Source organism: Bradyrhizobium elkanii USDA 76 (genome assembly GCF_023278185.1).
Classification (GTDB): domain Bacteria; phylum Pseudomonadota; class Alphaproteobacteria; order Rhizobiales; family Xanthobacteraceae; genus Bradyrhizobium; species Bradyrhizobium elkanii.
Genome location: NZ_CP066356.1, coordinates 5,915,112 through 5,972,782, shown reverse-complemented (window position 1 = coordinate 5,972,782; position 57,671 = coordinate 5,915,112). Strand labels below are relative to the sequence as shown.

The 57,671-nt window shown below is 64.9% G+C and carries 48 protein-coding genes (2 of these 48 cut by a window edge); 38 read left to right on the top strand and 10 right to left on the bottom strand.

The genetic code is table 11. The features are described from left to right. The 9 genes from urtB to JEY66_RS28930 form a co-directional block, all read left to right on the top strand. Positions 1-794: the 3' portion of an urea ABC transporter permease subunit UrtB gene (urtB, locus tag JEY66_RS28970; RefSeq protein ID WP_016845709.1), read on the top strand. The gene continues 76 nt to the left of window position 1, outside the view; 794 of the gene's 870 nt are visible here — the last part of the coding sequence; its start codon lies off the left edge, out of view; the stop codon is at positions 792-794. 16 nt (positions 795-810) lie between these two features. Then, the gene (gene urtC / locus JEY66_RS28965) at positions 811-1,950 is read left to right on the top strand and encodes an urea ABC transporter permease subunit UrtC (protein WP_018270837.1); all 1,140 of its coding nucleotides are present in this window, start codon (positions 811-813) and stop codon (positions 1,948-1,950) included. Further along, positions 1,947-2,699, top strand: coding sequence for an urea ABC transporter ATP-binding protein UrtD (gene urtD, locus JEY66_RS28960; protein ID WP_018270838.1), 753 nt, complete (start codon positions 1,947-1,949; stop codon positions 2,697-2,699). The genes urtC and urtD overlap by 4 nt, the downstream gene beginning before the upstream one ends. After that, positions 2,692-3,384, top strand: coding sequence for an urea ABC transporter ATP-binding subunit UrtE (gene urtE / locus JEY66_RS28955; protein ID WP_018270839.1), 693 nt, complete (start codon positions 2,692-2,694; stop codon positions 3,382-3,384). Before urtD ends, urtE begins: the two co-directional genes overlap by 8 nt. A 33-nt stretch (positions 3,385-3,417) precedes the next feature. After that, on the top strand, positions 3,418-4,455 hold the full coding sequence (locus JEY66_RS28950) for an aliphatic amidase (RefSeq protein ID WP_016845713.1): 1,038 nt from the start codon (positions 3,418-3,420) through the stop codon (positions 4,453-4,455). Between the two features lie 94 nt (positions 4,456-4,549). Beyond that, the gene (locus tag JEY66_RS28945; RefSeq protein ID WP_018270840.1) at positions 4,550-5,884 is read left to right on the top strand and encodes a purine-cytosine permease family protein; all 1,335 of its coding nucleotides are present in this window, start codon (positions 4,550-4,552) and stop codon (positions 5,882-5,884) included. A 34-nt stretch (positions 5,885-5,918) separates the two neighbouring features. Continuing rightward, positions 5,919-6,938 carry an alpha/beta fold hydrolase gene (locus tag JEY66_RS28940; RefSeq protein ID WP_018270841.1) on the top strand — a complete coding sequence of 340 codons (1,020 nt, stop codon included), beginning with the start codon at positions 5,919-5,921 and terminating at the stop codon, positions 6,936-6,938. A gap of 34 nt (positions 6,939-6,972) precedes the next feature. Continuing rightward, positions 6,973-7,800 carry a CbbQ/NirQ/NorQ/GpvN family protein gene (locus JEY66_RS28935; protein WP_051110092.1) on the top strand — a complete coding sequence of 276 codons (828 nt, stop codon included), beginning with the start codon at positions 6,973-6,975 and terminating at the stop codon, positions 7,798-7,800. A 14-nt stretch (positions 7,801-7,814) separates the two neighbouring features. Further along, positions 7,815-10,103, top strand: a complete 2,289-nt coding sequence (locus JEY66_RS28930; RefSeq protein ID WP_129964935.1) for a VWA domain-containing protein — start codon at positions 7,815-7,817, stop codon at positions 10,101-10,103. A 9-nt stretch (positions 10,104-10,112) separates the two neighbouring features. Here the strand turns inward: JEY66_RS28930 and JEY66_RS28925 are convergent, their stop codons facing one another. Both JEY66_RS28925 and JEY66_RS28920 read right to left on the bottom strand, forming a co-directional pair. After that, positions 10,113-10,700 (bottom strand): ANTAR domain-containing response regulator, encoded by a 588-nt coding sequence (locus JEY66_RS28925; RefSeq protein ID WP_018270843.1) that lies wholly within the window; start codon positions 10,698-10,700, stop codon positions 10,113-10,115. Further along, positions 10,697-11,860: a transporter substrate-binding domain-containing protein gene (locus tag JEY66_RS28920; protein ID WP_018270844.1), complete on the bottom strand. Its 1,164-nt coding sequence runs from the start codon at positions 11,858-11,860 to the stop codon at positions 10,697-10,699. The genes JEY66_RS28925 and JEY66_RS28920 overlap by 4 nt, the downstream gene beginning before the upstream one ends. 423 nt (positions 11,861-12,283) lie before the next feature. Between JEY66_RS28920 and JEY66_RS28915 the strand changes: the two genes are divergently transcribed. The 9 genes from JEY66_RS28915 to JEY66_RS28875 all read left to right on the top strand — a co-directional run bounded on the left by JEY66_RS28915 (position 12,284) and on the right by JEY66_RS28875 (position 21,756). Further along, on the top strand, positions 12,284-13,684 hold the full coding sequence (locus JEY66_RS28915; RefSeq protein WP_018270845.1) for an amidase: 1,401 nt from the start codon (positions 12,284-12,286) through the stop codon (positions 13,682-13,684). A 17-nt stretch (positions 13,685-13,701) separates the two neighbouring features. Next, the gene (locus JEY66_RS28910; RefSeq protein ID WP_018270846.1) at positions 13,702-14,697 is read left to right on the top strand and encodes an acetamidase/formamidase family protein; all 996 of its coding nucleotides are present in this window, start codon (positions 13,702-13,704) and stop codon (positions 14,695-14,697) included. A 58-nt stretch (positions 14,698-14,755) separates the two neighbouring features. Then, the gene (locus JEY66_RS28905; RefSeq protein WP_085964805.1) at positions 14,756-15,970 is read left to right on the top strand and encodes an urea ABC transporter substrate-binding protein; all 1,215 of its coding nucleotides are present in this window, start codon (positions 14,756-14,758) and stop codon (positions 15,968-15,970) included. A gap of 94 nt (positions 15,971-16,064) precedes the next feature. After that, entirely contained in the window at positions 16,065-16,931 is an 867-nt protein-coding gene (locus tag JEY66_RS28900) for an ABC transporter permease subunit (protein WP_018270848.1), read from the top strand. 13 nt (positions 16,932-16,944) lie between these two features. Continuing rightward, a complete protein-coding gene (locus tag JEY66_RS28895; protein WP_018270849.1) occupies positions 16,945-18,018 on the top strand; it encodes a branched-chain amino acid ABC transporter permease in 1,074 nt (357 codons plus the stop codon). 3 nt (positions 18,019-18,021) lie between these two features. Beyond that, positions 18,022-18,741, top strand: coding sequence for an ATP-binding cassette domain-containing protein (locus JEY66_RS28890; protein ID WP_018270850.1), 720 nt, complete (start codon positions 18,022-18,024; stop codon positions 18,739-18,741). Then, on the top strand, positions 18,731-19,441 hold the full coding sequence (locus JEY66_RS28885; protein WP_016845725.1) for an ABC transporter ATP-binding protein: 711 nt from the start codon (positions 18,731-18,733) through the stop codon (positions 19,439-19,441). The genes JEY66_RS28890 and JEY66_RS28885 overlap by 11 nt, the downstream gene beginning before the upstream one ends. A 63-nt stretch (positions 19,442-19,504) precedes the next feature. Then, positions 19,505-20,266, top strand: a complete 762-nt coding sequence (locus JEY66_RS28880) for an SDR family NAD(P)-dependent oxidoreductase (RefSeq protein WP_026192572.1) — start codon at positions 19,505-19,507, stop codon at positions 20,264-20,266. Between the two features lie 86 nt (positions 20,267-20,352). After that, the gene (locus tag JEY66_RS28875; protein ID WP_016845727.1) at positions 20,353-21,756 is read left to right on the top strand and encodes an amidase; all 1,404 of its coding nucleotides are present in this window, start codon (positions 20,353-20,355) and stop codon (positions 21,754-21,756) included. 7 nt (positions 21,757-21,763) lie between these two features. Here the strand turns inward: JEY66_RS28875 and JEY66_RS28870 are convergent, their stop codons facing one another. Both JEY66_RS28870 and JEY66_RS28865 read right to left on the bottom strand, forming a co-directional pair. Then, positions 21,764-23,353, bottom strand: a complete 1,590-nt coding sequence (locus JEY66_RS28870) for an ABC transporter substrate-binding protein (protein ID WP_018270853.1) — start codon at positions 23,351-23,353, stop codon at positions 21,764-21,766. 22 nt (positions 23,354-23,375) lie between these two features. Then, the gene (locus JEY66_RS28865; RefSeq protein ID WP_018270854.1) at positions 23,376-24,578 is read right to left on the bottom strand and encodes a serine hydrolase domain-containing protein; all 1,203 of its coding nucleotides are present in this window, start codon (positions 24,576-24,578) and stop codon (positions 23,376-23,378) included. Between the two features lie 234 nt (positions 24,579-24,812). Between JEY66_RS28865 and JEY66_RS28860 the strand changes: the two genes are divergently transcribed. Beyond that, positions 24,813-25,487: a helix-turn-helix transcriptional regulator gene (locus tag JEY66_RS28860; RefSeq protein ID WP_018270855.1), complete on the top strand. Its 675-nt coding sequence runs from the start codon at positions 24,813-24,815 to the stop codon at positions 25,485-25,487. A gap of 815 nt (positions 25,488-26,302) precedes the next feature. On the opposite strand, the gene JEY66_RS28855 is transcribed toward JEY66_RS28860, so the two are convergent. Beyond that, complete coding sequence (locus tag JEY66_RS28855; RefSeq protein ID WP_370143669.1) at positions 26,303-26,881, bottom strand: hypothetical protein; 579 nt, start codon at positions 26,879-26,881, stop codon at positions 26,303-26,305. A 476-nt stretch (positions 26,882-27,357) separates the two neighbouring features. Here JEY66_RS28855 and JEY66_RS28850 point away from each other — a divergent pair, with 476 nt between their 5' ends. The 11 genes from JEY66_RS28850 (at position 27,358) to JEY66_RS28800 (ending at position 39,180) form a co-directional block, all read left to right on the top strand. Then, the gene (locus tag JEY66_RS28850; protein WP_018270857.1) at positions 27,358-28,935 is read left to right on the top strand and encodes a gamma-glutamyltransferase family protein; all 1,578 of its coding nucleotides are present in this window, start codon (positions 27,358-27,360) and stop codon (positions 28,933-28,935) included. 413 nt (positions 28,936-29,348) lie between these two features. Further along, a complete protein-coding gene (locus JEY66_RS28845; protein WP_018270858.1) occupies positions 29,349-31,016 on the top strand; it encodes an amidohydrolase in 1,668 nt (555 codons plus the stop codon). Then, positions 31,016-32,104, top strand: coding sequence for a CobW family GTP-binding protein (locus tag JEY66_RS28840; RefSeq protein WP_018270859.1), 1,089 nt, complete (start codon positions 31,016-31,018; stop codon positions 32,102-32,104). Before JEY66_RS28845 ends, JEY66_RS28840 begins: the two co-directional genes overlap by 1 nt. Positions 32,105-32,149: 45 nt before the next feature. Beyond that, complete coding sequence (locus JEY66_RS28835; RefSeq protein WP_018270860.1) at positions 32,150-32,377, top strand: twin-arginine translocation signal domain-containing protein; 228 nt, start codon at positions 32,150-32,152, stop codon at positions 32,375-32,377. 44 nt (positions 32,378-32,421) lie between these two features. Continuing rightward, entirely contained in the window at positions 32,422-33,462 is a 1,041-nt protein-coding gene (locus JEY66_RS28830; protein WP_018270861.1) for an ABC transporter substrate-binding protein, read from the top strand. 1 nt (position 33,463) lies between these two features. Further along, positions 33,464-34,195: an ABC transporter ATP-binding protein gene (locus JEY66_RS28825; protein ID WP_016845737.1), complete on the top strand. Its 732-nt coding sequence runs from the start codon at positions 33,464-33,466 to the stop codon at positions 34,193-34,195. Continuing rightward, positions 34,182-34,880: an ABC transporter ATP-binding protein gene (locus JEY66_RS28820; protein WP_016845738.1), complete on the top strand. Its 699-nt coding sequence runs from the start codon at positions 34,182-34,184 to the stop codon at positions 34,878-34,880. Before JEY66_RS28825 ends, JEY66_RS28820 begins: the two co-directional genes overlap by 14 nt. A gap of 16 nt (positions 34,881-34,896) precedes the next feature. Beyond that, on the top strand, positions 34,897-35,763 hold the full coding sequence (locus tag JEY66_RS28815) for a branched-chain amino acid ABC transporter permease (RefSeq protein WP_018270862.1): 867 nt from the start codon (positions 34,897-34,899) through the stop codon (positions 35,761-35,763). A 5-nt stretch (positions 35,764-35,768) separates the two neighbouring features. Further along, positions 35,769-36,788 (top strand): branched-chain amino acid ABC transporter permease, encoded by a 1,020-nt coding sequence (locus JEY66_RS28810; RefSeq protein WP_051110151.1) that lies wholly within the window; start codon positions 35,769-35,771, stop codon positions 36,786-36,788. Between the two features lie 65 nt (positions 36,789-36,853). After that, on the top strand, positions 36,854-38,866 hold the full coding sequence (locus tag JEY66_RS28805) for a copper amine oxidase (RefSeq protein WP_080650346.1): 2,013 nt from the start codon (positions 36,854-36,856) through the stop codon (positions 38,864-38,866). Further along, a complete protein-coding gene (locus tag JEY66_RS28800; RefSeq protein ID WP_018270865.1) occupies positions 38,863-39,180 on the top strand; it encodes a hypothetical protein in 318 nt (105 codons plus the stop codon). Before JEY66_RS28805 ends, JEY66_RS28800 begins: the two co-directional genes overlap by 4 nt. Here JEY66_RS28800 and JEY66_RS28795 read toward each other — a convergent pair. The 3 genes from JEY66_RS28795 to JEY66_RS28785 form a co-directional block, all read right to left on the bottom strand. Further along, on the bottom strand, positions 39,166-40,518 hold the full coding sequence (locus JEY66_RS28795) for an aminotransferase class III-fold pyridoxal phosphate-dependent enzyme (RefSeq protein ID WP_018270866.1): 1,353 nt from the start codon (positions 40,516-40,518) through the stop codon (positions 39,166-39,168). The two genes, JEY66_RS28800 and JEY66_RS28795, sit on opposite strands and share 15 nt — an antisense overlap. 120 nt (positions 40,519-40,638) lie before the next feature. Further along, positions 40,639-41,304, bottom strand: a complete 666-nt coding sequence (locus JEY66_RS28790; RefSeq protein WP_018270867.1) for an HAD family hydrolase — start codon at positions 41,302-41,304, stop codon at positions 40,639-40,641. Beyond that, complete coding sequence (locus JEY66_RS28785; protein ID WP_018270868.1) at positions 41,301-42,563, bottom strand: Tm-1-like ATP-binding domain-containing protein; 1,263 nt, start codon at positions 42,561-42,563, stop codon at positions 41,301-41,303. The genes JEY66_RS28790 and JEY66_RS28785 overlap by 4 nt, the downstream gene beginning before the upstream one ends. 217 nt (positions 42,564-42,780) lie before the next feature. On the opposite strand from JEY66_RS28785, the gene JEY66_RS28780 reads away from it, so the two are divergent. The 5 genes from JEY66_RS28780 to JEY66_RS28760 all read left to right on the top strand — a co-directional run bounded on the left by JEY66_RS28780 (position 42,781) and on the right by JEY66_RS28760 (position 47,632). Next, entirely contained in the window at positions 42,781-44,265 is a 1,485-nt protein-coding gene (locus JEY66_RS28780) for an aldehyde dehydrogenase (protein ID WP_018270869.1), read from the top strand. Next, a complete protein-coding gene (locus tag JEY66_RS28775) occupies positions 44,262-45,650 on the top strand; it encodes a transaminase (protein WP_018270870.1) in 1,389 nt (462 codons plus the stop codon). The genes JEY66_RS28780 and JEY66_RS28775 overlap by 4 nt, the downstream gene beginning before the upstream one ends. Then, complete coding sequence (locus JEY66_RS28770) at positions 45,650-46,447, top strand: SDR family oxidoreductase (RefSeq protein WP_018270871.1); 798 nt, start codon at positions 45,650-45,652, stop codon at positions 46,445-46,447. The genes JEY66_RS28775 and JEY66_RS28770 overlap by 1 nt, the downstream gene beginning before the upstream one ends. A gap of 53 nt (positions 46,448-46,500) precedes the next feature. Next, on the top strand, positions 46,501-47,271 hold the full coding sequence (locus JEY66_RS28765) for an SDR family NAD(P)-dependent oxidoreductase (protein ID WP_018270872.1): 771 nt from the start codon (positions 46,501-46,503) through the stop codon (positions 47,269-47,271). A gap of 97 nt (positions 47,272-47,368) precedes the next feature. Continuing rightward, positions 47,369-47,632 carry a hypothetical protein gene (locus JEY66_RS28760; RefSeq protein ID WP_018270873.1) on the top strand — a complete coding sequence of 88 codons (264 nt, stop codon included), beginning with the start codon at positions 47,369-47,371 and terminating at the stop codon, positions 47,630-47,632. 62 nt (positions 47,633-47,694) lie between these two features. Here JEY66_RS28760 and JEY66_RS28755 read toward each other — a convergent pair whose 3' ends face one another. Continuing rightward, positions 47,695-48,069 (bottom strand): hypothetical protein, encoded by a 375-nt coding sequence (locus JEY66_RS28755; protein ID WP_016845748.1) that lies wholly within the window; start codon positions 48,067-48,069, stop codon positions 47,695-47,697. Between the two features lie 326 nt (positions 48,070-48,395). Between JEY66_RS28755 and JEY66_RS28750 the strand changes: the two genes are divergently transcribed. Beyond that, complete coding sequence (locus JEY66_RS28750; RefSeq protein ID WP_018270874.1) at positions 48,396-48,980, top strand: DUF3617 family protein; 585 nt, start codon at positions 48,396-48,398, stop codon at positions 48,978-48,980. Between the two features lie 267 nt (positions 48,981-49,247). Further along, positions 49,248-49,799 carry a DUF3617 domain-containing protein gene (locus JEY66_RS28745; protein ID WP_018270875.1) on the top strand — a complete coding sequence of 184 codons (552 nt, stop codon included), beginning with the start codon at positions 49,248-49,250 and terminating at the stop codon, positions 49,797-49,799. Between the two features lie 50 nt (positions 49,800-49,849). Here JEY66_RS28745 and JEY66_RS28740 read toward each other — a convergent pair whose 3' ends face one another. Continuing rightward, complete coding sequence (locus JEY66_RS28740) at positions 49,850-50,290, bottom strand: hypothetical protein (protein WP_244620856.1); 441 nt, start codon at positions 50,288-50,290, stop codon at positions 49,850-49,852. A 238-nt stretch (positions 50,291-50,528) separates the two neighbouring features. Between JEY66_RS28740 and JEY66_RS28735 the strand changes: the two genes are divergently transcribed. Beyond that, positions 50,529-57,671, top strand: the 5' portion of a protein-coding gene (locus tag JEY66_RS28735; protein ID WP_248887567.1) for a DUF5801 repeats-in-toxin domain-containing protein. Its footprint extends 2,580 nt past the window's final position; 7,143 of the gene's 9,723 nt are visible here — the first part of the coding sequence; it begins with the start codon at positions 50,529-50,531; its stop codon lies beyond the right edge, outside the window.

Here is a 57,671-nt window from a genome sequence, read left to right as displayed (position 1 = left end):
CGATCATCTACGGGTCGATGGGCATCATCAATCTCGCCCATGGCGAGTTCGTGATGCTCGGCGCTTACGCGGCCTGGGTGTTCCACACCTATCTCGGGCTCGGCCTGCTGGCGAGCCTGGTGCCGATCTTCCTCGTGGTCGCCACGTTCGGCTGGGTCATCGAGCGTTATGTCCTGAGCCTGCTCAACAACCGGCCGCTGGATACGATCCTCGCGACCTGGGGCGTCGGCATCATGCTGCAGCAGGCGGTGCGGCTGATGGTCGGCAGCGAACTGCGCTACGTGCAGCTGCCGCCGGCGCTGTCGGACAGCATGGACGTGTTCGGCATCCCGGTGTCGTCCTATCGGGTGTTCCTGTTCGTGGTGTCGATCGCGCTGTTCGTGGCGACCTGGTTGCTGATGAACCGCACCACAGTCGGAATGAAGCTGCGTGCGATCATCCAGGACCGTTCGGTCGCCGCCTCGTTCGGCATCAACGCCAAACGGGTCTATGCGCTGACTTTCGCCTATGGCGCGGGACTGGCGGGACTGGCCGGCGCGCTGGTGTCGCCGCTGAAGAGCGTGTCGCCCGATATGGGCACCGGCTATGTGGTCGATGCCTTCATGGTGGTCGTGCTCGGCGGGGTGCAGAGCCTCGCCGGGACCGTGGCGAGCGCCTTCATCCTCGGCGAGCTCTCCGGCGGCATTGCCTTCCTGCAGAACGACACGGTGGCCAAGGCGATCGTGCTGCTCGCCATCGTCGTGCTCATCCGTTTCCGCCCCGAGGGGCTTTTCACCGCACGCGTGCGGGCCTGAGACAGATCGCTCATCTATGCCGTCGCATGTTCCCAACCCCAACGGATTGCAGCGCCTGATCGCGCAGCTGGCACCTCTGCTGATCGTCTGCGCCGTGGTGTTCGTGCTGCCGGTGCTGCTCAACAACGACTTCCTGCTCAACAAGGTCGCGCGTTATCTGGTGCTGGGGATCCTCACGATATCGCTCGGGCTGTCCTGGGGATTCGGCGGCATCCTGAATCTCGGCCAGGCGATGAGCTTCGGGCTCGGCTCCTACGCCATGGCAATGGCGCTCAAGCTCAAGACCGTGCCGGTGCATACCGGAGCGAGTGGACTGCCGGACTTCATGGTCTGGAACAATGTCCAGCATTTGCCGTGGTTCTGGGAGCCGTTCCGCTCGCTGACCTTCGCGATCGCCGCCGGCCTGATCGTGCCGGCGCTGGTTGCGGCGGCGCTCGGCTGGTTCATGTTCCGGGGCCGCGTCACCGGCGTCTATGTCTCGATCATCACGCTCGCCACCATGGTGGTGATCAATCTCGTCATCATCGACCAGCAGAGCTACACCGGCGGCTTCAACGGCATCACCGATCTCGCCCAGCTCGAGATCTTCGGCGTCGCGTTCGATGCCTATGGCCGCGCAACCTACTATCTCGTCGCCAGCTGTGTCCTGCTCAGCCTGCTTGTCGCCTTCGCCTTCACAAGGACCAAGGCCGGCCTGATCGTGCAGGCGATTCGCGACCATGAGAGCCGGGTGCGCTACTTCGGCTACGACGTCGCGCTCTACCAGATCTTCGTGTTCGCGCTGTCGGCGGCGATCGCGGGCCTTGCTGGCATGCTCTACACGGTGGTGATGGAGTTTGCCTCGCCGACCTTCCTCGGCGTGCAGCTTTCGCTTTCGGTGGTGGTGTGGTGCGCGGTCGGCGGTCGGCAGAGCCTGGTCGGTGCGTTCCTTGGCGCGGTGCTGGTGGCGGGCATGCAGGGCGCGCTGTCGGAGTCCGCAGCGTTCCTGGAAACCTGGACGCTGGTGATGGGCGCGCTGTTCGTGCTCGTGGTGCTGTTCCTGCCGAAGGGGCTCGCCGGTCTCGCGCAAGCTGCCTTGCGCTGGATCGTGCTGCGACGACAAACCGCGAGTGGCGGCGTGGCACAGGGCGTCGGCCAGACGGAGGGCAGCACATGAGCTCCCATCTCGACCTCCGCGATGTCTCGGTCAGCTTCAACGGCTTCAAGGCGCTCAACAGTCTCAACATGAGCGTGCGCAAGGGCGAGCTGCGCTGCCTGATCGGGCCGAACGGCGCCGGCAAGACCACGGCGCTGGACATCATCTGCGGCAAGGTCAAGCCGAGCGCCGGCACGGTGAGCTTTGACGGAACGGCGCTGCAGGACCTCGAGGAGTACGAAATCGCCCGCGCCGGCGTCGGCCGCAAGTTCCAGGTGCCGAGCGTGTTCCGCGAGCTCTCGGTTTCCGAGAACCTTGAAGTGGCGCGAGCCCGGCGCACGAGCGTCTTCGGCAATCTGCGCTGGAATATCGGCAACTCGGGGCGCGAGCATGTCGAGCGTCTCGCTGAACTGGTCGGGCTCACCGAGCAGCTCGACCGGCCGGCCGCCTATCTGTCGCACGGTCAGACCCAGTGGCTGGAGATCGGCATGCTGGTCGCCCAGGACGCCGAGCTGATCCTGATGGACGAGCCCACCGCGGGCATGACGGCGCAGGAAACCCGCAAGACCGCCGAACTGTTCGCTCGGCTGAAGGGCAAGCACACGCTGATCGTGGTCGAGCACGACATGGGCTTCGTCAAGGCGATCGGCGACATCATCTCCGTGATGCATATGGGCCAGATGCTGGCTGAGGGCACCGCCGCTGAAGTCGAGGCACATCCGGAAGTACGCCGCGCCTATCTCGGATCGGGAGGCATCAGCCATGCTTGAGCTGACCGACGTCGACGCCTTCTACGGCAACAGCCGCGCCCTGCAGGGCATCAACCTGACGGTTGGCAATGGCGAATTCCTCTCGGTGCTCGGCCGCAACGGCGTCGGCAAGACCACGCTGATGCGCAGCATCCTCGGCCTGATGGACCGGTGTACCGGACGGCTGTCGCTCGACGGTGCCGACATTTCGCCGCTGCGGACCTACCAGCGCGCCAAGGCCGGTATTGCCTACGTGCCGCAGGGCCGCGGGATTTTGCCGAAGTTCACTGTGCGGGAAAACCTGACGCTCGGGACCTTCGCCGCGAAATCGGCCAACGGCATCGAGGAGTGGGTGCTCGAGCTGTTTCCGGTACTCAAGGACTTTCTCAATCGCTACGGCGGCAACCTCTCCGGCGGCCAGCAGCAGCAGCTTGCGATCGCGCGTGCGCTGCTGGCCAAGCCCAAGGTCATCCTGCTGGACGAGCCGACCGAGGGTATCCAGCCGAACATCGTCGAGCAGATCGAAGACGTGATCGTCAGCCTCAATCGCGAACGCGGAATCACGGTCGTGCTGGTCGAACAGAATGTCGCGTTCGCGCGGCGTGCGTCTCACCGCTTCGCGTTGCTCGAAAAGGGACGCGTCGTCGCCAAGGGTACGATCGGTGAGCTCACCGATGATCTCATCCAGCTGCACATGGCCGTGTAGCGGGACTTATCGCTCAGGAAAGGGAGTCTAGACATGTTGCATGGAGACATATCGAGCAGCAAGGACACGGTCGGCGTTGCCGTGGTGAATTACAAGATGCCGCGCCTGCACACCAAGGCCGAGGTGCTGGATAACGCGCGCAACATCGCCAAGATGGTCGAGGGCATGAAGCTCGGCCTGCCGGGCATGGACCTCGTGATCTTCCCGGAATACTCGACCCACGGCATCATGTACGACTCCAAGGAGATGTACGAGACCGCGTCGTCCGTGCCGGGCGAGGAGACCCGCATCTTCGCGGACGCCTGCCGCAAGGCCAAGGTCTGGGGTGTGTTCTCGCTGACCGGCGAGCGCCACGAGGAGCATCCCAACAAGGCGCCGTACAACACCCTGATCCTGATGAACGACAAGGGCGAGATCGTCCAGAAGTACCGCAAGATCATGCCGTGGGTGCCGATCGAGGGCTGGTATCCCGGCGATTGCACCTACGTCTCGGAGGGGCCGAAGGGGCTGAAGATCAGCCTGATCATCTGCGACGACGGCAACTATCCGGAGATCTGGCGGGATTGCGCGATGCGCGGCGCCGAACTGATCGTCCGCTGCCAGGGCTACATGTATCCGGCCAAGGAGCAGCAGATCCAGATCTCGAAGTCGATGGCCTGGGCCAACAACTGCTACGTGGCGGTCGCCAACGCCTCCGGCTTCGACGGCGTCTATTCCTACTTCGGCCATTCCGCGCTCATCGGCTTCGACGGAAGGACGCTCGGCGAGTGCGGCACCGAGGAGAACGGCATCCAGTACGCGCAGCTCTCGGTGTCGCTGATCCGCGACGCCCGCCGCAACATGCAGTCGCAGAACCATCTCTTCAAGCTGATGCATCGCGGCTATACCGGCCTGATCAACTCCGGCGACGGCGATCGCGGCCACGCGGTCTGCCCGTACACCTTCTACAAGAACTGGATCACGGACCCCGAAGGGACGCGGGAGATGGTTGAAGCCATGACCCGTCCGACCGTCGGGACCGATGAATGTCCGATCGAGGGCATTCCGAACCAGAAAGTCGCACATCGTTGAGTGACATCGATGATCGGCGCCGGCGCGATGTTTCGCGCCGGCGTGGTTCGATGCAACGGCGGACACTTCCTCGCGGAGGAAACAGGGGGACATCATGAGCGGTCAATCGAATAGCGGGCTGGTTCAGCAGACCGAAGGGCAGATCGACGACCTTCTCGGCCATGAGTTCGAGCACGAGCCGGTGCCGATGAGCGCCCGGCGCAGCGCCTTCTCGGTCACGATGGTGTGGCTGGGCTTTCCGATGATCATCACCGGCGCGATGACCGGTTCGCTGCTGGTGCTGGGCATGGGGTTCAAGAATGCACTGGTGGCGATGATCGTCGGCAACCTGATCATGTTCGCCTATGTGGGCGCACTCGGGCTGATCGGCACCAGGCGAGGCATGAATTTCGCGCTGATCGCCAGCATCGTGTTCGGAAAGAAGGGCTATGTGCTGGCGTCGGGCCTGCTGTCGACCCTGCTGCTCGGCTGGTATGCGGTGCAGACCGGCATCACCGGCGCGCTGATCTCCTCGACCTACGGCCTCAATTATGTGGCGATGACCATCGTCGCCGGCGTGCTCTATATCGGAATTACTTTCGTCGGCGTGAAGGGATTGCACTGGATCGGGCTGGCGTCGGTGCCGCTGTTTGTCGTACTCGGCCTCTGGGTCGCGGCCGATGCCGCCTCGACCACGACGTCGGCGGCGATCTTCGCCTATGCCGGCAACAATGGCGTCGCCAGCATGTCGATGGGCGTCGGGCTGACGGTGGTGCTCGCGCTGTTCATCGACGCCGGCACGGTGACGGCGGACTTCAACCGCTGGGCGCCGAGCCCACGGGCCTCGCTGTTCGCCACGTTCAGCGCGTTTCCGTTCGCCAATCTGGTGGCAATGCTGGTCGGCGGCGTGATGACGGCGGCGCTCGCCGTGCCGAACGCCAATCCGTTCGGTGTCGACAACATGTTCGGCTACATGAACGGCAAGCAGCTCACCTGGCTCAGCATCCTCGCGTTCATCTTCCTCTATGCCAATCTCGGCTCGGTCTGCTCGCACTGCCTGTACAATGCGGCCACCGGCTGGTCGCGCATCCTCGGGACCAATATGCGGCTGATGGCGGTGGTGCTCGGCGCGCTTGGCATCCTGGTCGCTGCCGGCAATGTCTGGGCGTTCTTCATCCAGTGGCTGTCGCTGCTCGGCATCCTGGTGCCGCCGATCGGCGCGATCATCCTGGTCGATCAGTACCTGCTGCGGGCCGAGGCGCGGGCGGACGTGGACTGGCGTGCGAAGCCGTTCATCGCCTGGGGCATCGGGTCGCTGTGTGCCTTTGCGGTTGAAAACCTGATGCCGGGGCTGTCCACTGCGATCTCCGCCGCGGTAGTCGCCGGCATCGTGTACGGAGCGATCGCACGGGTGGAATCTCCGACCGAAAAGGTGGCGCGTCCGGCGTAAGCGATCAGCTCGATCAAGCAAGAAGGGTACATCAATGAGCGTCGACTATCAGATCTATGATCTCGGCAATTTGACCTTGCAGCGCGGCGCGACCATTCGCGACTGCAAGCTCGCCTACAAGACCTATGGCCAGCTCAACGCGGCCAAGGACAACGTCATCGTCTATCCGACCTGGTACTCGGGTCAGCATTACGACAATGAATGGCTGATCGGACCGGGCAGGGCGCTCGATCCGGCAAAGTACTTCATCATCATCCCGAACATGCTCGGCAACGGGCTGTCGTCGTCGCCGAGCAACACGCCGGAACCGTATAATGGACCGCGTTTCCCGCAGGTGACGGCCTATGACAATGTGCGCGCCCAGCATCGGCTGGTGACCGAGAAATTCGACATCAAGCACATCCGTCTCGTCGTCGGCTGGTCGATGGGCGCGTTGCAGACGTTCCATTGGGGTGCGCTGTATCCGGATATGATGGACTTGCTGGCGCCGTTCTGCGGCTCGGCCAAGTGCTCGCGCCACAACTTCGTGTTCCTCGAAGGCGTCAAGGCGGCACTCACGGCGGATGCTGCGTGGAAGGAGGGCTGGTACACCGACAAGCCGGCCCGTGGCCTGCGCGCCGCCGCGCGTGTCTATGCCGGCTGGGGCTTTTCACAGGCCTTCTATCGCGAGCAGCTCGACATCAAGACGCTGGGCTATTCGTCGCTGGAGGATTTCCTGGTGGCGTTCTGGGAAGGCTTCTTCCTGCCGAAGGATCCCAACAATCTACTGACCATGCTGTGGACGTGGCAGCACGGCGACATCAGCGACAACGAAATCTACGACGGCGACTTCAGGGCCGCGCTGAGAGCGATCAAGGCCAAGGCCTATGTCATGCCGGGGCAGACCGATCTCTATTTCCCGCCGGAGGACAGCGCGTTCGAGGTCGAGAACATGCCGAACGCCAAGCTCGTGCCGGTGCCGTCGATCTGGGGCCACTTCGCCGGCGGGCCCGGGACCAATCCGGTCGATGTCGACTTCATCGACACTAAGCTCAAGGAACTGCTCGCATCGTGATATCGACCGGTTGCGAACGGCTGCCTGCGCGATCATGGGAGGCGTGAGCTTGTCCAATCCCGCCCTGCTGCTCGACCAGTACCGCATCCGGGAGGAGCCGTATTACCGGCCGCTCAAGGATGAGGTCGAACTGTTCGGTGCAGCCTATGCCAACCGCATGCCGGTGATGCTGAAAGGCCCCACCGGCTGCGGCAAGACCCGCTTCATCGAATACATGGCGTGGCGGCTCGGCCGCCCGCTGATCACAGTCGCCTGCCACGAGGACATGACGGCGGCGGATCTGGTGGGGCGCTGGCTGCTCGACGCAGAGGGGACGGTGTGGAGCGACGGGCCGCTCACGACCGCGGTGCGTCTTGGCGCGATCTGCTATCTCGACGAGATCGTCGAGGCGCGCCAGGATACGACGGTCGTGATCCATCCCTTGACCGACGATCGTCGTGTGCTGCCGCTGGAGAAGCGCGGTGAATTGATCCACGCCCATTCCGACTTCCAGCTCGTGATCTCCTACAATCCGGGCTACCAGAGCGCGATCAAGGACCTCAAGGAATCCACCAAGCAGCGCTTCGCGGCGCTGGATTTCGGCTATCCTGATCGGCCGGTCGAGACCGAGGTGGTGTCGCGCGAAGCCGGCATCGAACCGAACCTCGCCGATCTCCTGGTGAAGATCGCCCAGCATAGCCGCAACCTGAAGGGTCAGGGGCTCGACGAAGGCGCCTCGACCCGCATGCTGGTCAATGCCGGCCGCTTGATCGGATGCGGCATCAGCCTCGAAAAGGCCTGCGAGACCACGATCGTCGTGCCCTTGACCGATGATGCGGACACCAGGAACACGTTGCGCGACGTGATCTCGGCCTGCGGGTAAGTGGACGTTTGCAGGTGGCGGTCGCGCAAATCAGTTCGCTCGATAGCTTCCGGTCCGGACGTCGGCTCGCGGCACTGTTGCGCGGTCATGACGATGTAGCTGCGGCCGTGCAGGCGGCGCGCACCGCTCTGCAGCGAACCGGTTGGTTCGATCACCTGGCGATCTGGGACGAGGCCGTGCACGCCCTGTTCGAGGCCAATCTCGGTCAAGCCGTGGTGCAGGGCTTTCTGCGTCTATCGGAGCAGTGGCCGGCGCAGCGATCGGCCGATGATCTGATCGCGATCGGCCGCGCGGTCCGGGACATCGGCTGCAGCACCGGAAGCCGCGCCGCCCATGCGTTGCTGACCGAATTGTCCAGGGTGCTGCCGCGCCTTGCGGGTGCAGGAGAACTCACCGCGGTTCTCGCCGCGTTCGATCAACTCGCAGCCACCGGGCCGGAGTCGGCGGGCCTCGCGATCGGCCGGCTGGGGCAGTTTCTGGCGCATGCCGGCGGCGAGGAGTTTGCGGCGTGGGTTTCCGCCGGCTTGCGCGCGAGCGGCGGTCGCGCATCGCGCCGCCGTGCCTATTTCGCGCTCGACGATCAGCTTTCGGCGCAGCTGTTCGCAGCCGGCCGGAGCGGGGATGATTTCGCGCGGCTGGAGAAGCGGCTCGCTGCAACCACGATCGCGTTGTGGAACAGAAAGCCGCGTTTCCGCAAACTTGCGGTTGCAGCGACGCCGGTGCCGCGGCGGACCTCGCTCGCCGCCGGCCTCGTCGGTCTGCCGCAGACCTTTCCCGGCTTCGAAGGCGAGGGAGCGGACGCCGTCTATCTCGCGGCGGTCGTGCATGCCGGCACGCATCTGGTGCATTCCACCGCCCGCTTTCCGGTGGGGCGACTGAAGGCGCTGCAGATCGCGCTGGTCTCGCTGATCGAGGACGCCCGGGTCGAGACGCTGGCGCTCCGCGAAATGCCCGGGCTGCGCCGGCTATGGCTGCCATTTCACAGCGCGACGCCAGCCGGCCAGGCAACCGCAGCCGGACTGATGATGCGGTTGGCGCGGGCGCTGATCGATCCCGATTATCAGGATCCGGACGCGTGGGTGACCAAGGGGCGGACGCTGTTTGCCGCTGCCGCCGGCCGTTGGACCGATCCTGCCATCAGCCGCGAGATCGGTGGCTTGCTCGGCAACGACATCGGGCAGATGCGGCTGCAGTTCAACGCCAAGAGCTACGTCGTCGAACCCGCCTATCGCGACGACAATCTGGCGCTGTGGGATTTCGGCGACCAGCCGGACAGTCCGGCCGAGACGATCGAACTTGCCGTCGATTCCGTCCGAATCGAGCGGCGCGACGATGCGGGTGGCCAATCGGCCGACGACAACGCCAAGCCGGACGAGACGTTGCGCGCGAAGGCCAGTGCGGTGACGCTGCTGGATGGGTTTCCGGTCGCGACCTACCCGGAGTGGGACTATGCGGCGCGTACCGAGCGGCCGGACTGGACCACGATTCTGGAAGCCGATGCCGCCGTTTCCGCGCAGCCCTTCGATTCCTCGACGGACGCCGAGGCGATGCGCTGGATCACGGAATTGACCCGCGACGCGTCGATCGGCCGCCGTATCCGACACAAGGGCCAGCGCGACGGCGACGCGCTCGACATTGACGCAGCGATCGCCCTGACGATCGAGCGGCGCACCGGCAATATCAGCGAGCCCAGGGTCTACCAGCGCGATGCGCCCGGACCACGCGATCTCGCCATCCTGCTGCTGCTGGACCTGTCCCAATCGACCGCGGACCGTGACCGCCGCGGCCGGACGGTCCTCGACGTCGAACGCAAGGCGGCCGCGATCATGGCGGCCGCGGTCGAGGCCGCCAATGATGCGATCGCGGTGCATGGTTTCAGCTCCGATGGCCGTGAGCGCGTGCGCTACCTGCGCATCAAGGGCTTTGCGGAGCCGATGGACGCAGTGGTTCGTGCGCGTCTCGCGGGCCTTGGCAGCGGTCATTCCACCCGGCTGGGCGCGGCATTGCGCCATGCCGGGGGCTACCTCGCGGAACGACGCGCGTTCCGAAAGGTGCTGCTGGTTCTGACCGACGGCGAGCCGTCCGACGTCGACGTGCCGGATGCGCAATATCTCGTCGAGGACGCCCGCCGTGCTGCCCAGCAGCTGCGGCGGCGTGGCACCGATATCTTTGCCTTTGGCATCGGCGAGCAAAGATTTCCCCAGCTCGATCGGATTTTCGGCGAGCGCTATGCGCTCCGCGTGCCGCGCATCGAGGTGTTGCCGCAACGGGTGATGCAGCTCTACGCGGAACTGAAGAAATAGCGGGTGCTTCTAGCCCGTTGCCCGGGGCAGGGAGCCCTTTGCGGTGATCTCCGCCGAGAGTTCCTCGATCGTCTTGCGCTGCTCCATGGCGGCGCGGCGGATCAGCGCAAAGGCAGCCGGCTCGGCCAGCGCATGGGTGTGCATGACCTGAAGGACCGCGGCGAGCACGACGCGGCGGGATCGCAGCCGCTGCTCCAGCTTGAGCACCTGCTGCTTCAGCTCGCTGGTGCGCTCGCTTCGCTCGAAAGCCAGGACGAGCGCGGCATAGATGCCGGCCGAGCGCAGCGGCTTCACCAGAAATGACGCCGGATCGAGGTCGAGCACCAGCTTCAGACGGCTCGGCGTCTCGGTGCCGAGCAGGGCGATGACCGGGCTTCGCCCAAACGACGTCCGCTGCGCCGGCGAGGTGAGCGGCAGGAACTCGTCATCGATCAGCGTCACGTCGGGACGGCAGTCGATATTGGCACCGGGCTCCCATGTGACGATCTCGATCCCGAGGCGCTCGAACTGCCGCCTGACGATCGAGGCATCGCGCTCGTCCTTGATGGCGACGAGCGCCTTGCGCCCCCGCAGCGAAAATGAAGACGGTTTGCTCATTTCACAACCCGCAAATGCGGCGCATTCGGCAACGTTCCGTCCCTTGCCGGGCTGGCGGCGATGTCGAGCTGCGTCAGGTAAGGATCCGGTCTGACCGGCGCTTCAGCTTCCCAGAAGATGTCAAATTGTCCTTCGGCGTTCGAGACGGCGAGGCGCGGCGTCAGGACGCAGTGGTTGTTGCTGCCGTCGATCCAGACCGGACCTTGCGGCGAATTGTAGCGGTGGCCGGCCGCGGCGCGCCGCACCTCGCCGATATTGGATGTGCCGGCGCGCTGCAGCGCGCGGGCCAGCAGATAGACCGCGACATAGGCAGATTGCCCGTCGACCGACGGGCTGCTGTGTTCGCCGTAGCGCGCCTTCCAGCGTGCCACGAAGGCCCGGTTCTCGGGCAGGCGAATGCTTTCGAAATAGGCCGACGAGGTGATGCATCCGGCCGATGCGGGACCCGCGATCTTGAGCTCGGGCTCGCACAGGCTGCAGCTCAGCATCGGGATGTCGAGGCCGGCCGCGGCGGTCGCCGCATGAAAGGCGCGGATGAAGTCATAGCTTGAGCTGCCGACCAGGGTGTTGAAGACGACCGGCGGCCGGCGCCGCACGATCTCGTCCACGATGTGCGTGACCGCGCTTTCACCAAGTTCGAGCAGGCGTTCGGCGAGAATGCGTCCTTTGGCCGCTGTCACGAGCTCGCGGGTGACGCGATTGGTTTCCCAGGTCCAGACGTAGTTGGAGCCGACACAGAAGATTTCGCTCGACAGATTATCGAGCACGTAACGCACCAGCGGCAGTACGTTGTGATTGGGTGAGGCGCCGACATAGATGACGTTGTCGGAGCATTCGAACCCCTCGTAGCGCGCCGGATACCAGAGCAGGCGGTCGGTGCGCTCGACGATCGGCAGCACCTGCTTGCGCGAGGCCGAGGTGTAGCAGCCGATGATGTGCTCGACGCCGACGTTGCGAATGAGGTCGTCGCAGACCGTGTGGTACTCCGAAATGATTCCGCGGGGATCGCGGACATGCGCAGATATCGCGAAGTCGAACTCATCCTGATTGTTGATTTCGTCGACCGCCATCATGGCGCTCTTCAGGATCTCGCGTCCCATGGCCTGATAGGGCCCGTGCTGCGAGCAGATGATGCCAACTGGAATGGAGGGCTTGGTCATTGAGTACTTTCGGCGGCGCGACGCATCAAGGAAATCATCTTGGCAGAGGTCGGTGCAAGAGGTCATGCCGATTTGCTGCGCATGCACCTCGCGAAATTTGTGCAGCCAGCCTCGTTGACAACGCGCTGCACACCTCCTTAGAATTTTCTCCTACAGGGCTTCCTGTCGAACCTTGCGTGCGTCGATTTGGCCGATGACGTCCCGATCGCCGCGCAGAGTGCTCCGTTCGACCCCGGACCCGTGCGATAGTTCATAGCCGCGGCATTTGGGCCATTCGTCACCTTCGTTTCGGAGGGGCGGGTGGCTTTTTGCTTTTGCCGCTAAACAAATTGGCGACACGTCCGTGTCGCCAAGCCGGAGGCGCATGCGCGGTGATGGGCAGTGCCTGCGCTTGCGTCATGTCAAGTGCGGGGATGAGAAACGATGCCGACGACGGATCTTCATTATCTCGGGCTCATTGAGATCGGGCAGCAAATCCAGGCGAAAAAGCTTTCGCCGGTCGAGGTGACCAAGGCCATGCTCGGGCGGATCGAGCAGCTCGACGGCAAGCTCAAGAGCTACGCCTATGTGATGGGCGAGGCGGCGCTGGCCGAAGCGGCGGCAGCCGAGAAGGACATCGCGTCCGGCAAGATCAAGGGACCGCTCCACGGCGTGCCGATCGCCGTCAAGGATTTGTGCTGGGCGAAGGGCGCGCCGGCCGCGCATGGCATGACGATCCATCGCGACTTCCGGCCGAGCGAGGACGCTACGGTCGTCGCACGATTGAAGGATGCCGGCGCAATCATCCTCGGCAAGCTGCAGCAGACCGAGGGCGCTTATGCCGACCACCACCCGAAGATCGATCCGCCGAAGAATCCGTGGAACGCCGATTTGTGGTCGGGCGCATCGTCGAGCGGTTCCGGCGTCGCCACCGCCGCGGGGCTCTGCTTCGGTTCGCTTGGCACCGATACGGGCGGCTCGATCCGCTTTCCGTCGGCCGCCAACGGCATCACCGGCCTGAAGCCGACCTGGGGACGCGTGAGCCGTTATGGCGCTTTCGAACTCGCGGCGACGCTCGATCACATCGGGCCGATGGCGCGCAGCGCGGCCGATTGCGGCGCGATCCTCGCTGTGATTGCCGGCCAGGATCCCAAGGACACCACCTCCGTGCCGCTGCCGGTGCCGAACTATCTCGCCGGCCTGTCCGGAGACTTGCGCGGCGTGACGATCGGGGTCGATCGGCGCTGGACCAGCGAAGGCACCGACGAGGCTGCCGGCAAGGTGCTCAGCGAAGGGCTGCGCGTTGCCGCCGATCTGGGCGCGAAGATCAAGGACATCACGTTCCCCGATGCGAAGGCCGTGATCGAGGATTGGTTCCCGCTGTGCGGCATCGAAGTAGCCGTCGCGCATGAAGAGACCTATCCGGCCCGCAAGGACGAATATGGTCCGGCGCTCGCCGGCCTGCTCGATCTCGGCCGGGCGCAATCCGGCATGAACTATCAGAAGATCGTGCTGCGGCGCGAAGCGTTCCGCGGCGCGGTGCGGCTGTTGTTCGAGACGGTCGATCTGATCGCCGTTCCGGCCCAGGCATTCGCTGCGCCGACATTGGCCAAGATGGCGGCGCTGGGTGAGGATCCGTCGCTGATTACCGGGCTGCTGCGCTTCACCTGCCCGTTCGACATGACCGGCAGCCCGACCGTGACGCTTCCCGGCGGCTTCGCACCGAACGGCGGGCCCGTCGCCTTCCAGTTCGTCGGCCGTCACTTCGACGAAGCAAGCCTCGTTCGCGCGGGCGATGCCTTCCAGCGCGTCACCGACTGGCACAAGCGCCATCCCGCGATCTGAATTGAGGAGCCGACCGCATGACCGAAGATTGGTTGAAGAGTTCCATCATGGCCAAGCGCGCCCTTGCCAAGGGCGCGACCGGTACGACCCATAGCCTGACGATCGAGCAGCAGGGCGGCTTCCATTACGTCTATGGGCCCTATGCCAAGCCGACCCTGTCGATCGATCCGGGCGGGGTCATCGTTGTCGAGACCGAAGACGCCTTCGGCGGCGTGCTCACCAGCGAAAGCGACAGCCCCACGGCGAAGCTGAACTTCCCCTATCTGAACCCGCAATGCGGGCCGATCGCGGTCAAGGGCGCCAAGAAGGGCGATTGCCTCGCCGTCTATATCCGCGACGTCGAGACCCGCGGCGCGCAGCCGGCCGGAACGACCTGCATCATTCCGGAGTTCGGTGGCCTGGTCGGGACCGCATCCACGGCGCTGCTCAATCCGCCGCTGCCGGAACGTGTCAAGAAGCTGCATGTCGACCGCAACGGCGTGCGCTGGAACGACAAGATCACATTGCCCTATGAGCCGTTCATCGGCACGATCGGCGTCTCGCCCGAGATCGAGGCGATCTCCTCGCTGCAGCCCGATTATCACGGCGGCAACATGGACCTGCCCGACGTCGCACCGGGCGCGATTATCTATCTGCCGGTGCATGCCGAAGGCGGGCTGCTCTATGTCGGCGACTGCCACGCCACACAGGGCGACGGCGAGCTCTCGGGCGTCGCGCTGGAGCAGCGCGCGACTGTCACTTTGCAGATTGATCTGATCAAGAACTGGAGCTTCGCCTGGCCGCGGCTCGAGACGCGCGACTTCATCATGACGATCGGCAGCGCACGCCCGCTCGAGGACGCGGCGCGCATCGCCTATCGCGAGCTCGTGCGCTGGATGAGCGCCGATTACGGCTTCGACGAAATCGATGCCTACATGCTGCTCAGCCAGGCCGGCCGCATGCGGCTCGGCAACATGGTCGACCCCAAATACACGATGGGGGCGTCGATCCTGAAGAATTACCTCAAGGCGTGACTTCAAACATCCTTCAACGACAGAGGACATCGCGATGTATTCGGGGCGTATAGTCGGAATGGCTTTGCTTGGTGCAATGCTCGGGACCGCGGCAATAGGTGCCGCCCAGGCGGCGGAGCCGCCGCTGAAGATCGGCTTGCTGGAGGACGTCTCCGGCGATCTCGCCTTCATGGGCATGCCGAAGCTGCACGGCTCGCAGCTGGCGGTCGAGGAGATCAACAAGAGCGGCGGCATTCTCGGCCGGCAGATCGAGTTGATTCACCTTGATCCCCAGGGTGACAATGCCCGCTATCAGGAGTTCGGCCGCCGGCTGCTCAATCGTGACAAGGTCGACGTGCTGATCGGTGGCATCACCTCTGCGTCGCGCGAGGCGTTGCGTCCGATCGTCGACCGCACCACCACGCCGTACTTCTATACGAACCAGTATGAAGGCGGTGTCTGCGACGCCAGCATGATCAGCATGGGCGCGGTGCCGGAGCAGCAGTTCTCGACCCTGATCCCCTGGATGGTCCAGAAGTTCGGCAAGAAGGTCTATGTCATCGCGGCCGACTACAATTTTGGCCAGATCTCCGCGGAGTGGAACCGCAAGATCATGAAGGACCTCGGCGGCGAGGTCGTGGGAGAGGAATTCATCCCGCTCGGCGTGTCGCAGTTCGCGCAGACGATCCAGAACATCCAGAAGGCGAAGCCGGACTGGTTGCTGACGATCAATGTCGGCGCGGCGCAAGACTCGTTCTTCGAGCAGGCGGCTGCGGCCAACCTCAATTTGCCGATGGGCTCTTCGATCAAGATCATGCTCGGCTTCGAGCACAAACGGTTCAAGCCGCCGGCGCTCAACAACATGCATGCGACCGCGAACTGGTTCGAGGAGATCGATACCCCCGAAGCCAACGATTTCAAGAAGCGCTGGCACGCCAAGTTCCCCGATGAGCTTTACATCAACGACATGGGCTACAACGCCTACAATGCGCTCTACATGTACAAGACGCTGGTCGAGAAGGCGAAGTCGACCAAGCTCGAGGACATGCGCAAGGTGATCGCAACGGGCGATGCCTGCATCGACGCTCCCGAGGGCAAGGTCTGCATCGACCCGAAGAGCCAGCATACGTCGCACCGCATGCGCCTGATCTCGGTCGGGCCCAAGCATGAGGTGACGGTGGAGAAGGACTACGGGACGATCCAGCCGTACTGGCTTGGCGAGATCGGCTGCGACCTCACCAAGAAGAACGACAAGGATCAGTACACGCCGAGTCATCTTCCCAGCAAATCGTGACGCGCGCAGGCACGAATCTTGCTCGTGTTGTGCATCACGACTGCGAACCGAGCCGGCGCCGCAATGATGCGGCGCCGCGATCAGGGAGACCGGAATGTCGGCTGAACTCTTCTCGGTATTCTATCAGTTCGCCGATGTCTTCGCGTTCCTGATCCTGTCAGCGGCGGGCCTTGCCATCGTGTTCGGCATGATGGGCGTCATCAACATGGCGCATGGCGAGTTCATCATGTGCGGCGCCTACGTCACCGTGGGGCTCGTCAACCTCGGCGTCCCGCTTCCGATTGCCCAGATTCTGGCTGCGCTGACCGCGGGGATTATCGGCATGATCGTCGAGTACCTCGTCGTGCGGCGCTTCTACAAGCGTCCGCTCGACTCGCTGCTCGCCACCTGGGGCCTCAGCCTGATCGTGACGCAGTCGATGCTGCTGATCGTCGGGTCCGCGGTGCGCGGTATCGGTACGCCGGAAGGAAGCTTCGCGATCGGAGGCTACACGTTCTCGACCTACCGCCTTGTGCTGTTCGGCTGTGCTGTGGCCGTGCTGGCCGGTCTCTATATCATCTTCATGAAGACGCGCTTTGGCGTGATCGCGCGCGCCACGATGCAGAACGCGGCGATGGCCAAGGCGCTCGGCGCGCGCACCGGGCGGATCTATTCCATCAGCTTCGGCATCGGCACCGCGCTCGCGGGGCTCTGCGGCGCGCTCTACGCGCCGACCATGACGCTGATCCCGACTATGGGAGCGACCTTCGTGGTCGAGAGCTTTGTCACCGTGGTGATCGGCGGCGCCAATGTCCTGCTCGGAACTGCGCCGGCCGCCGTGTTCCTGGCGATGATCCGAATGGCATTGAATGCCAGCTACGGGCAGATCATCGGCCAGATCGGCATGCTGTTTGCTGTCATCCTGATCATACGTGTGCTGCCCGAGGGACTATCCAGCGTGCTGGTTCGTCGTGGGCGCTAGACGGGAATTTCTGATGTTGAAGCTGCTCGAGGGCCCGCAGACGCTCGGACGCGGGAAGATCTTCTGGTCCTGCTTCCTCGCCGTGCTGGCGGGGGCACTGATCTATCCGCTGTTCGCTGATTCCTATGATGTCGGCAATTTCGCCTACTTCCTGATCTGGATCTTCATGGCGCTCGGTCTCTGCTTGATGTGGGGATACGGCGGCATGCTGTCGTTCGGCCAGACCTTCTTCTTCGGCATCGCCGGCTACGGCTATGGCGTGCTCGCCATCAATATGGGCGGGGGAACGGCCACGATCGCTGCGCTGGTTCTCTCCGTGGTCTTCGCGATGATCGCGGCCGGGATCCTCGGCTACTTCATGATCTGGGGTGGCATCAGCGGGATTTTCTTCGGCATCGTGACGCTGTCGGCGACGCTGGTGCTTGCGTTCTTCCTCGGGCAGACCGCAGGACCCGAATGGCATATCGGTCCGGCCCGGCTGAACGGCTTCAACGGCATGAAGGGAATGGACCCGCTTACGGTCGGCGACTTCGACATCGAGGGCTCGGCGCTCTATTACGTCATGATCGCGCTGATCGTGATCGTCTATATCGCGCTGCGCATGCTGGTGAACTCGAGCGTCGGCAATGTGATCGTGGCGACGCGGGAAAATCCGCAGCGCGCCGAGATGCTCGGCTACGACGTCCGCAAGTATCAGCTTCTGACCTTCGTGATCGGCAGCGGGCTCGCGGGGTTGAGCGGCGCACTGTACACGTCGTGGGGGCAGTTCATCACGCCATCCAGCATCGGCCTGCCGGCGGCCGCGATGCCGATCGTGTGGGTGGCGTTCTCCGGACGCAACGATCTGACCGCGACGCTGGTCGGGTCGTTCCTGCTGCTGTTCGGCTTCCAGACCATCACGGTTTACAGCCAGCAGGCGGCGCTGGTGCTGATGGGCGTGCTGCTGCTCGCCACCGTGATGCTGGCGCCGCAGGGCTTCGTGCTCGGCATCGGCAAGCTGGTCGTCGATTGGTGGACGCGGCGTCGGCGCCGCGACGAGGCCCCCGCGCTGGCCGATACCGCCCGCCTGCAATCGGATGAGACCTGAATCATGGCGTTGGTCGACGTAAAAGGCGTATCGAAACGTTTCGGTGGATTGACCGCCGTGTCCGATGTCGACCTGACGGTCAATGCCGGCGAGGTGCACTGCCTGATCGGGCCCAACGGAGCCGGGAAGAGCACGCTGTTCAAATTGATTGTCGGGCTCTATCCGCCGACCACGGGCAGCATCTTTTTCGACTCGATCGACATCACCGCCGAGCGGCCCTACGCGCGGGTGCAGCGCGGCATGAGCATCAAGATGCAGGCGCCGAGCGTATTCAAGGAACTGCCGGTGCGGCAGAACATCCAGATCGCGCTACAGGAACGCATCTCGGGCGCGGAATGCCGTGCCGAAGAGGAGCGGCTGCTCGCGTTGCTCAATCTGGCTGATGATAGCGGCAAGCTCGCCGGTGCGCTGTCGCACGGCCAGCAGCAATGGCTGGAGATCGGGATGGCGCTGGCGCTGCAGCCGCAGCTGTTGCTGCTGGACGAGCCGACCGCCGGCATGTCGCCCGAGGAGACCTTCAAGACCGGTGAGCTGATCAAGTCGTTCAATGCCGAGGGCATGACCGTCCTGGTTGTCGAGCACGACATGGCGTTCGTGCGTCAGGTCGCCCAGCGCGTCACCGTCCTGCATCTTGGCAAGATTTTCGCGCGCGGCAGCCTCGAGGCCATCCTGGAAGACGAGAAAGTCGCTGAAATCTACCTGGGTAAGACTCATGCCCACTGATCGCATTCTGGAGGTGTCGGGACTTTGGGCGGGTTACGGCGCGACGCCGATCCTCCAGGGCGTCAGCATGTCGGTCTCGCGCGGCGAGATCGTCGGCGTGATCGGCCGCAACGGCGTCGGCAAGTCCACCCTGATGCGGTGCCTGATCGGTCTGCTGCAGACCTGGCGCGGCACCATCAGCTTCATGGATCAGGATGTCACGCAGCTCGAGGCCGATGCGCGGGCGCGCGCCGGCTTCGGCTACATCCCGCAGGGCCGCGACGTGTTTCCGCAGATGAGCGTCGAGGAGAATTTGCAGGTCGGCGAGTTGATCGGCGGGCCCGAAGGCAAGAAGCTGCCCGAACTCGTCTACGAGTATTTTCCGCGCCTGAGGGAGCGCCGGCGCCAGATCGCGGGCACCATGTCGGGCGGCGAACAGCAGCAGCTTGCGATCGGCCGCGCGCTGATCGGCAATCCGGCGCTGATGATCCTCGACGAGCCGTCGGAGGGCATCCAGCCGTCGATCGTGCAGCACATTTGCGAGGCGCTGAAATCGTTCCGGGCGGAGCTCGGGACCACGATCGTGTTCGTCGAGCAGAACCTCGACACCATCCTGGAGATCGCGCAGCGCTGCTACATCATGGAGAAGGGCAAGATCACGCGATCGCTGGCCGGTGAGGAGGTCAACGCGGACAACGTTCGCGCACAGCTGTTGCTGTGATCGACCGCGCCATGCGGTGAGGATCAGTGCGTTGCATAATTGATAATAACGGAGGGAATGGACATGGATCTCGGACTCAAGGGAGCAAAGGTTCTCGTTACCGGCAGCACCAAGGGTATCGGCAGGGCGATCGCCGACACGTTCGCGGCCGAAGGCGCCAATGTCGGAATCTGCGCGCGCAACCAGGGCGACGTCGATGCTGCGGTCACAGCGCTCAAGGCCAAGGGCGTTGCGGCATTCGGTAGTGCCGTCGATGTCTCGAACGGGCCGGCCCTGAAGGCCTGGGTCGCCGACATGGCGTCCAAGCTCGGCGGCATCGATGTCGTGGTCGCCAATGTCAGCGCGCTCTCGATCGGGCAGGACGAGGAGAGCTGGGAGAAGGAATTCTCCACCGACATGATGGGGACGGTGCGCCTCGTCAACGCGGCGATGCCGTATCTGGAGAAGAGCGGCGCTGCCGCGATCGTCACCATCTCGAGCGTCTCGGGACGCGAGGTCGATTTTGCCAGCGGTCCCTACGGAACGTTCAAGGCCGCGATCATCCACTACACGCAGGGCCTCGCCTACCAGCTCGCCTCCAAGGGCATCCGGGCCAATTCGGTGTCGCCGGGCAACACCTATTTCGAGGGCGGCGTCTGGAACATGATCAAGGACGGCAATCCCGAACTGTACAAGACCGCATTGGCGCTCAATCCGACCGGCCGCATGGGCACGCCGCAGGAGATGGCGAACGCCGCCGTGTTTCTGGCGAGCAAGGCGGCGAGCTTCATCACGGGGACCAACCTCGTGGTGGACGGCGCGTTGACGCGCGGCGTCCAGTTCTAGGCGGGGCGCGCCGTCAGCAGAGCCGTGAGATCGCCGCCCGCGGCGGCGGTCCGAGCAGGCATATTCCGATAACAGCAGGGCGTCAGATGTCAGCGGATTCATTGCACTACAAATCCATCACCGAGATTTCCGAGCTCATTCGCCGCAAGGAGGCGAAGCCCTCGGAGATCACCGAGGCGATGCTGGGCCGGATTGCGAAGCTGGACGGACAGTTTCACGGCTATGCGCTGGTCCTTGCGGAGCGGGCGATGGCCCAGGCCAAGCAGTACGATGCGGAGATCGCCAAGGGCATCTGGCGCGGCCCGCTGCATGGCGTTCCGATCGGGCTGAAGGACCTCTGCTACACCTCGTTTGCGCCGACTGCGGGCGGCACCACGATCCATGCGAAGTTTGTGCCGTCCTTCAATGCCACGATCGTGGACCGGCTCGAAGTCGCCGGCGCGGTGACGCTCGGCAAGCTGAAGATGACGGAGGGGGCCTACACCAGCCACCATCCTGCAATCCAGGCCCCGCTCAACCCGTGGAATGTGAACTACTGGGTTGGCTCCTCGTCGACCGGATCGGGCGTCGCGACCTCGGCGGGGCTCTGCTACGGCGCGATCGGCAGCGACACCGGCGGCTCGATCCGCTTTCCGTCGGCGACCTGCGGGTTGACCGGGATCAAGCCGACCTGGGGACGGGTCAGCCGGCACGGCGTCTTTCCGCTCGCGGACTCGCTCGATCACGTCGGGCCGATGTGCCGCAGCGCTGCGGATGCCGCGGCGATGCTCGGCGTCATCGCGGGTGCTGATATCAACGATCCGACCGCCTTGCGGGCTCCGGTGCCGAACTATCTGGCCGGCATCGACGACGGCATCAGGGGCCTCAGGATCGGCGTTGACCGCAGGTACACCCAGGAGGGCATCGATCGGCACGTCGTCGCCGCGCTGGTGCAAGCCGAGCGCACCCTCGCCGATCTCGGCGCCGACATCCGCGAGGTGCATTTCCCGCCCTATCAGAAGCTCGTCAGTCAGTGGATTGCGATGTGCTCGGTGGAGACGGCCGAGGCGCATCTGGACACCTACCCGTCGCGCAAGTCGGAATACGGACCCGACCTCGCGCAGCTGATCGAGCAGGGCCGGGCGACGAGCGGCGTCGATATTGCCGCGATCCATCACGAGCGGCTGAAGTTCAGCGGCAGCCTCGCCGCCATGTTCGAAGATATCGATCTGCTGCTGATCCCGACGATGCCGGTGCCGATTCCGACGCTGACCAAGATGAGCGAATACGGCGCCGACCCCAGCGTGCTCCTGAGCATTCTGCGCTTCACGGCGGTGTTCGACTTCTCCGGCAGCCCGACCATCACGCTGCCGATGGGCATGGCCTCGGACCAGATGCCGCTCAGCATGCAATTGGTCGGCCCGCATCTCTCCGAGGACGTCCTGGTCCGCGCCGGCGCCGCGTTCCAGTCGGTGACGGATTGGCATACGCGGCGGCCGCCGATCGAATAGGGGATCCTCAACCGGTCTTGTCGACATTCCAGAACAGCGGCACCGGCGCGCGGACGATGTCCTTCAGCGCCTTGCGCGTCGCGGCCGGCTGATTGTACTGCCCGGTCGGGACGTGGGTGACCACCTCGTAGGCGCGTGCCTGGATCTTGTCGGCCAGCGCCTTCTGGTCCGGCGGCGCCACGGCGCGGGCAAAGCTGTCGCGCAGCCGCTCGAGCTCGGCGTCCTCGACCCAGCCGAAGAAGCCGCCGTTCTTGCCCTCGCCGTTGACGCAGGCGTTGCCGATCGGATTGACGAGGTCGGCGCTGGCCCAGGTCGAATGGTAGAGCGACCAGCCGCCCTCGGCCGGCATCGATTGTTTGGCGCGCCGCGCCACCACCGAACCCCAATCCATCGCCAGCAGGTTGACGTTCATGCCGATCGACCGCAGCGCCTCGGCGGTGACCGTGCCGAGCGCGGTGATGATCGGGGCGTCGGTCGCGTGCAGGATCGTGATCGGTTCGCCCTTGTAGCCGCCCTGCTTGAGCAGCTCCCTGGCTTTCGCGGTGTCCGCCTTGGTCGACCATCCGACCGCGCTTTCGAACGGCGTGCCGGCGACGAAGATCGCCGGCGTGATCTTGTAGTAATCGGGATTGCCGATCTGGGTATCGAGCCAGTCCTTCTGGTTCACCGCGTGCAGCACGGCCTGGCGGATCTCCGGCCGGTCGAACGGCGGCACCAGCCAGTTCATCCGGCACATGCCGGAGAAGCCCAGCATGTTGTAATCGGTCAGCTCGACATTCGCAGCGCGCGCGAGTATCGGATGATGGTCGTGCGGCGGCACCTCGAAATAGTCGATCTCGTCGTTGACGAGCGCGTTGGTCGCGATCTGGAAATCCGGCACACTGATCCATTCGTAGCGGCCGATCTTGACGACCTTGCCGCCGCCGGTGCCGTCGGACGGTTCGTCGCGCGAGACGTAATCCGGGTTCCTCTCGTAGGCAGCCTTGACGCCGGGCTGGAATTCCGCCGTCACGAAGCGGAACGGTCCGGAGCCGAGGTGATCGGTGATGGCCTGGTCGGCGGGCGTCGCGGCGATCCGCGCCGGCACGATGAAGGGCACATTGGCGGTCGGCTTGCCGAGCGCCGCCAATACGAAGCCGCACGGCTCCTTCAGCACCATGCGGAAGGTGCGCTCGTCGACCGCCTTCAGCTCGGCGACGAATTCGAACAGTTTCTGGCCCATCGTGTCGCGCCGGGCCCAGCGCTGCAGCGAGGGTATCACGTCGGCCGACGTCACCGCGCTGCCGTCATGGAATTTGAGGCCGGGCCGCAGGCGGAACGTGTAGGTCAGGCCGTCGGCGGAGACCTCCCAGGCCTCGACCATCTGCGGCTTGATCTCGAATTTCGAATTTGTCGAGAACAGCGTGTCGTAGATCATGTAGCCGTGGTTGCGCGCGGTCCACGCCGTCGTCATGATCGGATCGGTGGCGCGCAGCGGAGCGTGCATGACGGCCGTGATCGTCTTCGAACTGGCCCGCGCGATGCGTGGCATCGCAATGCCAAGGCTTGCTCCCGCACCGATCTGCAACAGACGGCGCCGGTCGATCGATGGTCCCATGGTGTCCCCCTGTCGCAATCGGTCAGCTCTTGCCGGCAAGCCTGGCCGCGATCGCGCGATAGCCGCGCATCCACATGTGATCGAGATCGAGATCCATCGGCAGCGGCTGCGAGGAGACGCGTGCGATCACGGTCTCGTTGGCCGGATCGATATAGATCCACTGGCCATGGATGCCGACCGCGGCAAACGGCGTTTCGCGTCGATCGAGCGTGTACCATTTGTTGCGGTAATTGCCGTTTGGAAACACCTTCGTCAGGTCGCCGCGCGACCAGGCCTCGGCATTGCCGTTCTGCCTGATGTCGTCGATCCACCAGCCGGGGACGACCTGTCGTCCGTTGCTGATGCCGTGATTGCGCATCATCTCGCCGAAGCGGGCGAGATCGCGCAACGTCGCGCAGATGCCGCCGGCGACGCGGCCTGCGCCGCGTGAATCGACCGTGATGTAGGCGTCGTGCTCGGCGCCCATCGGCTGCCACAGATAGTGCGAGAGGATTTTTGCGTAGGACAGGCCGCAGGCGCGCTCATAGACCCAGCCGAGCACATCGGTGTTGGTCGAGACGTAGTGGAAGGTCTCTCCATGCGGTGCGCCGTTCGGCCGCAGCGTGCGCAGATAGTCGCGCAGATTGCTCGGCGGAATCGCCGGATCGGGCAGCTCCCAGCCGGTCGAGCGCCGGTAGTTCATGACGTCGCCGTCGCGCGCCATGTAATCCTCGTCGAAGCGGATGCCGACGCTCATGTCGAGCAGATGCCGCACCGTGCAGCTGCCGCCATAGACCGAGCCTTCCATCTCCGGGATGTAGCGCGTCACCGGAGCATCCGGATCGAGCTTGCCGTGATCGGCAAGGATGCCGCCGAGCGTTCCGGCGACCGACTTGCTGACGGAGAAGATCAGGTGCGGGGTATCGGGCGTGAGGCCATGGGCATACCATTCGAACGCGACCTGTCCGCGATGCGACACCACGATGCCGTCGGTGTAGCTGGCGCGCAGGGCTTCGCCGACGCCGACCGTCTCGCCGCGCGGGTTGGCGAAGCTGACGTCGTCGAGATAGCGCGGCGCAAAGGACAGCGGCGCCGGCGCCGCGGCGCGCGCGATATTCGCGGTGGGCAGCAATTCGCGGACATTGCGGAATGCCCACTCGCTGAAAGGATGCTGACACCAGTTGGCGAGCGTGACCTGTTCGTCGGCCGCCGACGGGAAGGCGGCCATGATGCGACGCGAATTCATTCTTGATCCAGCAATGACATCGGATGATGTGCGAAAGTTCCGCATGGCTCGCGTCGCTCGCAATCAACCGGATGGTGGAGGAGGCCGCTGGGTTACTTCGGCGTAACCGTTTCCCCGGATGCGCACTTCGTGCGCTTGGCCCGCAATTTGCTTGACTATGGCCCGCGGCTGCCCCAGCGTGACGGGCATGCGACGCGCAGACGTTCGCCATCGGGAAACATCGGGAGGTAGGTCATGATCGCGCTTCTGGGCCGACCGGATCCGGCAACCACGCAGGCCATTCAGTTCGCGCGCGGCATTCTCGAGGGGTCGGCGACCGCGTTCTACGAGGTCGACGGCAATTTGACCCTCAACCGCTTCGTGCTCAGCAGCAACGTGCCGCCGAGTTTCCACGACCAGTATCTTGCCGGCATGAACCGGCTCGATCCGCTGCATCCGCGCTCGGCGAGCAACCGGCCGATTGCGCGGCTGAGCACAGCTCTCGACCAATGCGCGACCCATGAGGCCGCAACCTACCGCGCCTTCGCCGGCCAATGCGGCGTCGCCGACATGATCGAGTTCTTCTTCCGTCGCAACGACCGCATCGTCGCCGGAATGAGCGTGCTGTGGGCGCCGGGCTGCGCGATTCCCGACGGCAGCATGCACATTGCGGAGAAGATCCACGACTATCTCGAGTTCAACCTGACCAGCCGCCTGTCGTCGAACGCCGACGAGCCGGCGCGCTTTGGCCTGACCTCGCGCGAGATGGAAGTCGTCGAGCTGTTGTGCTGCGGCCGAACCAACCGCGAGATCGGCGAGTGCCTGAACATCGGTCTCGCGACGGTGAAGACGCATCTGATCCATATCTTCGAGAAGCTCGGCGTCGAGACCCGCTCCGCCGTGGTGGCGATGATGTCGCGGCCGCATTGACGCGCGGGCTGTCGATTAGGGTTCGCGGTTCTTTCAGCACTCGTCCTGGCGAAAGCCAGGACCCCATAACCACCGCATTTGATCACGAACGGGATCGTGGCCCCAGCGTCGCGCAACAACTCTCATTTGGGGTAATGGGTCCTGGCTTTCGCCAGGACGACATGGAGTGTGTGGCGCGGACTGTGCTGGCGCGCTTTGCGAGAGGACACCTGCCGCTAGGGCGTCAGGCCTGCACGATTTCGCCGTCCGCCTTGCGTGCTCTCGTCAGTACCACGCGCAGCGTCCACCGCATCTCGACCCACGTTCGTGACGACCGCGAAGCGCCCCTCGATCGGGTGAGACCGGGAAACCATATACCGAGTTGTGCTTCGGATAAAGCGAAATATTTTCGCGCGCGAGGATTGACAGGTTTTGCTGAGTTGCCCGTCGGGCTGATCTGTCGCATCCGGAATTGGGCGGGACCGTCGCTTCGTGGGCCCGAAGCGGCGATCCCTGATCGCGCGAGGTGCATGGTCGGGTGTGGGTAAAGGTCGGCCAATCCGCACGACTAGGGACATCATAAATCGACAAGCGCACGCGGCAATTGCCATTCTGGACTAGCCCTGAGTAACGGATTCAGCGGCAAGCAGGCTCCACAGCGCAGAAGTAGTAGCGCGGCGCAGCAATCGCGGTTCCTGGTAGATGAGAGTCGGGAGAGAGGCCTAATGTCATGGGTGGAGGCTGGCCGCTACGGCCTCCGAAGCCGCCGTTAGCCCCAGTTCACCCCCTGAGCTGGGGCGCGCCGGAGTGCACGAAGCGCAGGAGGGAGAGGCCAATCAGAGGCGCGAGCTGAGTCTCGTCGTCGCGGCTCTCGACGCTGCCTTTGACTTTGCGCGCGTCGTCACGCCATGTCTGGAAGATGCTGCAATTCGGGTATGTCGCTTGCCGGCCAGCCTTGTGTGCCTTGATACCGTACGATGAGCAGCATACTCCCGACCATCGACCGGTGCGAGATGCGCAGGGTCTCCATTCAAATATGGACGTCCAACTCCGAACTGCTTTTCGTGCTCGTCGATCCATTTCCACAATCTCTTGGTCTCGATTGCACGCTCCTCCTTGCTGCCGCCATTCATGCTGACGACGTCTGCGGCGAGTCCGTGACCATAGCCTCCACGCGAGCTGCCCCCGTGATAAGATTTGTCATTTGCGGCCTTCAGCCCGTTTGCAATCGATTGGCGGTAGTCATCGCGGAATCCGCTTGTGATCCCGGGTGCCAGTCCGGCCTGTTCCCCTGCATGGAGCAAATAGAACAGCTTTAGCCTGAAGGCTCGATCCATCCCTCCGATCACGTAATCCTCATCTGGCAATATGCTCCCGTTGGCATCGGATTGAGCCGACGGTTCGGATGCCGTCACCTGTCGACTCGACGCCTCATTAGGTGACGCTGCACGCACGTTGTGAACGACGGCGCAGCATGACAGTGAAACCAGAGACGAGGCAATGCGTAACCAACCAGCCTCGCAACCGAACCGACTTCGTCTGGCGCCACGAAGCTCTTTGAGAGATGACATCGGCATTGGCAATCGACATGAGCTAAATTGATCATGGCAACGTGCCATCGCGCTCCGGGCTTGGCAACCAGTTACCCACCACAGAATTGCCGCGAGCACGCAAGATAGACCGAAAGAATTTATCACGCGCAGGTTTGACGCCGGATCAACTCGCCGCGTCCAAGAAGCGTCTGGCGGGGACAACCCTCGTCCGTATTCACCGATCCACCGTTAGGTGGATTGCTGCCTGCCTGGCCGCTGACCGAGAGTCCCGCAAGGACCGGTGTCGTATTCGACAATGTTGGCGAGCGGCTGCCGCTCGCAACATCAGAGGATTCGACATGCGCGATTTCATGGCCATCGGCCGTTCGGTGGCGGTTGCGGAGCGCGGCATGGCCGCGACCTCGCACCCGCAGGCGACGCTGGCCGCGGTCGAGATGCTGAAGGCCGGCGGCAATGCCGTCGATGCCGCGGTGGCGGCGGTCGCGGTGCAGGGCGTGGTCGAGCCGCAGATGACCGGGATCGGCGGAGACTGCTTCGCGTTGTATTCGCCTGACGCCGGCGAGCCGATCGCGCTGAACGGTTCGGGCCGCACGCCGGCCGCGACCGATGCCGGGAAATTTGCCGCAAGTGGCGCGCGCGACATTCCGCCGACCGCGCCCGAGGCCGTGACCGTGCCCGGCGCAATCGATGCGTGGTGCCGGCTGGTCGCCGATCATGGCAGCAGGTCACTGGAGGAGATCTTCCGGCCGGCGATCTCGGCCGCCGAGCGGGGCTTTTGCGTGACGCCGCGCGTCGCGGAGGATTGGCGCCGCTTCCGGGCCCGGATCGAGATCGACGGCAATGCGGCGGCGCAGTTTCTGCCCGGTGGCAAGGCGCCTGAGGTCGGCGACATCCGCACGCAGCCCGCGCTCGGCCGCACCCTTCGCCGGATCGCGCAGCACGGGCGCGACGCGTTCTACGCGGACGAGACTGCCGATGAGATGGTGGCCATCTTGCGCGCCCTGGGCGGCGCCCACAGCACCGACGATTTCGCCGCCCAGACCTCCGACTATGTACGCCCGATCTCGGCACGCTACCACGACCACGATGTGGTCGAGTGTCCGCCGAACGGGCAGGGCCTGGCCGCGCTGATGATCCTGCGTACGCTTGCCGGCTTCGACGTCGGCAAGCTCGGAGAGGCCGATCGCATCCATTTGCTGGCCGAAGCCACCAAGGCCGCCTACCGCGCGCGCGACGCCTTCTTTTGCGATCCCGCCATGAGTAAGATCGATCCGGCCGCTTTCCTTGCCGAAGACTATATCGGGAGGATCCGCAGCAAGATCGACATGGGCCGCGCGTCCACGCCCGTGACCTGGGACGATATCGAGCATCGCGACACCGTCTATGTCACGGTGGTCGACCGCGACCTCAACGCCGTGTCGCTGATCAACTCGCTGTTCTATCCGTTCGGCAGCGGCATCTATGCGCCGAAGTCGGGCATCCTGCTGCACAACCGCGGCTGGAGCTTTCGCGCCAAACCCGGACATCCCAATTCGCTCGGGCCGCGCAAGCGGCCGATGCATACGATCATCCCGGGCCTGCTGCGCAAGGACGGCAAGACCGTGATGTCGTTCGGCGTGATGGGCGGGCATTACCAGGCCGCGGGCCATGCCAATCTGCTGTCGAACATCTTCGACATGCAGATGGACATCCAGGCGGCGGCCGAGGCGCCGCGCTCCTTTGCCTTCGACGGCGCGCTGTCGCTGGAGACGACCATTTCTCCCGGGATACGCGACGACCTACGCGCCCGCGGCCACGATGCCCGGTTCTCGGAGGAGCCGATCGGCGGCTGCCAGGCGATCCGCATCGACCATGCCAGGGGTGTCTTGTTTGGCGCTTCCGACCACCGCAAGGACGGTCTGGCGCTGGGCTTCTGAAGGGCGACGGGACTATATCGACTAACGGCCGCAACGGAACTGCGCCCTCGCCCCGTTCTTACGGGGAGAGGGTTGGGGTGAGGGGCTGTCTCTGCGTATCCGGCGATAGTGCGTTTGCGGAGGCTCCCCCTCACCCGGAACGCATCTACGATGCGTTCCGACCTCTCCCCGCAAGCGGGGCGAGGTGAAGCGGGGCCTGCCGCACGATTTGAAATGAAGTCACCGCGCTCTATGCCGTGCCGCCGCCCGTATCGCGGCAGACGGCGGAGCATCCACCGGACGGTGGATTGTTCCAAATGCCGACATGCCGAACGTTTGGCCATCATGCCGGCGTCGTGCGCGGTTCAGCCCTGTGCACCGCACGGCGAGAGGCTGATCGCTCCAGGCTTTCCCAATCGAGAAGTTTGATCCGTATGAACAGGACATTCGCCGACACGGTCTTCCGCAACGGCCGGATCTACACGTCGAACCGCGGGCAACCCTGGGCAAGCTGGGCGGCCGTCAAGGCCGGCCGGTTCATCGCCGTGGGCGAGGAGCGCGACGTCGCGACGCTGATCGGCGAGGGGACGGCAACGGTCGATCTCGGCGGACGCATGGCGATGCCGGGGATCGTCGACATCCACAATCACATCATGATGGGCGGGCAGGCCGATCTCTACGAGCTGCGCTTCTCCAACGCCGACAGCATTCCAAGGATCGCCGAGACCCTGCACAAGGCTGCCTCGGTGGCTGCGCCGGGCGCCTGGATCGTCGGCGGGCAGTTCGGCAACAACCTGCTGAACGAGATGAACACCGCGGAATCCTGCGCTCTGCTGGATGCGGCCTGCCTCGGGCATCCCGTCGTATTGCGCGACGACACCTATCATAATCGCTGGGCGAGCTCGGCGGCGTTGCGGCTGGCCGGTGTTGCGGCCGACACTCCTGATCCGACCGACGGCGAGATCGGCCGCGACCTCAAGACCGGAACGCTCACCGGGATCATGATCGAGGCCGCCTCCGGCCTGGTCGAGCGGGCGCTCGCGGCCTCCGGTCACTACACGGCCGAGATGGATCGCGCGGCGGTGGCGCGCTCGATCTCGGTGCTGAACGCATATGGCGTCACCGCCTTCATCGACGCCGCCAGCATGCAGCCGATCATGGCGGCGCTGAAGGGGCTCGACGACCGCGGCGAGCTCTCCGCCTGGGCGGTCTGCGCGATGCCGGTGGTCGAGCCGGGCTTCATGTTCGGCAAGGCCGGCGAGGAGCTGTTTGCGCTGCGCGAGGATTACCGCGGCGCCCATGTGAAGCCCGACTATGTGAAGGTGTTCCTCGACGGCGTGCCGGGTGCCAAGACCGCGGCCTTCCACGAGCCCTATGTGGCCGATCCCGTGCGCGGCTGCTGCTTCCGTGGCGCCACCATGCTGACCGTGCCGGACCTGATCCGCTGGCTCGGGCGCTGCGAGAAGCTCGGCCTTGCCGCGAAGATCCATTGCGCGGGCGACGCCGCGGTGACCCAGGCGCTCGACGCCATCGATGTCGTGCGCAGCTTCAACGGCCCGACTCACCTGATCCATCAGATCGCGCATGCGAGCTATATAGCGCCCGACGATGTCCGGCGCTTCGCCGAGCTCGGGGTCGCGGCCGATCTGTCGCCGATCATCTGGTATCCGACCATCTTCCTCGAGGCGCACAAGGCCGCGATGGGCGAGGAGCGCGCGCAGCGCTTCTGGCCGAACAGGGATCTGAAAGAGGCCGGCGCGCTGATGGCCGGCGGCTCGGACTGGCCGGTGATCCCGATCCCCGATCCCTGGCAGGGCATCGAGGGCATGGTGACGCGGCAAAATCCGACCGGGGATTTTCCCGGCAAGTCGCTGTGGGCGGAGCAGGCGCTCGACCTCAAAACCGTGATCGACATCTACACCATCGACGCCGCACGCGCGGCCGGGCTCGGCCAGTCGATCGGCTCGATCGAGGTCGGCAAATCCGCCGATTTGATCGTGCTCGACCAGATGATCTTCGACATCCCGCCGGATCAATTGGCCGATACGCGGGTCGAGATGACCTTCTTCGAGGGCCGCAAGGTCTACGAGCGGGGCGCGTGATGATTGCGGTGGATCAGATTCCGGTCACGGTGCTGACCGGCTTCCTCGGCAGCGGCAAGACCACGGTGCTGAACCATTTGCTGCGCCAGCCCGAGCTCGGCGGCGTCGTCGCCATCATCAACGAGTTCGGCGAGGTGGCGCTGGATCATCTGCTGGTCGAGAGCAGCGAGGACCGCCTGGCGCTGCTCGACAATGGCTGCATCTGCTGCTCGGTGCGCGAGGATCTGATCGAGACGCTGGCCGACCTCGCATCGCGCCGCGCTGACGGCACGATCCCACCATTCCACCGGGTGCTGGTCGAGACCACCGGGCTCGCCGATCCCGTGCCCGTGCTGCACACGCTGATGACGGCGCCCGATGTCGTCGGCCGCTACCGGATCGACGGCGTGGTCGCGACCGTCGATGCGGTTAATGGTACGCACACTCTTGCGGCGCACAGCGAAGCCGTCAGGCAGATCGCCGTCGCCGACCGGCTGCTCGTGACCAAGACCGACCTGGCCGCCGAGGACGCACTGGCGCGGCTCGATGCGCAGCTTGCGGCGATCAATCCGGTCGCGACGCGCACGAAAGTGCGGAATGGGATCGTCGATCCGGCAAAGGTCCTCGATGCCGGGCTGTTCGATCCGGCGGCGCGCTCCGCCGATGTGGTGCGCTGGTTCGATCTGGCGTCGCAGGCGGCCAACGCGCCGCACCATTACGGGGATCATCACTGCGAAGGCGAGGCGTGCGGCCACCACAGCCATCACGCCCACGATGCCGGCGTGTCATCCTACAGCCTGATCATCGACGAGCCGATCCAGCGCGAGTCGTTCGCGCGCTGGCTCGACTATGTCGCGGCGCTCAAAGGCGAGGACCTGCTGCGCTTCAAGGCGATCGTGCACGTTGCCGAGCAGCCCGACGCGCCCATGGTGGTGCACGGCGTGCAGCACGTGTTCCATCCGCCGATCACGCTTGCCGACTGGCCGTCGGCCGACCGGCGCTCGCGGCTCGTCTTCATCGTGCGCGGCATCCCGCGCCAGATCATCGAAAACACCTTATGCAAATTCGCCGCGGTGAGCCGTGCGGCGATCCAGCGATCGGCTGCGTGAGCCGCCGTCAGGCATTTTCATCATTGGTTGTGGAGGGAGAGGGACATGACTGAGACAAAGAACGATACGGCATCGGGCCGGCTCAATCGGCGCACGCTCTTGAAGGCGGCCGGGGCCACCGGTCTCGCATCGGCGATGAACGTGCCGCTGGTCAATGTCGCGCGGGCCGCCGGCAATACCATCAAGATCGGCTGGGTCGGCTGCCTCTCCGGCGTCCGGGCGCAGTTCGCCGAGCCCGATCCCTGGATCCAGAGCGCATCAAGGCGCGGCTGAAGGATGGTCTGAAGATCGGCGGCAAGACCTACCAGGTCGAGCTGGTGTTCAAGGACAACCAATCCGATCCGAACCGCTCGTCGGTGATCGCTAGTGAATTGGTGCTGCGTGAAAAGTGCGACCTGATCCTGATCGAGGACGGCGATGCCCAGCCGCCGGTGCAGGAGCTCGCCGACGCGCGCGGCATTCCCACCATCTCGACCATGGTGCCGTGGCAGGGCTGGATGTTCCCGCGCAAGTCGACGCCGGACAAGGGTTTTCCGTACAGCTACCATTTCTTCTGGGGCGCCGACGACGTCGCGAAAAATTTCCTGGGCATGTGGCAGTCGGTCGAGACCAACAAGAAGGTCGGCACGCTCTACATCGACAACCCGCCGGGCCAGGCGTTCTCCGATCCGAAGCTCGGCCTGCCGGCGGGCATCTCGGCGGCCGGCTATCAGGAATTCTCGGCCGGCAAATTCCAGATCGCGACCGACGACTTCACCAACCAGATCGCGCTGTTCAAGAACAACGGCGTCGATATCGTCTCCGGCTTCACCTTCAGCAACCACTGGGTGACGCTGTGGAATCAGGCGGCGCAGGCCGGTTTCAAGCCGCAGATCTGCACGGTGGCGGCGGCCTTCCTGTTCCCGGCCGCGGTGAATGCGCTCGGCGATCGCGGCGACGGCATGTCGACCGAGGTGTGGTGGACGCCGGCCTATCCGTTCAAGTCTTCGCTGACCGGGCAGAGCGCTGGCGAACTCGCCGCAGAGTGGGAGAAGACCACCGGCAAGCAGTGGACGCAGCCGATCGGCTACGCCCATGCGCTGTGGGAGGTCGGGCTCGCGGCGTTGCAGAACAGCGATCCCAAGGACAAGAACTCATTGCGCGATGCGATCGCCGGCCTCGACATGGAGACCGTGGTCGGCCGGGTCAAGTTCAAGGACAGCCCGATCAAGAACGTCGCGGTGACCTCGCTGTCGGGGGGGCAATGGCGCAAGGCCAAGGGCGGCAAGTCGAAATACGAGCTCCTGATCGTGCACAACGGAACGGCGCCGTTCATCCCGAAGCAGGCCGATCTCCAGCTGCTCTCCAAGCTGGTCTGAGATGGCACCGCTTCTGCGCGTCAGCGGGCTGTCCAAGCGCTTTGGCGAGATCGTGGTCGCCGACAATGTCAGCTTCGCGCTGGCGCGCGGCGAGTGCCTCGGCGTGATCGGCCCGAACGGCGCCGGCAAGAGCTCGCTGCTGAACCTGATCGTCGGCCTGCTCACGGCCGACGGCGGTTCGATCATGCTCGACGACAAGGAGATCACCGCGCTGCCGCCGCATCGCCGGGCGCGGATGGGGCTCGGGCGGGCGTTCCAGATTCCGCAGCCGTTCCCGCATCTGTCGGTCTATGAGAACGCGCTGATCGCGGCATCCTACGGCGCGGGCCTCACCGGCGAGGCGGCTTCAGATTGGACGATGGAAGTGTTGCAGCGGACCGGGCTCGACGCCAAGGCGGACAAGCTCGCGGGCGCCTTGCCGCTGATCGACCGCAAGCGGCTGGAATTCGCCAAGGCGCTGGCCTCGAAGCCGAAGCTGATCCTGCTCGACGAGATCGCCGCCGGGCTGACCGAGCCGGAGGTCGAGCGCCTTGTTGCCATCATCCAGTCGGTGAAGGCCGATCACGCCATGATCTGGATCGAGCACATTCCGCACGCGCTGCGCGCGGTGTCGGACCGCATCCTGGTGCTCGACTTTGGCCGCAAGGTGCTGGAGGGGCCGCCGGCCGAAGTGATGGACAGCGCGGTGGTGCGCGAGATCTACATGGGATTGAAGGCCGATGGCGTTGCTTGATGTGAACGGCCTGCAGATCTTCTACGGCGATCTGCAAGCCGTGTTCGACATGAACTTCACCGTCGCGGACGGCGAGGCGGTGGCGCTGGTCGGCGCCAACGGCGCCGGCAAGTCGACGTTCCTGAAGGCGCTGGTCGGTCTCAACGAGGAGCGGCGAGGGACGGTGCAGTTCGACGGCGTCGACATCTCGCAGATGCCGGCCGAAGAGGTGTCGCGGCTCGGCCTCATCATGGTGCCCGAGGGCCGCCTGTTGTTCGACTCGCTGACGATCGAGGAGAACCTGCTGATGGGCAGCGTCAACCGGCGCGAAGGGAGCTGGACCCTGCGGCGGGTGTTCGACCTGTTCCCGATCCTCGAGGAGCGGCGGCGGATGTTTCCCGGCCAGCTCTCCGGCGGCCAGCAGCAGATGGCGGCGATCGGCCGCGCGCTGATGTCGAATCCGCGGCTCCTCTTGTGCGACGAGATCTCGCTCGGGCTCGCTCCCGTCGTGGTCGAGCAGATCTACCGCTCCTTTGCCGACATCCGCCGCGAGGGCACCGCCGTCGTGCTCGTCGAGCAGGACGTCAAGCGAGCGCTCGCGACCTCGGAGCGGATCTATTGCCTGTTGAAGGGGCGGGTGTCGCTGACCGGCCCCGCGCAAGGCTTGCAGCCGGAGCAGCTGACGCACGCTTATTTCGGTAACTAGCCAGGATTGGCACGACATGATCTGGGTTGAGACATTGATCAACGGGGCCCTGCTCGGCGGGCTCTATGGGCTGCTCGGCATCGGGCTCGCGCTGGTGTTCGGCGTGATGCGCGTGGTCAACATCGCTCATGGCGAGTTCATGGTGCTGAGTGCGTTCTGCGCCGTGCTGTTCGCCAATCTGTTTCCGCAGGTCTCGCCGCTGTTGATGCTGATCCCGGTGATTGCGCTGTCCTTTGCGGTCGGATGGCTCTACCAGGCCGCCATCGTCAACCGCGTCGTGACGTCGCCCGATCCGCTGTCGCCGCTGCTCTTGACCTTCGGCGTCTCGGTGATACTGCGCAACGTCATGGTCGAGGTGTTCGGCGCCGACGTGCGCAGCCTCCAGGTCGGTGAGCTGTCGCGCGCCAGCCTCGAGATTGCCGGCCTCAACATCGGCATCATGCCGCTGCTGACGCTGGTGCTCGCCGCATTGCTGTTCATGGCGCTGCAGCTCGTGCTGCGTCATACCGAGTTCGGCCGGATCGTGCGTGCCACCGCCGACCGCCGCGACATCGTCCGGCTGTCCGGGATCAAGCCGGACCGGGTTTATAACTATGTCATGGGCCTGTCGCTCGCGCTCGGCGCAATCGGCGGCGTGCTGCTTGCGGTGCGCTCGAGCTTCACGCCGTTCGCGGGCGCAGAGCGGCTCCTGATCGCCTTCGAGGTCGTGGTGCTCGGCGGGCTCGGCTCGTTCTGGGGCGCGCTGCTCGGCGGCATCGCGCTCGGCATGGCGCAATTGATCGGGCTGAAAATTGATCCGAATGCCGGGCTGCTATACGCGCACCTCTTGTTCTTCATCATGCTGCTGATCCGCCCGTCGGGTCTCGTGTCGAGCAGGGTGTGACGCCGATGCCGACACGGACCATTCTTGCCGCCTCTGCCATCGTGCTCGTCGCGATGATTGCCGGCGCGCCCTTCGTGCTGAACGAGGGTTTTCTGCGGCTCGCGACCGAGTGCCTGCTGCTGCTGACGATGGCGCAGATGTGGAACCTGCTGGCGGGCTATGCCGGGCTGGTGTCGCTCGGCCACCAGGTATTCATCGCGTTCGGCGCCTATGCGCTGTTCCTGACTTCCGGCTGGCTCGAGGTCACGCCGATCTGGGTGCTGCCGGTCGCGCCGCTGGTGGCGGGCGCGGTTGCGGCGATCATCGCCTTTCCGCTGTTTCGCTTGCGCGACGCCTATTTCTCGATCGCGATGTGGGTGTTCGCCGAGATCATCGGCGCGTTCACGATGAAGTCGCAGGCCGTCGGCGGCACATCGGGCGTGCCGCTCGCGACCAGCAAGCTGATCGATTTCGACTGGTTCGAGCCGACCATGTTCTGGCTCGCCGGCGGCCTCACGCTCGTCACCATCGCGGCGCTGTACAGGATGATGACGTCGAGCTTCGGGCTCGGGCTGATGAGCGTGCGCGACAATGATCTTGCCGCGATGAGCGTCGGCGTCGACGTCCGGCACAATCGTTTCGTCGCCTTCGTGCTCTCGGCGGCGGGATGCGGGCTGGCCGGCGCGCTCAGCTTCATGGGCAATCTGTTCATCGCGCCGCTCGCGGCCTTCGACGTCAACTGGTCCGTCTACATGATGTTCATCGTGATCATCGGCGGTATCGGAACCCTGGAAGGCCCGATCCTCGGCGTCATCATCTTCTTCGGCCTGCGCGAACTGATGACCGGACCGCTCGGGCTGTCCGGCGGCTGGTATCTGGTCGGGCTCGGCATCATCGCCGTCGTGGTGATGATCGTGGCGCCGCGCGGCATCTGGCCGGCCTTGCGCGATCGCATCGGCGTGCGGCTGCTCGATGTCCACCGCGCCGCGCCACGCCCGGCCGCGGCCGCGATCCTGCCGGCGGCGTCGGAACAGGTTACCGGATGAGGCGGGCCTTCACGTCGCCACCGTTGCTTGTATTCTGACGGTTCTGGCTTTGAGTGGAGGGCGGAATGGCTCTGATTTTCAGGCATGGCGTATCGGCAGTGGCCGGTCTGATGGTCGCGACATTGGCGGCGCCGCTGCCGGCGCAGGCCGAGCGCCGGATGTGGCCGCAGGCGGCCGCAACGCACCCGATGGACGGGCTCACCACCGACGAAATCCGCTCGGTCTCCGATATCCTTCGCAGCGCCGGCAAGCTCGACGATTCGGCGCGGGTCGTCTCGATGTCGGTCGAGGAGGATCCCAAGGACGAGGTGCGGGCGTGGAAGCCCGGACAGCCATTCACGCGCCGGGCCAGCGCCACGCTGTTGAGCGGCGGGCATCTCTACGAGGCGCATATCGATCTCGCCGCGCGGAGCCTGCTCGGCTGGCAGGAAGTCAGGGATCATGAGGCCGCGTTGACCATCGACGAGCTGATCTCCGCCGGCGACCTGCCGAAGCAGGACCCGCGCTGGATCGCCGCGATGGCCAAGCGCGGCATCACTGATTTCCGCAACGTGATGTGTCTGCCGCTGACGGTCGGGCCGGTGAGCGACCCGGCCCTGAGGGGTCGCCGCCTGCTCAACGTTCCCTGTGTCGACACCACGGGCGCCGCCAACAATCTCTGGGGCAAGCCGATCGAGAACCTGTTCGCCCAGGTCGATCTCAAGAGCAAGACGGTGCTGTCGGTGACCGATCTCGGCGTGGTGCCGCCACCGCCGCAGACGCCCTCGCACGCCTATGCCGACTCCGGAACATATCGCAAGCCGCCGAAGCCGATCGAAATCGCAGCGCCCGAGGGCAGCAATGTGAAGGTGGAGGGCGGCCAGGTCCGCTGGGACAACTGGTCGTTCCACGTCCGCCTCGAGCCGCGCGTCGGCGCCGTGCTGTCGCTGATCCGCTACGATGACCACGGCACGCTCCGCGACATCGCCTACCAGATCTCCGCGAGCGAGATGTTCGTGCCCTATATGGATCCTGCGCCGACCTGGTCGTTCCGCGCCTATATGGATATCGGCGAGTACGGTTTTGGCGTGCTCTCCAGCGAATTGCAGCGCGGCGTGGATTGTCCCGAAGGCGCGCATTATCTCGACCTGACGATCTCGGATACCAAGGGCGCGCCGGTCGTGTCCAAGGGCGCGGTCTGCATCTTCGAGCGCCCGACCGGCGATCCGATCTGGCGCCACAGCGAGCTGATCAACAACACCGCCGAGGTGCGGCCGAACAACGAGCTGGTGGTGCGGATGGCGCCGGTGGTCGGCAATTACGACTATCTGGTGGACTACGTGTTCGACCGTGCCGGCAATATCGACGTGCGGCTCGGCGCCTACGGCATCGACGCGACCAAGGGCGTCGCGAGCAAGACACTGAGCGACCCGACGGCTGCGCAGGATACCGCCTTTGGGACGCTGGTCGACGAACGGCTGCTCGCGGTCAATCACGATCACTACATGACGTTTCGGATCGACATGGACGTCGACGGCACCTCGAACCGGCTGGTCGAGGATCGCTTCAATGTCCGCCGGCTGGAGCAGGGTCAGCGCAAGAGCCTCTGGCAGGTCGACACCAGGCCGGTTGCGACCGAAGGGCCGATCACGATGCCGCTGAACGCGGCGCAGTTCAGGATCGAGAGCACGGGCAAGACCAATAGCCGCGGCTATCGCACGAGCTATCAGCTGATGCCCGGTCACTCCGACGTCTCGCTGCTCGCCAAGGACGATCCGATCCAGCTGCGCGCCGGTTTCAGCGCCTACACGCTGTGGACCTCGGCCTACGCCAAGGACGAGCGCTACGCTGCGGGCATGTATCCGAACGGAAACCCCGAGGTCGACGGCCTGCCGAAATGGACCGCGGCGAAGCGGCCGATCGAGGACCGCGACCTCGTGCTGTGGTATACGGTCGGCTTCCGCCACGTGCCGCGCGCCGAGGATTGGCCGGTCATGCCCGGCCTGTGGCATGGCTTCCGGCTGCGTCCGTTCAACTTCTTCGATCGCAATCCCGCGCTCGACGTGCCGCCGATGGTGAATGCCAGGGAGACGAAATGAGCGGCCGCGCGCATCGCATCGGAGCGGTGGCCGGCGCGCTGCTGGCGTTGCTCGCGATAGGATCGGCCGCTGCCGGCGTGGCGGCTGAAAGCAGGGTTGACGATGCGTCCTTGCTCTATCTGAGCAGTAGCGACTGGGAACGACAGTCTGCACCGCGCAAGGTGGCGCTGGCGGCCGATTTCATGCGCATCTTCTGCACCGACCAGCGCATGTCGGCCATATCGCTGGCCGATTGCCTCGACCGCGACAAGGCGGATGGCGCGCTGTTCGAGCGCGCCATGACTTGTGTGAGTGCGCTGTCAGGAAGCCGCTGAGAGGCCGGCGTCGATCCCTTCGGCGATCCGCCTCACGTCGGTCGACGTCAGGATCAGGGGCGGCGACAGGATCAGGTTGTTGCCGGAGACGCGCAGCATCACGCCGGCCTCGTAGGCGGCATCGGCGACCTTTGCCATCGTCTTCTTGTCGGCTGGCTTCTTGCTGTCGCGATCGGCGACCAGCTCGATCGCGGCCATCAAACCCTTGCCCCTGACGTCGCCGACCAGCGCATGCTTCGCCTTGAGCGCGGCGAGCGCCCGCGAAAGCTCCTCGCCGCGCGCGGCGGCATTCTCGTCAAGCTTGAGGCGACGGGTCTCGGCGAGCGCCGCGAGACCTGCGGCGCAGCCGACCGGATGACCGGAATAGGTGTAGCCGTGGCCGATCGAGCCGAACGTGGTCGTGTCGGCCTCGAAGGCCTCCGCGATCTGCTCGCCGATCAGCGTCGCGCCGAGCGGGAAATAGCCTGACGTGATCGCCTTGGCCATCGTCATCATGTCGGGCTTCACGTCCCAGAGCCGCGAACCCGACCACGCGCCGGTGCGCCCGAAGCCGGTGACGACCTCGTCCGCGATCATCAGGATGCCGTGACGGTCGCAGATCTCGCGCACGAGCTTCATGAAGCTGTCCGGCGGCACGATCACGCCGCCGGCCCCAAGCACCGGCTCCATGATGAAGGCCGCGATGGTGTCGGCGCCCTGGAACGCGATCTCCTCCTCCATCGCCGCTGCGCACAGCTGCGCGAGTCTTGCGGGATCGGTCTCGCTGAAGGGATTGCGGTAGGTCGATGGCGCGGGGATGTGGAACACGCCGGGCAGCATCGGCTCGTAGTTGCGGCGGAAATTGGCGTTGCCGTTGACGGAGGCGCCGCCGAAATGGGTGCCGTGGTAGCCCTTCTTCAGCGCCAGGAACTTGGTGCGGTCGGCCTGGCCCTTGATCTTCCAGTATTGCCGCGCGAGCCGCAGTGCGGTCTCGACCGAGTCCGATCCGCCCGAGGTGAAGAAGGCGCGCACCATGCCTTCCGGCTTGAACCATTCGGTGAGCTCGTAGGCGAGCTCGATCGAGGGGCCGCTCGAGGTGCCGCGGAAGCCCGAATAATACGGCAGCGCGCTGAGCTGGTCCGCGATCGCCTGCTTGATCGGATCGCAGCTGTAGCCGAGATTGACATTCCACAACCCGCCGACCGCATCGATCACGGTCTTGCCGTCGATATCGGTAACTTCAACGCCTTCGCCTTTCATCACGATCCGCGGCGGCTGCGCCCGCATTTCGGCGGGATGGGCCATCGGGTGCCAGATCGGCTTGGCGTTGTTCTCAACCAGGAAGTTTCTGTCGCGCATGATCGTTCCCTGTCCGGCTGGAGCCTTTTTCCGTTCCGATGGAATCGGGACGGGGCTCCAGATTCTAGTTTTGATGCGCTTTCTTCACGCGAACCGGTACTCGCTTCGCTCGAAAGCGCTTTAGTCGAATTGCAGCCCGAAATGCCGCAGCGCCTCGCTGTAGGACGTGGCAGGATTGCGCACATCGAACAGCACCGTGCGCATGTTGCATGCGGCGGCGCCTGCGATGTTGCGGCGCTGGTCGTCAACGAAGACGCAATTGTCTGCCTCCAGCGCCAGTTCGTCCAGCACGCTTTGGTAGGCGCGAGGGTCGGGTTTCAAGATCCCGGTATGCGTGGCATCGACGATGGTGTCGAAGCGCTTGAGGATAGAAAGACGGCTGCGGAAATCGGCACCGTAGAACAGGTCGAGCTCGTTCGAGAGAATGGCGAGGCGCAACCCGGCATCGGCGGCGAGGGTGATCGCGCGCGCTGCCTCGGGGCGGATCACGGTGTCGGGATCGGCGCCGCGCGCGCGCTTCACGAAGGTCTCCATGTCGCGCCAGTCCTCGCCGACCAGGCGCCCGACCTCGCGGCTGCGGGTCAGCCAGTAGTCGCGCTCAGAAATTTCGCCACGCTGCATGGAAGTCCAGAGCGGATCGCTGTCGGGCGCGAACGGTCCGAGCCATTTCAGTGTGCACGGGGCGAGCCCGAGCGTACGCTCGGTCAGGTCATGGGTCTCGAACAATGTCTTCGAGATCACCCCGCCGAAGTCGAGCACCAGCGCCTGGGCAAGCTGCCTCCTCATGCGGCAGCCGTGGTGCGGCCGCGAGGGACAATGCCGGCAGCGACCCATCGGTCGAAGATACCGAGCACCGTTTCGTTGAATGCCGCGCTGTTGATGTGATCCTTGATCTCGTGCAGTTCGACCGGCGCCTTGATCGCCGACCGCATGGCGTCGACGAAGGCGGCGAGGGCGTCGGGATCGTGCAAGGCTTCGCCTTCGCGATCCCATTGCTGGATGCCGCCGGCGGGCAGCACGAAGGCAACGGGAGCGCTAGCCTGGGACAGTTTCTCGGCAATCGCGCGGGCGATCCGTTGGCGATCAGTGGATCCCGACGTTGCCGACGCAAGCAGCCGGTTATGCGCGTGGAATGGACGATCCGACACCTCGTTCGGAACCCCAAGCCATGCCGGGAAGTCGACCATGTCGATCGCCCCGGGCGCGACGATCTGGGGAATGCCGGCTCTGCCCGCATTCTCCAGCCTGTCAGCGCCGGAATTGACCACCGAGCCGGTGAGCTGGTTGGCGACCTCCTGCAGGCTGAGGTCCAGCACCGCGGCAAAGCCACCTTGCGCGGCGATCGATTCCATCGCGCGGCCGCCCATGCCGGTGGTGTGGAAGACGACCACCTCGTAGCCGCGCCGTTCGAGCTGCGGCTTGAGCTCGACCATATAGCGCAGGCAGCTCTTGCCGAGCGAGGTGATCGCAACGACCGGCCGGTCCTTGCGCGGCTTGATTGCGCTTCTGGCGGCGCCGACGATCGCGCCGCAGGCTTGCGACAGCACGGCGGTGCAGGTGCCGTTGAGGCCGTAGAGGCCGCCGGCCCACAGGATCATCATCAGATCGGCGGCGACGCGCTCCGGCGGGATCAGATGCGAGAAGGCGACGGTCGAGACGATCAGCTTCGGCAGGCCGAGCGGCAGCGCCTGCGCGACGTCGAGCGCAAGGTCGGTGCCCATCGTGCCGCCGATCGCGATGACACCGTCGATGGCATCGCGCTCCGCGAGCGCGCGCGCCAGATTGGCGGCGCCGACCGCCATCAGCGACATCGCGGAATTCTCGTCGCCGCTCGATGCGATCGCCTCTATCGTGGTCTGTGCGGCGGCCGCCACCGCGTGCTTGTCATGTGCCGCCTGGTACGGCGGATCGCCGAGCACACTGATGTCCATCATGATGGTTCGGCCACCGGCGCGCGCGATGCACTCGCTCATGAACAGCAGTTCGTCGGCCTTGGTGTCTCCCGTTCCGATCAGGAGAATGCGGGGATGCGTCATCTCGGGCATGACCTTCGGCTCGCCGGCAGGCGTAAGGGAGGGTGACAACCGGTTTGCATAACGCAGGCGGAGCGCTCGGCCATCGTGCGATCACGCTATGGGGACGGGCCTTGCCGTGACATCCACCTATCGGTTGATTGCTGCCAAAGCCTTGATTTGGCGAGGATTGCGCCGTGTCAGCGGTCTTGCTCGGAAGCCGCTTTTGTCATCGTCATAATGATCTCGCATGCAGCAAGCCCAGATCGATCGACTACGCGCGGCCGTCATTCCGGCCCAGCAGCTCTTCATCGGCGGCCGGCCGGCGCCGGCGATCAGCGAGGCACGGCTTGATGTCGTGTCGCCGATCGACGGCCAGGTATTGACCAGCATAGCTGACGGCGACGCGGCCGATGTCGACGCCGCGGTCAGACGCGCGCGGCAGGCCTTCGAGCAGGGCAGCTGGTCGCGCGCGGCGCCGGCGCAGCGCAAGAAGGTGTTGCTGCGATTCGCCGACCTCATCGAGCAGCACGCGCTCGAGATCGCGGTGCTCGGCGTGCGCGACAACGGCACCGAGATCGGCATGGCCTACAAGGCCGAACCGCTCTCGGCCGCCGGCACCATCCGTTACTACGCCGAGGCGATCGACAAGGTCTATGGCGAGATCGCGCCGACCTCAGGCGATGTGCTCGGGCTCGTGCATCGCGAGCCGCTTGGTGTCGTCGGTGTGATCGTGCCGTGGAATTTCCCGCTGATGATCGGAGCGTGGAAGATCGGCCCGGCGCTCGCCGCCGGAAATTCGGTCGTGGTCAAGCCGCCGGAGCTTGCGTCGCTGACGCTGCTGCGGCTTGCTGAGCTCGCCGCCGAGGCGGGGTTACCCGATGGCGTGCTCAACGTCGTCACCGGCCGCGGCTCATCCGCCGGCGAGGCGCTTGCGCTGCACATGGATGTCGATGTGCTCGCCTTCACCGGCTCGGGTGCGGTGGGCCGGCGTCTCCTGGAATGCTCGGCGCGATCGAACCTGAAACGTGTCCATCTCGAGCTTGGCGGCAAGTCGCCCAACATCGTGTTCGCCGATGCGCCCGACATCAGGCATGCGGCCAAGGTCTCGGCGAGCGGGATCTTCCGAAACTCCGGCCAGGTCTGCGTGGCCGGATCGCGGCTGCTGGTGCAGTCCTCGATCTACGATCGCTTCATGGCCGAGCTGCTCGACGCCACCGCCAAGCTCCGCGTCGGCGATCCCCTCGAACTGACCTCGGATATCGGCGCCATCTCAAGCAAAGCACAGTTGCGCAAGAATCTGGACGCCGTTGCCCACGCGGAAGCGCAGGGCGCGACGCGGCTGGTCGGCGGCGAGCAGATCCGCGTCGAGAGCGGCGGCAACTTCATGGCGCCTGCGATCCTCACCAAGGTGACGCCGACTATGCAGGTCTGGCGCGAGGAGGTGTTCGGCCCGGTGCTGGCAGTGACGCGGTTCGAGGGCGAGGAAGATGCCATAGCGCTCGCCAATGCGACCCCCTATGGGCTTGCGTCGGCGGTGTGGACCGCAAGTCTGTCGATGGCGCATCGCATGGTGCGCGCCATCAAGGCCGGCGTCGTGCACGTCAATGCCTATGGCGGCGCCGACATTACGGTGCCGCTCGGCGGCTTCAAGCAATCCGGTTTCGGACGCGACAAGTCGCTGCACGCCCTCGACGCCTATACCGACCTCAAGACCGCCTGGATCGCGCTATGACAGCTGCAACTGCCGAACGCGCCGGCGTTCTGAACCGACTGCTCGATGCCGAGCAGGAGCGCTTTCGCGCGCTGCACCCGCGATCGGCCGCGGCCTGGCAGGAGGGAAGGCAGCACTACCTTTACGGCGGCCCGTCGCACTGGATGCGGCGCTGGGCCGGCGGCTTCCCTGTTTACGCCGAGGAGGCGCAGGGCGCGCATATCAGGGACATCGACGGCCGCGACTACGTCGATTTCTGCCTTGGCGACACCGGCGGCATGTGCGGCCACGCGCCCGAGGCGGTGACCGAGGCCGCGCTTGCTCAGCTCAAGCGTGGCGCGACCATGATGCTGCCGACGGAAGACAGCGTTTGGGTCGGCGCCGAACTGTCCCGCCGCTTCGGTCCGAAATACTGGACACTGACGACGTCGGCGACCGACGCCAACCGCGCCGCGATCCGCATCTCGCGCATGATCACCGGCCGGCGCAAGGTGCTGGTGTTCTCCGGCTGCTATCACGGCGGCGTCGAGGAGGCGCATGTCGAGATCCGCGATGGCCGCGTCGGCTTGCGCAACATGATTCATCCCAACGGCATCGATCATGATGCCGTGAGCCGGGTCGTTGAATTCAACGATGTCGCCGGGCTGGAGGCCGCGCTTGCGCATGGCGACGTCGCCTGCGTGCTGACCGAGCCGCTGATGACGAATTTCGGCATGATCCCGGTCGATCCCGGTTTTCTCCGGGCGTTGCGTGACCTGACCCGCCGCGCCGGCACCGTCCTCATCATCGACGAGACCCACACGCTGTCCTGCGGGCCGGGCGGTTATACCGAGAGCCATGGGCTCGAGCCCGACATTTTCGTCGCGGGCAAGGCGATCGCGGGTGGCATCCCCGCCGGCGTGTTTGGCCTTGCCCACGAGATCGCCGAGCGGCTCTGGAAGATCGTCCCCCACGTCAATCCGCGCGAACGGCAGTCGGCGCATCTTGGATTCGGCGGCACGCTGGCCGGCAACGCGCTGACGGTCGCGACCATGCGCGCGGTGCTGGAGAAGGTGCTGACCTCTGCGAATTACGAGCGGATGATCGGGACCGCGACCTGGCTTGCGCAGGAAGCGCGCAGGCTGATCGCGGCGGCTGGTCTGCCCTGGCACGTCACGCAGATCGGCGCGCGCGCCGAGATCATGTTCATGCCGCAGCCGCCACGCAGCGGCGCCGACGTCATTGCCGGCCGGCAACCCAATCTCGAGACCCTGCTGCATGCGTTCTACATCAACGAGGGCATTCTGGTGACCCCGTTCCACACCATGCTGCTGATGTGTCCGGCGACGTCGGCGCGCGACGTCGACAAGCACACGGCGGTGTTGGCGCAGTTCATCGACTTGCTGCGCGGCGCGGGAGCGATCTGATGCAGGCGCTTCCGTTCAATCTTGACGGCCGGGTCGTCATCGTCACCGGCGGCGGCAGGGGGATCGGCGCGGCCATCGTGAGACGCCTCGCAGAGGCCGGCGCGACCGTGGTGATCGCCAACCGGACGCTTGATGTGGCCGAGGCGTTGGCGCGCGAACTTGTGGCCGATGGACGGTCAGCGCATTGCGTCCCGTTCGACCGGCTCGATCGCGGCGGCTTGCGGGCGATGGTCGATCGCGTCGCTGCTCAATATGGCCGGCTCGATATCGTCGTGCACAATGCCGGCGGCTGTCCGTGGTCATCGATTGAAGAGCTTGATGAAACGAAGCTCGAGGATACGCTGGCGCTGAACCTCAGCGCCAGCATCTGGCTTGCGCAAGCCGCAATTCCGCACATGCGTGCCGTCAGGTTCGGGCGCATCCTCGTGACGTCCTCGGTCTCCGCGCGCGTCGCGATGGGCGGCGGCGCGCATTACTCGGCGGCGAAAGCCGGCGTCAACGCATTCATCCGCGGCGCCGCCTTCGAGCTCGCGCGCGACGGCATTACGGTCAACGGCGTCGAGGCCGGCTTCATCGAAAAGCCGGGCCGCGGCACCATGAGCGCGGCGGAGAACAGGGCGAAGCTCGAGCGCTTCATTCCGATGGGGCACATGGGCAGCGCCGACGACATCGCCTGCGCGATGCTCTATCTCGCCTCCTCCGAGGCCAAATACGTTACCGGGCAGACCATCGTCGTCGACGGCGGCTCGACGCTGCCGGAAACCGGATTTGCCGTCGAACGGCAGTGGGGAGTCTAGATGGGCATGATCCTCTCGGAAAACCGGTTTCCACCTTTCCGGATCACGCCCTGATGCCGCGGCTCGACGGAAAGACGGCGTTGGTGACCGGCGCCGCCACGGGGATCGGCCGGGCGACGGCGGCGCTGCTGGCGTTGAGCGGTGCGCGCGTCGTGCTGTTCGGCCTCGGCGACGCCGACCTGCAGGCCGCAGCAGTGGAGTGCGGCGGGCAGGCGATCCATGGCGACGTCACAAAGCCTGACGACATCGCCAAGGCCGTCACCGCCTGCGGGGCGTGGCTCGACATCGTGGTCAACGCCGCCGGCCTGATCGTGCCGGATCAGCCCGCCAGCGTCTCCGACGAGGTCTGGGCCAAAACGCTCGACGTCAACCTCACGGGGACGATGCGCGTCTGTCGCGCGTCCCTGCCGCTGCTCCGGCAGCGCGGCGGAGCGATCGTGAACGTCGCATCGGTTGCCGCGTTCAATGCGAGCCCGGATAGCGCAAGCTACGCCGCCAGCAAGGCGGCCGTCGTCGCCTATACGCGCTCGCTGGCCTATGCGCACGGCGCCGACGGCATCCGCGCCAATGCGGTGGCGCCAGGCTGGGTGCGCACGCCGATGAGCGCCCATGAAATGCAGCTGCTTGCGGACCAGAACGGCACCACTGTCGATGCCGAGATTCGCGGCGTCGAACGACGCATTGCCCTGGGACGGATGGCCGAGCCCGCCGAGATCGCAGCGTGCTGCCTGTTCCTGGCCTCCGACGAGGCGTCCTTCGTGACCGGCGCGGTGCTGGTCGCCGATGGCGGCGGCCGCGCGCCGACGCAAAATCGCGCCGTCTAGAACAGTCGGCGAGCCGGTCACGAGGCAGGCGGCATCTTGATAACGACCGGCGGATTTGGCACTCTCGCGCGGTCACGTCATTCGATCGAGGGGCGTTATGAACAAGTCATTTTCCGTGATCATTGCCGCCGCCGCTTCCATCGTCGTTCTGTCTTCGACGGCGGCGCGATGCGGCGACTACTATCCGTTTGGCGATCCGCCGTACCGGCTGGACTACGTACAAGAGCCCCAGATCGTATCGGGCTGCTGGAAATGGAATTGGCAGCTGTACCAGTGGCAGGACTACTGCCCGGTCTACGTCAATCCGAAGGCGTATATGTTCTCGCGCTCGTCGCGCGCCGTGCTCCGCACCAAGGGGTGAGGAGAGTTCGGCTGCTTGAGGTGCTCTGCGTCACGCCCATTGGAGCGACGCAGAGCGCGCACTCATGAATGCGCGATGGTGCACGCCACCTGGTGGCGCTTGCCGAAGTTGAGCAGCGCGTTTTCCCGGAAGCCGTCCAGCCAGACGCCGCGGCCCGCATAGCGATAGCCGACGCCCATCGGAACGTGCCGCACATGGATGCCGCCACGGCCGGTGAGCAGGGAGGCCGTGACCACTTCGCCCTCGACCGACACAGCGCGCGGGCACAGCGGATATTGATGGCCGTTCTCACAGGTGAAGACGATCTCGGTGCAGGTCCCGACCGGTGCCTTTGTGACCAGACCAAGGTCCGCTGCCGCCGCCGGCCCGGAGTTGCCGAACAGCGTTGCACCCAACGCCAAAATGCCTGCGACCGTGTAGCCAAACCGAATACGCATCAGTGCCCCCTCGTCCAGCGATAGGCTAAGTAATTGAGGAAAATATCTCGCGCTAAATGAGCAAAAAAAACCACTAAGGTCAAACCTCTGCCCAGTGCGGTGCGGGGAGATCGGCCGGCGCCATTGCAAATGGCGTGTCAGGTGTTGCAAGTTTGCTGCAGTGGGTCTGAATTCGGCTGCAAGCTGGCCGGTAGCGTTAATGCACCTTTACTGGCCACAATTCGCCCTGCAAGTGGTGTGATGTATTGAGTCGTGTTCCGGAGATTGCTTCAATGAGCTGACCGGATCGCATCACGAACGTATTCGGACGGACATCGGGGGTGGGAATGGACTTCCGTGGTGGCATCGCACGTTCGCTACTGACCCTGATGATTGTCTCACTGCCTGCGCTGGCAGCTCATGCGCAGACTCAAGCTCCTCAACCGGCGAACGGCCGGGCCGCGGCAGCAGCGCCGGCTCAGGGCGATCAAGCCTTTTCTGGCCCGAGCTTCCGCAAAGGTCTGTGGCGCTTCGTGCGAACGCTCGATGTGGTCAGGACCGCCAACAAGAACTTCAAGTATCGGGTGGTCAACGCGGAGACGACGCGCTGCGTCGACCCGACCCACGCCATGAAGGCGACCTTTGCCTCGGGATCGATCGGAAGCTGCGTCTCGGACAAGCCGGAGAAGGTTGGCAATCAATACACCTTCGGACGCCGCTGCGATTACATGGGGACGGTCAGCACCGTCATCACCGTGCGCAGCGACGAGGCCTATACCGAGCTGAACGAGATCAGCACCGGAGAGCATCCCCGGACCGACACGGTCGTCGCGACAAGGATTGGCGACTGCGACGACGGTAGCGCGGCCAAGGTTGAGGCCAAGTCTGAGGGCAAGACTGATAAGTCCGTAGCGGCGGCTTTGCAGCACTAGCCGGCAATCGGACGGCGGGTGGCGGCGGACGAGGCGTCCATTCGTCCCCAACGGCGTAGACGCTGCGCTTCCTTTCGCGCCGAAGCTGTCCCGGCCTGAAGCAACCCGGCATTCACCGTGTTTGACGCAAGAGCTCGAGAGAGCTTCGAGCAAAGGCCAAGTATTTACGGGGTCTTAACACGAAATGCTCCTGAATGATGTGAGGTTGGACGTGCTTCAAGCGAAGTCACGCGATCCGCGTCAAGCGGCCGGTTAGGGATTCAATAAATGACATCGCGTGAGGGCTTCGCCCCGTCGAAGATCTTCGTATCCGCGCTTGGCGTCGTGACCGCGCTTTCCGTGTTCGTGCTCGCCGCCTCGAGCGCCATGGCGGAGGAGGGATTCAGCGGGCCGACCTTCCGAAAAGGAATGTGGCGCTTCGTGCGGACGCTGGAAATCGCCACGTCCTCGAACGTCCGACAAACGCTGCTCGCGCGCGAAATGACGCGCTGTGTCGACCCGACCCAGGCGATGAAGGCGACCTTCTCATCTCCGTCCGTTGGAAATTGCCACTCTTCGCGGCCGGAGAAGATCAACAACAAATACGTCTTCTCGAACCGCTGCGACTATCTCGGGCCGGTCAGCACTGTCATCACGGTTCTCAGCGACGAGGCCTATACCGAGGTCAACAAGACCAATGTTGGCCAGGCGCCGCGGACCGACCGTGTGGTTGCCCGCCGAATCAGCGATTGCCACGAGGATAGGGCTTCGCTCAGCCAGCCGGCCTCCGCACCGAGCGAGGTGCCGGAGCAGGACTCGGCCGACGGCGAGCCGCTCTAAGGCGGCCGGTCTGCGCGAGCCTTCAGGGCATCAGCTTTCCAGTCACCCGGTCAGATCTTTTGCTGGCCTCCCGGGCCGCCGACCTTGACGGTGATCTTCTGAATTTCGGTTCGGCCGCCCTGATACTTGACTTCGATGGTCAGGGCGTCGTCGCCGAGAAATTCCGGCGGCGCCTTGTAGAAGGCGACATAGGCTGGCACCTCGAGCGCCAGGCAGGCTTTGTAATTGGTGGCCTTCGCCTTCGCCGACTTCACTACAACCTTTCCGGCAACCGGTGCAGTGACCAGGCGGATGGTCGGCAGCGGCCCTGACGTGCAATCAGGTAACACGTTGAGGTAGAGGCCAATTTGGGTGTCCCGGTTGGCCAGGGCGCGAACCTGGCGCTCCACCGTGGTCTCCTGGGGGGCGGGTTGTGCAGGGGCTTGCGCGGCCGCCGCGCCGAAACAGCCCCAAATCAAGACAGCGGCACACGCCCGAAGAATCACCCGCATCGACTGCTGCTCCAAATCGCCGGGAAGGACGAACAGGGCCCGGGGAAATACTGCTTTCGAACAAGTTAATCCGGCTAAGCCGTTGTTCTTCCAGCTTCGACCTGTCCGATCTTTACCACACTTCAACGGAAAGCATTGATTAACCAAATACATTTCTTGACCGCGGGGAGGGTTAACAATAGCCTAAAACTAAATTTTTCTACAACTTTTCCTCTAATCGCATTTTGCGGAGTTGATAATGCAGGGTTCGTTTCAGGTCGCTCAGGCAACCGGCACCGGCGATTCCACCAATTCGGCTCCCGTACGAATTTACAAGCTGACCAAGCCGCTGACCGATCAGGCGGTGGTCGTCAATCTTGGATACGACCAGAAGGTGAAGGTCGATTTTTCGTCGATCGCCAATGAAAAGATCACGCTGGTTCACGTCGGCGAAAAGCTGATCATCCTGTTCGACAACCAGTCGACCGTCACGGTTGAGCCGTTCTTCGACTCCCGTGCGGATGGGCAGAAGAATGTCACGATCGAGATGGCGCCGGGGCGCGAGGTTTCGGTCCAGGAATTCGCCAATCTGTTTCCGATCAGCACGGACGCCTCGGTGTTGCCGGCCGCCGACAATGGCGGCAACTCGAACGGCAACGCGCAGGCGAGCGGCGCGAACTTCAGTCCGTTCGCGGTCGATCCGTTAGCTCCTGTGCCGACCAACGTGTTGGCGCCGCAGGAAGAGTTGCCGAACCTCGTGACTGCGCTGCCGCCGACCGGCTTCGTGCTGGGCATTGCTCCGCCTCCGATCATTTCCGGCAATCCCCTGTCGGCGCTGATTGTCGATGAGAGCTTCCTGACCGCGGCCACCAACCATGGCGTTGCCGGTTCGGGGCTCGGACCCGCAGGGGCAACGGTCGCGTCTGTGCAGGTGTCGTTCAACGTCACGGTACCGGGCGGCCAGCAGTCGCTGACCTATGCGCTGTCGGTCACGACACCGAACGAAGATTCCGGTCTGATCGATTCGGCGACCGGTCAGCACGTTCTGCTGACGGTCAACGCGGCCGGCGTCGTGGAAGGGCGCACGGCGATCAGTGGCGATCTGGTCCTCACGGTCTCGGTTGACGCTACCGGTCATGTGACGCTGACCGATCTGCGCGCGGTTCATGAGGCAACGCCGGGCAACTTCAATGAAGGGATCACGCTGGCGTCGGGTCTGATCACGCTGACCGCCACCGTGACTGACAACAACAATCAGTCGGCAAGTGCGAGCGTCGATGTCGGCTCGCATCTGACCATCCTTGACGATGGTCCGGTGGCGGGCACGGTGACCGGCGCGACCGACACGCTGGTGCTGGATGAGACGCGTCCTGTCGGCAGCGACACCGCGGGCGGCACGACACCGACCGGCCTCGCCAGTGTGACGGCGGACTTCTCCAACAATTTCACCGGCGGCAGCTACGGCGCCGACGGTGCCGGCAGCACTGCCTACACGCTGCATCTCACCGGCACGAACGTGGCCTCGGGCCTCTATGCACTTGATCCGACCGACACCAACCCGGCTCATTTCGGGCAGGGTGCGCAGATCGTGCTCAACCAGGTCGGTGACACCATCACCGGCTCGGCGAACGGCACGACCTACTTCACGATCACGATCAACGAGACGACCGGGATCGTCACCTTCACCCAGGTCAACAACATCTGGCATGCCGATCCGACCAACCCGGATGACGCGGCGACGTTGACCCTCTCCAGCGCCAGCCTGCTGCAGGTGGTGCAGACCATCACTGACGCGGATGGCGACAGCGTGACAACGCCGATCAACCTCGGTGGCGGCGTGTTCACAATTCAGGACAGCGGTCCGACGGCCGGCACGGTGATCGAGAAGGAAGGCCCGGCGGAAACGCTGGTGCTGGACGAGTCGCGCCCGGTTGGCAGCGACACGCCGGGCGGCTTTGCGCCGAGCGGGCTTGCCAGCGTGACGGCGGACTTCTCCCACGACTTTACCTCCGGCAGCTACGGCAGCGACGGCCCCGGCCATACGGCCTACACGCTGAAGCTCACGGGCTCGAACGTGGCCTCGGGTCTCTACGCGCTGGATCCGACCGACACGACCACTGCTGACGGCGACGGCATCGGACAGGGCGCGCAGATCATCCTCAATCAGTCCGGCAACACGATCACCGGCTCCGCCGGCGGGACGACGTATTTCACCATCACGATTGATCCGTCGACCGGTATCGTCACCTTCACGCAGTCGAACAACATCTGGCATTCTGACCCGAAGAATCCGGACGATCCGGCAACGCTGACGCTGTCGAGCCCGAGCCTGCTGCAGGTGGTGCAGACCATCACCGACGCGGACGGCGACAGCGTGTCGACGCCGCTCGATGTCGGCACCCGTGTGTTCACGATCCAGGACAGCGGCCCGACCGCCGGTACGGTGACCGGCCCGACCGACACCCTGGTGCTGGATGAGACCCGTCCGGTTGGCACGGACACTGCGGGCGGCACGGCGCCGACCGGCCTCGACACCGTCACGGCGGACTTCTCCAACAACTTCACGCCCGGCAGCTATGGCAGCGACGGCCCGGGCCACACGACCTACACGCTGAACCTCGTCGGCGCGAATGTGGCGTCCGGTCTCTACGCGCTTGATGCCGCCGACACGACCACCGCCGACGGCGACGGCATTGGGCAGGGTGCGCAGATTCTGCTGAACCAGGTCGGCAACACGATCACCGGCTCGGCTGGCGGCACCGATTACTTTACGATCACGATCGATCCCTCGACCGGGATCGTCACCTTCACCCAGCTCAACAATATCTGGCACTCCGATCCGACCAATCCGGACGATGCGGCGACGCTGACGTTGGCTGGCGCCAATCTGCTGCAGGTGGTGCAGACCATCGTCGATGCCGACGGTGACAGCGTGACGACGCCGCTCGATGTCGGCACCGGCGTGTTCACGATCCAGGACAGCGGCCCGAGCGCCGGCACGGTGATCGCCGCGGCGGATACGTTGGTGCTGGACGAGACCCGTCCTGTCGGTGCCGACACCGCGGGCGGCGCCGCGCCGACCGGCCTCGACACCGTCACGGCGGACTTCTCGAACAACTTCTCGGCCGGCAGCTACGGCAGTGACGGTGCTGGCAACACGACCTACACGCTGAAGCTCACCGGCGCCAACGTGGCGTCCGGCCTCTTTGCGCTCGATGCGACCGACACGACCACCGCCGACGGCGATGGCGTCGGGCAGGGCGCGCAGATCGTGCTCAACCAGGTCGGTGACACCATCACCGGCTCGGCGAACGGCACGACCTACTTCACGATCACGATCGACGAGACGACCGGCATCGTGACGTTCACCCAGCTCAACAACATCTGGCATTCCGATCCGACCAATCCGGATGACTCCGCGACGCTGACGCTGTCGGCTGCCAATCTGCTGCAGGTGGTGCAGACCATCACCGACGCGGACGGCGACCACGTGACGACGCCGCTCGACGTCGGCACCGGCGTGTTCACGATCCAGGACAGCGGCCCGACGGCGGGCACGGTGACCGGTCCGACCGACACCCTCGTGCTGGACGAGACCCGTCCCGTTGGCAGCGACACCGCGGGCGGCACGGCGCCGACCGGGCTCGACACCGTGACGGCGGACTTCTCCAACAACTTCACCGGCGGCAGCTACGGCAGCGACGGTGCTGGCAGCACGACCTACACGCTGAAGCTCACCGGTGCGAACGTCGCCTCCGGCCTCTATGCGCTCGATCCGACCGACAAGACCGCCGGCGACGGCGACGGCATCGGGCAGGGAACGCAGATCGTGCTCAACCAGGTCGGTGACACCATCACCGGCTCGGCGAACGGCACGACCTACTTCACGATTGCGATCGACGAGACGACCGGGATCGTGACGTTCACCCAGCTCAACAACATCTGGCACTCTGATCCGAACAACCCGGATGACTCCGCGACGCTGACGCTGTCTGGCGCGAATCTGCTGCAGGTGGTGCAGACCATCGTCGATGCCGACGGCGACAGCGTGTCGACGCCGCTCGATCTCGGCACCGGTGTGTTCACCATCCAGGACAGCGGCCCGACCGCGAGCACGCTGTCCGGCGCAACGGACACGCTGGTACTCGACGAGACGCGTCCTGTCGGCACGGACACCGCGGGCGGCACAGCGCCGACCGGGCTCGACACCGTGACGGCGGATTTCTCGAACGGCTTCGCCGGCGGCAGCTATGGCAGCGATGGCCCGGGCAATTCGGCCTACACGCTGAAGCTCACCGGCGCCAACGTCGCGTCCGGCCTCTACGCCCTTGATGCGACCGACACGACCACCGGCGACGGCGACGGCATCGGGCAGGGTGCGCAGATCGTGCTGAACCAGGTCGGCAACACGATCACCGGCTCGGCCGGCGGCACCGATTACTTCACGATCACGATCGATCCCGCGACCGGGATCGTGACCTTCACCCAGCTCAACAATATCTGGCACTCCGATCCGACCAACCCGGATGACGCCGCGACGCTGACGCTGACGCGCCCCGAACTGCTGCAGCTCGTGCAGACCATCACCGACGCCGACGGCGACAGCGTGACGACGTCGCTCAACCTCGGCACCGGTGTGTTCGCGATCCAGGACAGCGGCCCGACCGCCGGCACGGTGATCGCGGCGGCAGATACGTTGGTTCTGGACGAGACCCGTCCCGTCGGCGCCGACACGGCGGGCGGCACGGCGCCGACCGGCCTCGACACCGTGACGGCAGACTTCTCGAACAACTTCTCGGCCGGCAGCTACGGCAGCGACGGCCCGGGCAACACGACCTACACGCTGAAGCTCACCGGCGCCAACGTCGCGTCCGGGCTCTTTGCGCTCGATGCGACCGACACGACCACCGGCGACGGCGATGGCATCGGGCAGGGTGCACAGATCCTGCTGAACCAGGTCGGCAACACCATCACCGGCTCGGTTGGCGGGACCAATTACTTCACGATCACGATCGATCCCTCGACGGGGATCGTCAGCTTCACCCAGCTCAACAACATCTGGCATTCCGATCCGACCAATCCGGACGATCCTGCGACGCTGACGCTGTCGGCTGCCAACCTGCTACAGGTGGTGCAGACCATCACCGACGCGGACGGCGACAGCGTGACGACGCCGCTCGACCTCGGTACCGGCGTGTTCACGATCCAGGACAGCGGTCCGACGGCGGGCACAGTGACCGGCCCAACCGACACCTTGGTGCTGGACGAGACCCGTCCCACCGGAACGGATACTGCCGGCGGCACGGCGCCGACCGGGCTCGACACCGTGACGGCGGACTTCTCCAACAACTTCACCGCCGGCAACTATGGTTCCGATGGTGCTGGGTCGACGACCTACACGCTGAAGCTGACCGGTGCGAACGTCGCCTCCGGTCTGTACGCTCTCGATCCGACCGACAAGACCGCCGGCGACGGCGACGGCATCGGGCAGGGAACGCAGATCGTGCTCAACCAGGTCGGTGACACGATCACCGGTTCGGCGAACGGCACGACCTACTTCACGATCACGATCAACGAGACGACCGGGATCGTGACGTTCACCCAGCTCAACAACATCTGGCACTCTGATCCGAACGACCCGGATGACTCCGCGACGCTGACGCTGTCTGGCGCGAATCTGCTGCAGGTGGTGCAGACCATCGTCGATGCCGACGGCGACAGCGTGTCGACGCCTCTCGATCTCGGCACCGGTGTGTTCACCATCCAGGACAGCGGCCCGACGGCGGGCACGGTGACCGGCCCGACCGACACCTTGGTGCTGGACGAGACCCGTCCCACCGGAACGGATACTGCCGGCGGCACGGCGCCGACCGGGCTCGACACCGTGACGGCGGACTTCTCCAACAACTTCACCGCCGGCAACTATGGTTCCGATGGTGCTGGGTCGACGACCTACACGCTGAAGCTGACCGGTGCGAACGTCGCCTCCGGTCTGTACGCTCTCGATCCGACCGACAAGACCGCCGGCGACGGCGACGGCATCGGGCAGGGAACGCAGATCGTGCTCAACCAGGTCGGTGACACGATCACCGGTTCGGCGAACGGCACGACCTACTTCACGATCACGATCAACGAGACGACCGGGATCGTGACGTTCACCCAGCTCAACAACATCTGGCACTCCGATCCGACCAACCCGGACGATGCCGCGACGCTGACCCTGTCGGCCGCGAACCTGCTTCAGGTGGTGCAGACCATCACCGATGCGGATGGCGACAGCGTTGCGACGCCGCTCAACCTCGGCACCGGCGTGTTCACGATCCAGGACAGCGGCCCGACGGCAGGTACCGTGACCGGTCCGACCGACACCCTCGTGCTGGACGAGACCCGTCCCACAGGAACGGATACTGCCGGCGGCACGGCGCCGACCGGGCTCGACACCGTGACGGCGGACTTCTCCAACAACTTCACCGCCGGCAGCTACGGCAGCGATGGTGCTGGGTCGACGACGTACACGCTGAAGCTGACGGGCTCGAACGTCGCCTCCGGCCTCTATGCGCTCGATCCGACCGACAAGACCGCCGGCGACGGCGATGGCATCGGCCAAGGTACGCAGATCGTGCTCAACCAGGTCGGCGACACGATCACCGGTTCGGCGAACGGCACGACCTACTTCACGATCACGATCAATGAGACGACCGGGATCGTGACGTTCACCCAGCTCAACAACATCTGGCACTCCGATCCGACCAACCCGGACGATGCGGCGACGCTGACGCTGACGCGCCCTGAGTTGCTGCAGGTGGTGCAGACCATCACGGACGCCGATGGTGATAGCGTGACGACGCCGCTCAACCTCGGCACCGGCGTGTTCACGATCCAGGACAGCGGCCCGACGGCAGGTACCGTGACCGGTCCGACCGACACCCTCGTGCTGGACGAGACCCGTCCCGTTGGCAGCGACACCGCAGGCGGCACAGCGCCGACCGGCCTTGATTCCGTGACGGCGGACTTCTCCAACAACTTCACCGGTGGCAGCTACGGCAGCGACGGTGCTGGCAGCACGACGTACACGCTGAAGCTCACCGGTGCGAACGTGGCCTCCGGCCTCTATGCGCTCGATCCGACCGACAAGACCGCCGGCGACGGCGATGGTATCGGACAGGGTGCGCAGATCGTGCTCAACCAGGTCGGCAACACCATCACCGGCTCAGTCGGCGGCACTAACTACTTCACGATCACGATCGATCCTTCGACCGGCATCGTGACCTTCACCCAGCTTAACAATATCTGGCACTCCGATCCGACCAACCCGGATGACTCCGCGACGCTGACGCTGTCTGGCGCGAATCTGCTGCAGGTGGTGCAGACCATCACCGATGCGGACGGCGACAGCGTGTCG

Bases quoted from the DNA above. Each gene is read 5' to 3' on its own strand.
- JEY66_RS28950 (WP_016845713.1), top strand. From the start codon at position 3,418: ATGTTGCATGGAGACATATCGAGCAGCAAGGACACGGTCGGCGTTGCC.
- urtC (WP_018270837.1), top strand. From the start codon at position 811: ATGCCGTCGCATGTTCCCAACCCCAACGGATTGCAGCGCCTGATCGCG.
- JEY66_RS28850 (WP_018270857.1), top strand. From the start codon at position 27,358: ATGCGCGATTTCATGGCCATCGGCCGTTCGGTGGCGGTTGCGGAGCGC.
- JEY66_RS28840 (WP_018270859.1), top strand. From the start codon at position 31,016: ATGATTGCGGTGGATCAGATTCCGGTCACGGTGCTGACCGGCTTCCTC.
- JEY66_RS28865 (WP_018270854.1), bottom strand. From the start codon at position 24,578: ATGAATTCGCGTCGCATCATGGCCGCCTTCCCGTCGGCGGCCGACGAA.
- JEY66_RS28770 (WP_018270871.1), top strand. From the start codon at position 45,650: ATGCAGGCGCTTCCGTTCAATCTTGACGGCCGGGTCGTCATCGTCACC.
- urtE (WP_018270839.1), top strand. From the start codon at position 2,692: ATGCTTGAGCTGACCGACGTCGACGCCTTCTACGGCAACAGCCGCGCC.
- JEY66_RS28945 (WP_018270840.1), top strand. From the start codon at position 4,550: ATGAGCGGTCAATCGAATAGCGGGCTGGTTCAGCAGACCGAAGGGCAG.
- JEY66_RS28935 (WP_051110092.1), top strand. From the start codon at position 6,973: ATGGGAGGCGTGAGCTTGTCCAATCCCGCCCTGCTGCTCGACCAGTAC.
- JEY66_RS28845 (WP_018270858.1), top strand. From the start codon at position 29,349: ATGAACAGGACATTCGCCGACACGGTCTTCCGCAACGGCCGGATCTAC.
- JEY66_RS28740 (WP_244620856.1), bottom strand. From the start codon at position 50,290: ATGCGGGTGATTCTTCGGGCGTGTGCCGCTGTCTTGATTTGGGGCTGT.
- JEY66_RS28835 (WP_018270860.1), top strand. From the start codon at position 32,150: ATGACTGAGACAAAGAACGATACGGCATCGGGCCGGCTCAATCGGCGC.
- JEY66_RS28815 (WP_018270862.1), top strand. From the start codon at position 34,897: ATGATCTGGGTTGAGACATTGATCAACGGGGCCCTGCTCGGCGGGCTC.
- JEY66_RS28805 (WP_080650346.1), top strand. From the start codon at position 36,854: ATGGCTCTGATTTTCAGGCATGGCGTATCGGCAGTGGCCGGTCTGATG.
- JEY66_RS28940 (WP_018270841.1), top strand. From the start codon at position 5,919: ATGAGCGTCGACTATCAGATCTATGATCTCGGCAATTTGACCTTGCAG.
- JEY66_RS28785 (WP_018270868.1), bottom strand. From the start codon at position 42,563: ATGCCCGAGATGACGCATCCCCGCATTCTCCTGATCGGAACGGGAGAC.
- JEY66_RS28895 (WP_018270849.1), top strand. From the start codon at position 16,945: ATGTTGAAGCTGCTCGAGGGCCCGCAGACGCTCGGACGCGGGAAGATC.
- JEY66_RS28920 (WP_018270844.1), bottom strand. From the start codon at position 11,860: ATGACCAAGCCCTCCATTCCAGTTGGCATCATCTGCTCGCAGCACGGG.
- JEY66_RS28745 (WP_018270875.1), top strand. From the start codon at position 49,248: ATGACATCGCGTGAGGGCTTCGCCCCGTCGAAGATCTTCGTATCCGCG.
- JEY66_RS28795 (WP_018270866.1), bottom strand. From the start codon at position 40,518: ATGCGCGACAGAAACTTCCTGGTTGAGAACAACGCCAAGCCGATCTGG.
- JEY66_RS28860 (WP_018270855.1), top strand. From the start codon at position 24,813: ATGATCGCGCTTCTGGGCCGACCGGATCCGGCAACCACGCAGGCCATT.
- JEY66_RS28775 (WP_018270870.1), top strand. From the start codon at position 44,262: ATGACAGCTGCAACTGCCGAACGCGCCGGCGTTCTGAACCGACTGCTC.
- JEY66_RS28800 (WP_018270865.1), top strand. From the start codon at position 38,863: ATGAGCGGCCGCGCGCATCGCATCGGAGCGGTGGCCGGCGCGCTGCTG.
- JEY66_RS28820 (WP_016845738.1), top strand. From the start codon at position 34,182: ATGGCGTTGCTTGATGTGAACGGCCTGCAGATCTTCTACGGCGATCTG.
- JEY66_RS28790 (WP_018270867.1), bottom strand. From the start codon at position 41,304: ATGAGGAGGCAGCTTGCCCAGGCGCTGGTGCTCGACTTCGGCGGGGTG.
- JEY66_RS28905 (WP_085964805.1), top strand. From the start codon at position 14,756: ATGGCTTTGCTTGGTGCAATGCTCGGGACCGCGGCAATAGGTGCCGCC.
- JEY66_RS28900 (WP_018270848.1), top strand. From the start codon at position 16,065: ATGTCGGCTGAACTCTTCTCGGTATTCTATCAGTTCGCCGATGTCTTC.
- JEY66_RS28765 (WP_018270872.1), top strand. From the start codon at position 46,501: ATGCCGCGGCTCGACGGAAAGACGGCGTTGGTGACCGGCGCCGCCACG.
- JEY66_RS28910 (WP_018270846.1), top strand. From the start codon at position 13,702: ATGACCGAAGATTGGTTGAAGAGTTCCATCATGGCCAAGCGCGCCCTT.
- JEY66_RS28755 (WP_016845748.1), bottom strand. From the start codon at position 48,069: ATGCGTATTCGGTTTGGCTACACGGTCGCAGGCATTTTGGCGTTGGGT.
- JEY66_RS28915 (WP_018270845.1), top strand. From the start codon at position 12,284: ATGCCGACGACGGATCTTCATTATCTCGGGCTCATTGAGATCGGGCAG.
- JEY66_RS28885 (WP_016845725.1), top strand. From the start codon at position 18,731: ATGCCCACTGATCGCATTCTGGAGGTGTCGGGACTTTGGGCGGGTTAC.
- JEY66_RS28825 (WP_016845737.1), top strand. From the start codon at position 33,464: ATGGCACCGCTTCTGCGCGTCAGCGGGCTGTCCAAGCGCTTTGGCGAG.
- JEY66_RS28890 (WP_018270850.1), top strand. From the start codon at position 18,022: ATGGCGTTGGTCGACGTAAAAGGCGTATCGAAACGTTTCGGTGGATTG.
- urtD (WP_018270838.1), top strand. From the start codon at position 1,947: ATGAGCTCCCATCTCGACCTCCGCGATGTCTCGGTCAGCTTCAACGGC.
- JEY66_RS28870 (WP_018270853.1), bottom strand. From the start codon at position 23,353: ATGGGACCATCGATCGACCGGCGCCGTCTGTTGCAGATCGGTGCGGGA.
- JEY66_RS28810 (WP_051110151.1), top strand. From the start codon at position 35,769: ATGCCGACACGGACCATTCTTGCCGCCTCTGCCATCGTGCTCGTCGCG.
- JEY66_RS28925 (WP_018270843.1), bottom strand. From the start codon at position 10,700: ATGAGCAAACCGTCTTCATTTTCGCTGCGGGGGCGCAAGGCGCTCGTC.
- JEY66_RS28880 (WP_026192572.1), top strand. From the start codon at position 19,505: ATGGATCTCGGACTCAAGGGAGCAAAGGTTCTCGTTACCGGCAGCACC.
- JEY66_RS28750 (WP_018270874.1), top strand. From the start codon at position 48,396: ATGGACTTCCGTGGTGGCATCGCACGTTCGCTACTGACCCTGATGATT.
- JEY66_RS28780 (WP_018270869.1), top strand. From the start codon at position 42,781: ATGCAGCAAGCCCAGATCGATCGACTACGCGCGGCCGTCATTCCGGCC.
- JEY66_RS28875 (WP_016845727.1), top strand. From the start codon at position 20,353: ATGTCAGCGGATTCATTGCACTACAAATCCATCACCGAGATTTCCGAG.
- JEY66_RS28760 (WP_018270873.1), top strand. From the start codon at position 47,369: ATGAACAAGTCATTTTCCGTGATCATTGCCGCCGCCGCTTCCATCGTC.